This is a genomic window from Leifsonia sp. 10L418 (genome assembly GCF_056395445.1).
Genome location: NZ_JBFTJN010000011.1, coordinates 57,672 through 109,085, shown reverse-complemented (window position 1 = coordinate 109,085; position 51,414 = coordinate 57,672). Strand labels below are relative to the sequence as shown.

The 51,414-nt window shown below is 66.1% G+C and carries 44 protein-coding genes (1 of these 44 cut by a window edge); 20 read left to right on the top strand and 24 right to left on the bottom strand.

The features are described 5' to 3' along the window. The 4 genes from AC1DCF_RS18285 to purM all read left to right on the top strand — a co-directional run. Positions 1 to 1,851 (top strand): HtaA domain-containing protein (locus AC1DCF_RS18285; protein WP_477212226.1); only part of this gene is annotated, 1,851 nt, incomplete at its 5' end. A 136-nt stretch (positions 1,852 to 1,987) separates the two neighbouring features. Further along, positions 1,988 to 2,398, top strand: coding sequence for a hypothetical protein (locus tag AC1DCF_RS18280; RefSeq protein ID WP_477212225.1), 411 nt, complete (start codon positions 1,988 to 1,990; stop codon positions 2,396 to 2,398). A 12-nt stretch (positions 2,399 to 2,410) separates the two neighbouring features. Next, the gene (gene purF, locus AC1DCF_RS18275; RefSeq protein WP_441791892.1) at positions 2,411 to 4,000 is read left to right on the top strand and encodes an amidophosphoribosyltransferase; all 1,590 of its coding nucleotides are present in this window, start codon (positions 2,411 to 2,413) and stop codon (positions 3,998 to 4,000) included. Further along, positions 3,997 to 5,100, top strand: a complete 1,104-nt coding sequence (purM, locus tag AC1DCF_RS18270) for a phosphoribosylformylglycinamidine cyclo-ligase (protein WP_477212224.1) — start codon at positions 3,997 to 3,999, stop codon at positions 5,098 to 5,100. The genes purF and purM overlap by 4 nt, the downstream gene beginning before the upstream one ends. Before the next feature lie 200 nt (positions 5,101 to 5,300). Here purM and AC1DCF_RS18265 read toward each other — a convergent pair whose 3' ends face one another. Beyond that, positions 5,301 to 5,555, bottom strand: coding sequence for a DUF3073 domain-containing protein (locus tag AC1DCF_RS18265; RefSeq protein ID WP_441791894.1), 255 nt, complete (start codon positions 5,553 to 5,555; stop codon positions 5,301 to 5,303). Positions 5,556 to 5,687: 132 nt separating this feature from the next. On the opposite strand from AC1DCF_RS18265, the gene AC1DCF_RS18260 reads away from it, so the two are divergent. Then, positions 5,688 to 6,797 (top strand): NAD(P)-binding domain-containing protein, encoded by a 1,110-nt coding sequence (locus AC1DCF_RS18260; RefSeq protein WP_477212223.1) that lies wholly within the window; start codon positions 5,688 to 5,690, stop codon positions 6,795 to 6,797. A gap of 238 nt (positions 6,798 to 7,035) precedes the next feature. After that, positions 7,036 to 8,103 (top strand): IS110 family RNA-guided transposase, encoded by a 1,068-nt coding sequence (locus tag AC1DCF_RS18255; protein ID WP_477212222.1) that lies wholly within the window; start codon positions 7,036 to 7,038, stop codon positions 8,101 to 8,103. 123 nt (positions 8,104 to 8,226) lie between these two features. Here AC1DCF_RS18255 and AC1DCF_RS18250 read toward each other — a convergent pair whose 3' ends face one another. Both AC1DCF_RS18250 and AC1DCF_RS18245 read right to left on the bottom strand, forming a co-directional pair. Continuing rightward, positions 8,227 to 10,383 (bottom strand): APC family permease, encoded by a 2,157-nt coding sequence (locus AC1DCF_RS18250; protein ID WP_477212221.1) that lies wholly within the window; start codon positions 10,381 to 10,383, stop codon positions 8,227 to 8,229. A 147-nt stretch (positions 10,384 to 10,530) separates the two neighbouring features. Beyond that, positions 10,531 to 10,980: a MarR family winged helix-turn-helix transcriptional regulator gene (locus AC1DCF_RS18245; protein WP_477212220.1), complete on the bottom strand. Its 450-nt coding sequence runs from the start codon at positions 10,978 to 10,980 to the stop codon at positions 10,531 to 10,533. A gap of 56 nt (positions 10,981 to 11,036) precedes the next feature. Here AC1DCF_RS18245 and AC1DCF_RS18240 point away from each other — a divergent pair, with 56 nt between their 5' ends. Continuing rightward, complete coding sequence (locus AC1DCF_RS18240; RefSeq protein WP_477212219.1) at positions 11,037 to 11,318, top strand: hypothetical protein; 282 nt, start codon at positions 11,037 to 11,039, stop codon at positions 11,316 to 11,318. An 85-nt stretch (positions 11,319 to 11,403) separates the two neighbouring features. Here AC1DCF_RS18240 and fgd read toward each other — a convergent pair whose 3' ends face one another. The 3 genes from fgd to AC1DCF_RS18225 all read right to left on the bottom strand — a co-directional run bounded on the left by fgd (position 11,404) and on the right by AC1DCF_RS18225 (position 14,003). After that, the gene (gene fgd, locus AC1DCF_RS18235; RefSeq protein ID WP_477212232.1) at positions 11,404 to 12,408 is read right to left on the bottom strand and encodes a glucose-6-phosphate dehydrogenase (coenzyme-F420); all 1,005 of its coding nucleotides are present in this window, start codon (positions 12,406 to 12,408) and stop codon (positions 11,404 to 11,406) included. A 111-nt stretch (positions 12,409 to 12,519) separates the two neighbouring features. After that, positions 12,520 to 13,128, bottom strand: coding sequence for a PadR family transcriptional regulator (locus AC1DCF_RS18230; RefSeq protein ID WP_477212218.1), 609 nt, complete (start codon positions 13,126 to 13,128; stop codon positions 12,520 to 12,522). Further along, a complete protein-coding gene (locus tag AC1DCF_RS18225; RefSeq protein WP_477212217.1) occupies positions 13,125 to 14,003 on the bottom strand; it encodes a DUF4097 family beta strand repeat-containing protein in 879 nt (292 codons plus the stop codon). The genes AC1DCF_RS18230 and AC1DCF_RS18225 overlap by 4 nt, the downstream gene beginning before the upstream one ends. A gap of 360 nt (positions 14,004 to 14,363) precedes the next feature. Here AC1DCF_RS18225 and AC1DCF_RS18220 point away from each other — a divergent pair, with 360 nt between their 5' ends. Further along, the gene (locus AC1DCF_RS18220) at positions 14,364 to 15,578 is read left to right on the top strand and encodes an ROK family protein (RefSeq protein WP_477212231.1); all 1,215 of its coding nucleotides are present in this window, start codon (positions 14,364 to 14,366) and stop codon (positions 15,576 to 15,578) included. Between the two features lie 129 nt (positions 15,579 to 15,707). Here the strand turns inward: AC1DCF_RS18220 and AC1DCF_RS18215 are convergent, their stop codons facing one another. The 3 genes from AC1DCF_RS18215 to AC1DCF_RS18205 form a co-directional block, all read right to left on the bottom strand. Next, on the bottom strand, positions 15,708 to 16,709 hold the full coding sequence (locus AC1DCF_RS18215) for a sugar phosphate isomerase/epimerase family protein (protein ID WP_477212216.1): 1,002 nt from the start codon (positions 16,707 to 16,709) through the stop codon (positions 15,708 to 15,710). A 30-nt stretch (positions 16,710 to 16,739) separates the two neighbouring features. After that, entirely contained in the window at positions 16,740 to 17,888 is a 1,149-nt protein-coding gene (locus AC1DCF_RS18210; RefSeq protein ID WP_477212230.1) for a Gfo/Idh/MocA family protein, read from the bottom strand. 109 nt (positions 17,889 to 17,997) lie between these two features. Next, positions 17,998 to 19,044, bottom strand: a complete 1,047-nt coding sequence (locus AC1DCF_RS18205) for a substrate-binding domain-containing protein (RefSeq protein WP_477212215.1) — start codon at positions 19,042 to 19,044, stop codon at positions 17,998 to 18,000. Positions 19,045 to 19,221: 177 nt separating this feature from the next. Between AC1DCF_RS18205 and AC1DCF_RS18200 the strand changes: the two genes are divergently transcribed. Both AC1DCF_RS18200 and AC1DCF_RS18195 read left to right on the top strand, forming a co-directional pair. Further along, positions 19,222 to 20,742 (top strand): sugar ABC transporter ATP-binding protein, encoded by a 1,521-nt coding sequence (locus tag AC1DCF_RS18200; RefSeq protein WP_477212214.1) that lies wholly within the window; start codon positions 19,222 to 19,224, stop codon positions 20,740 to 20,742. Beyond that, positions 20,739 to 21,809, top strand: coding sequence for an ABC transporter permease (locus AC1DCF_RS18195; protein WP_477212213.1), 1,071 nt, complete (start codon positions 20,739 to 20,741; stop codon positions 21,807 to 21,809). The genes AC1DCF_RS18200 and AC1DCF_RS18195 overlap by 4 nt, the downstream gene beginning before the upstream one ends. A 37-nt stretch (positions 21,810 to 21,846) precedes the next feature. On the opposite strand, the gene AC1DCF_RS18190 is transcribed toward AC1DCF_RS18195, so the two are convergent. From AC1DCF_RS18190 to AC1DCF_RS18175, 4 genes are read right to left on the bottom strand one after another with little or no spacing between them, the layout of a single operon-like run. Next, on the bottom strand, positions 21,847 to 22,965 hold the full coding sequence (locus AC1DCF_RS18190; protein ID WP_477212212.1) for a bifunctional 2-methylcitrate synthase/citrate synthase: 1,119 nt from the start codon (positions 22,963 to 22,965) through the stop codon (positions 21,847 to 21,849). A 26-nt stretch (positions 22,966 to 22,991) separates the two neighbouring features. Further along, positions 22,992 to 23,903 (bottom strand): methylisocitrate lyase, encoded by a 912-nt coding sequence (gene prpB, locus AC1DCF_RS18185; protein ID WP_441791902.1) that lies wholly within the window; start codon positions 23,901 to 23,903, stop codon positions 22,992 to 22,994. Continuing rightward, positions 23,903 to 25,441, bottom strand: coding sequence for an MmgE/PrpD family protein (locus AC1DCF_RS18180; protein WP_477212211.1), 1,539 nt, complete (start codon positions 25,439 to 25,441; stop codon positions 23,903 to 23,905). The genes prpB and AC1DCF_RS18180 overlap by 1 nt, the downstream gene beginning before the upstream one ends. Next, positions 25,438 to 26,211 (bottom strand): GntR family transcriptional regulator, encoded by a 774-nt coding sequence (locus AC1DCF_RS18175; RefSeq protein ID WP_477212210.1) that lies wholly within the window; start codon positions 26,209 to 26,211, stop codon positions 25,438 to 25,440. Before AC1DCF_RS18175 ends, AC1DCF_RS18180 begins: the two co-directional genes overlap by 4 nt. Before the next feature lie 267 nt (positions 26,212 to 26,478). Between AC1DCF_RS18175 and AC1DCF_RS18170 the strand changes: the two genes are divergently transcribed. Further along, on the top strand, positions 26,479 to 27,237 hold the full coding sequence (locus AC1DCF_RS18170; protein ID WP_477212209.1) for a MerR family transcriptional regulator: 759 nt from the start codon (positions 26,479 to 26,481) through the stop codon (positions 27,235 to 27,237). Positions 27,238 to 27,440: 203 nt separating this feature from the next. On the opposite strand, the gene AC1DCF_RS18165 is transcribed toward AC1DCF_RS18170, so the two are convergent. From AC1DCF_RS18165 to yczE, 3 genes are all read right to left on the bottom strand, one after another. Then, positions 27,441 to 28,064 (bottom strand): LysE family transporter, encoded by a 624-nt coding sequence (locus AC1DCF_RS18165; protein WP_441791907.1) that lies wholly within the window; start codon positions 28,062 to 28,064, stop codon positions 27,441 to 27,443. A gap of 52 nt (positions 28,065 to 28,116) precedes the next feature. Next, the gene (locus AC1DCF_RS18160) at positions 28,117 to 29,466 is read right to left on the bottom strand and encodes an MFS transporter (RefSeq protein ID WP_477212229.1); all 1,350 of its coding nucleotides are present in this window, start codon (positions 29,464 to 29,466) and stop codon (positions 28,117 to 28,119) included. 94 nt (positions 29,467 to 29,560) lie between these two features. After that, positions 29,561 to 30,274, bottom strand: a complete 714-nt coding sequence (gene yczE, locus AC1DCF_RS18155; RefSeq protein WP_477212228.1) for a membrane protein YczE — start codon at positions 30,272 to 30,274, stop codon at positions 29,561 to 29,563. A gap of 63 nt (positions 30,275 to 30,337) precedes the next feature. Here yczE and yczR point away from each other — a divergent pair, with 63 nt between their 5' ends. Further along, a complete protein-coding gene (gene yczR, locus AC1DCF_RS18150; RefSeq protein ID WP_477212208.1) occupies positions 30,338 to 31,798 on the top strand; it encodes a MocR-like transcription factor YczR in 1,461 nt (486 codons plus the stop codon). A gap of 142 nt (positions 31,799 to 31,940) precedes the next feature. Here yczR and AC1DCF_RS18145 read toward each other — a convergent pair whose 3' ends face one another. Beyond that, positions 31,941 to 33,575: a flavin monoamine oxidase family protein gene (locus tag AC1DCF_RS18145; protein WP_477212207.1), complete on the bottom strand. Its 1,635-nt coding sequence runs from the start codon at positions 33,573 to 33,575 to the stop codon at positions 31,941 to 31,943. Positions 33,576 to 33,736: 161 nt separating this feature from the next. Between AC1DCF_RS18145 and AC1DCF_RS18140 the strand changes: the two genes are divergently transcribed. After that, positions 33,737 to 34,330, top strand: a complete 594-nt coding sequence (locus tag AC1DCF_RS18140; RefSeq protein WP_477212206.1) for a helix-turn-helix domain-containing protein — start codon at positions 33,737 to 33,739, stop codon at positions 34,328 to 34,330. Between the two features lie 35 nt (positions 34,331 to 34,365). On the opposite strand, the gene AC1DCF_RS18135 is transcribed toward AC1DCF_RS18140, so the two are convergent. Next, a complete protein-coding gene (locus tag AC1DCF_RS18135; protein WP_441791910.1) occupies positions 34,366 to 34,569 on the bottom strand; it encodes a dodecin family protein in 204 nt (67 codons plus the stop codon). A 124-nt stretch (positions 34,570 to 34,693) separates the two neighbouring features. On the opposite strand from AC1DCF_RS18135, the gene AC1DCF_RS18130 reads away from it, so the two are divergent. After that, complete coding sequence (locus tag AC1DCF_RS18130; protein ID WP_477212205.1) at positions 34,694 to 38,569, top strand: efflux RND transporter permease subunit; 3,876 nt, start codon at positions 34,694 to 34,696, stop codon at positions 38,567 to 38,569. 207 nt (positions 38,570 to 38,776) lie between these two features. On the opposite strand, the gene AC1DCF_RS18125 is transcribed toward AC1DCF_RS18130, so the two are convergent. Then, complete coding sequence (locus tag AC1DCF_RS18125) at positions 38,777 to 39,112, bottom strand: hypothetical protein (protein ID WP_477212204.1); 336 nt, start codon at positions 39,110 to 39,112, stop codon at positions 38,777 to 38,779. A 162-nt stretch (positions 39,113 to 39,274) separates the two neighbouring features. On the opposite strand from AC1DCF_RS18125, the gene AC1DCF_RS18120 reads away from it, so the two are divergent. After that, a complete protein-coding gene (locus AC1DCF_RS18120) occupies positions 39,275 to 40,225 on the top strand; it encodes an arginase family protein (protein ID WP_477212203.1) in 951 nt (316 codons plus the stop codon). A 496-nt stretch (positions 40,226 to 40,721) separates the two neighbouring features. Here AC1DCF_RS18120 and hutI read toward each other — a convergent pair whose 3' ends face one another. Both hutI and hutU read right to left on the bottom strand, forming a co-directional pair. Next, positions 40,722 to 41,957, bottom strand: a complete 1,236-nt coding sequence (gene hutI, locus AC1DCF_RS18115) for an imidazolonepropionase (RefSeq protein ID WP_477212202.1) — start codon at positions 41,955 to 41,957, stop codon at positions 40,722 to 40,724. 4 nt (positions 41,958 to 41,961) lie between these two features. Further along, positions 41,962 to 43,647, bottom strand: a complete 1,686-nt coding sequence (hutU, locus tag AC1DCF_RS18110; protein WP_477212201.1) for a urocanate hydratase — start codon at positions 43,645 to 43,647, stop codon at positions 41,962 to 41,964. 242 nt (positions 43,648 to 43,889) lie between these two features. Here hutU and AC1DCF_RS18105 point away from each other — a divergent pair, with 242 nt between their 5' ends. Together AC1DCF_RS18105 and AC1DCF_RS18100 are read left to right on the top strand one after the other, a co-directional pair. Then, a complete protein-coding gene (locus AC1DCF_RS18105) occupies positions 43,890 to 45,821 on the top strand; it encodes an amidohydrolase (protein WP_477212200.1) in 1,932 nt (643 codons plus the stop codon). Positions 45,822 to 45,991: 170 nt separating this feature from the next. Further along, positions 45,992 to 46,345 carry a DUF1801 domain-containing protein gene (locus AC1DCF_RS18100; RefSeq protein WP_477212199.1) on the top strand — a complete coding sequence of 118 codons (354 nt, stop codon included), beginning with the start codon at positions 45,992 to 45,994 and terminating at the stop codon, positions 46,343 to 46,345. A 15-nt stretch (positions 46,346 to 46,360) separates the two neighbouring features. Here the strand turns inward: AC1DCF_RS18100 and AC1DCF_RS18095 are convergent, their stop codons facing one another. Both AC1DCF_RS18095 and AC1DCF_RS18090 read right to left on the bottom strand, forming a co-directional pair. After that, positions 46,361 to 47,266 (bottom strand): LysR family transcriptional regulator ArgP, encoded by a 906-nt coding sequence (locus AC1DCF_RS18095; protein WP_477212198.1) that lies wholly within the window; start codon positions 47,264 to 47,266, stop codon positions 46,361 to 46,363. 2 nt (positions 47,267 to 47,268) lie between these two features. Next, positions 47,269 to 48,126 (bottom strand): MBL fold metallo-hydrolase, encoded by an 858-nt coding sequence (locus tag AC1DCF_RS18090; protein WP_477212197.1) that lies wholly within the window; start codon positions 48,124 to 48,126, stop codon positions 47,269 to 47,271. 108 nt (positions 48,127 to 48,234) lie between these two features. Between AC1DCF_RS18090 and AC1DCF_RS18085 the strand changes: the two genes are divergently transcribed. Beyond that, positions 48,235 to 48,852, top strand: coding sequence for a LysE/ArgO family amino acid transporter (locus AC1DCF_RS18085; protein WP_441791920.1), 618 nt, complete (start codon positions 48,235 to 48,237; stop codon positions 48,850 to 48,852). Between the two features lie 35 nt (positions 48,853 to 48,887). Beyond that, positions 48,888 to 49,373 (top strand): NUDIX hydrolase, encoded by a 486-nt coding sequence (locus AC1DCF_RS18080; protein WP_477212196.1) that lies wholly within the window; start codon positions 48,888 to 48,890, stop codon positions 49,371 to 49,373. A 34-nt stretch (positions 49,374 to 49,407) separates the two neighbouring features. Here AC1DCF_RS18080 and AC1DCF_RS18075 read toward each other — a convergent pair whose 3' ends face one another. After that, positions 49,408 to 51,111, bottom strand: coding sequence for a peptidoglycan DD-metalloendopeptidase family protein (locus AC1DCF_RS18075; protein ID WP_477212195.1), 1,704 nt, complete (start codon positions 51,109 to 51,111; stop codon positions 49,408 to 49,410). 242 nt (positions 51,112 to 51,353) lie between these two features. On the opposite strand from AC1DCF_RS18075, the gene AC1DCF_RS18070 reads away from it, so the two are divergent. After that, on the top strand, positions 51,354 to 51,414 hold the beginning of the coding sequence (locus tag AC1DCF_RS18070) for an IclR family transcriptional regulator (RefSeq protein WP_441791923.1). Its footprint extends 710 nt past the window's final position; 61 of the gene's 771 nt are visible here — the first part of the coding sequence; its start codon is at positions 51,354 to 51,356; the stop codon falls past the right edge of the window.

Sequence of the window (51,414 nt, the reverse complement as noted above, 5' to 3'; positions counted from 1 at the left end):
CCGGCCCCGGTTCCGACGGTGACGGTGTCGAAGACGACCGGTCTGAACGCCGATGGCGAGACCGTCACCGTGCGTGGCACCGGCTTCTTGCCGTCCGCCCCGGCGACGTCGGGCACGCGCCCGCCGCTGGCCGGAACGTTCACCGGCACGTACGTCGCATTCGGCAAGTTCGCGGATGTCTGGCAGCCGTCGACCGGCGCTGCGTCGGCGACGCGAGTGACCGGTGACACGAAGTGGGCTTTGCTCGCCGCCAACATGGCGACCGTGGGCGGTGCACCCGCCGGGGCTGTTGAGTTGAAGGCCGACGGCACGTTCGAGACCACGCTGACCGTGAAGAAGGGCTACGACAAAGAGCCGGCCACCGGTAACTACGGCATCTACACCTACCCGGGCGGCGGAGCGAAGTTTGCACCGTTCGAGACGAAGACCGCGCTCACCTTCGCCGACTCGACCACACTCCCGCCGGTCACACCGCCGGTGACGCCGACGACGCCTCCGGTGGCTCCGCCCGTGACGCCTCCGGTAACCCCGCCGGTTTCCACCCCGGCGCCCGCAACCGGGTCGCTCAGCTGGGGAGTCAGCCAGGCGTTCCAGGACTACATCACCGGCCCGATCGCCCGCGGCAGCATTAGCGTCTCGAACGGCGCCACGTCGGGCGGCGGCAACTACCGGTTTGGTCAGGCCGGCGGCTCCTACAGCGCCGACACTCAGACCGGAACGGTGAATTACGCCGGCGCCGTGCGTTTCTTGGGGCACGGCGGCATCCTCGACCTCACCTTCTCCTCCCCGACCGTGCGCATCGATTCGGCAACGAGCGGCGTCTTCCAGATAACAGTCAACGGAAGCCGGGTTGATCTCGGCACGGTGAATCTTGCGGCTCGGAGCGCGATGCAGAATGGCGCGTTCACCGTGACGGATGCCCCGGTCACCTTGACCAGTGCCGGCGCCACCGCCTTCCAAGGCTTCTATGCCGCCGGAACCGCACTCGCACCGCTCAGCTTCACGATCGGTGCCGTCGGCGCTGCCCCAGCCGGCGAGCAGGGAACCATCAGTCGGGCCGTCTTCGCCTCGACGAAACCCGCAGTTGTCACCGAGCAGCCGCCCGTCACCGTGGCGGCCGGATGCACCGTGTCGGCTGCGACGCTCAACTGGGGCTTCAAGGAAGGGTTCCGCAGCTACCTCACCGGCGCCATCGCCAATGGTGACTGGGTTCTCGGCGGCGGAACGACCTATGCCGACGGACAGTTCGGTTGGACCGGGGGAACCGGGGCCATCGACTCGGCAGCCTCAACAGGCCTCGTTTCCTGGGGCGGCGAGGTGCGCTTCACCGGGCACGAGGGCATCCTCGACACGAAAATCGCGAACCCGCGTCTCGAGTTCGTCGATGCGGCAACCGCCTACCTCGTCGTCGACGTCAGCGGCAGCACTCAGATGGGTGAAGCAGTGGATGCCGCCGGAGTGCGTTTTGTGCAGCTCGACCTGACCGCATCCGCCCCGAGCGTCGTGACAGCCGAGGGGGCGTCACCGACTCAGACGGTTACGCTCCGCAACGTTCCGGCGACACTGACCGCGGCGGGTTCCGCAGCGTTTGGAACCTACCCGGCCGGCGAGGCGTTCGACCCGGTGAGTGCCTCGTTCGTCCTGGCGCCCGACTGTGCGGAAGGGGTTGCCGCGGTGACGACTCTTGAGCGCGCTGACAGTGAGGCGACGCCGGTCTCCGCAGTTCCTGCGGCCGATGTTGACCAGTCCAACTGGCTGCTCTGGAGCATCATCGCGGTGCTTCTCGCCGCCGTCATCGTGCTCGCGATCCTGTTCCGTCGCAGCGTGATCGCCGGCCGCTCGACGAAGTAGCCCGCACGGCACGCTCGTCCCGGCCCCTCCGCACTTGCGGGGGAGCCGGGGCGCTGCTGTCTGCAGCCCGCTCGGCCGGTTTTGACGGCCCCAGCGACGGCCCCAGCGCAGGCGACACTCATGCGACAATAGAACCGTGAGTTCTGCAGAACAGCCAGCACAGCCCGACACCCCCAACGAACCCGATCACACGGCTCCCGAATCCGGTGAGCCGGTCGTGACTGAGACCACCGTTCTGGTGCATCGCTCCCCGCGCTACTTCAACTTCATGTTGGTCGGCGCGATCATCGGCGCCGTCGTCGCCTTCGTGCTCACTGTCGCATTCCCCGACAACCCCGACTTCGGCAAAACCCAGGTTTTCGGGTTTCTGCTGCTGGCCGGCGTGACCTTTGGCGTCGCCCTCGGCTCGCTCGTCGCCCTCATTCTCGACCGCGTCGGCCGCTCGCGCACCGTCGTCGTCGACAAGATCGTTGAAAAAGCTACACCCGCCGATCCGGCCCCGGATGCTGACCACAGCAGCCGTTCTTCCAACGAAAACTCAGAGTAAAGGGGCTGCGGCGTGCCTGGTGGCGACGGACTGTTAAGTCACGATCTTCTTCCCGGTGAGAAGGGGCCGCAGGATGCCTGTGGAGTCTTCGGTGTCTGGGCTCCCGGCGAAGAGGTGGCGAAGCTCAGCTACTTCGGCCTCTATGCGCTGCAGCACCGCGGCCAGGAATCGGCTGGTATCGCCACGAGCGACGGCAGCAAGATCCTTATCTACAAAGACATGGGACTCGTCTCCCAGGTCTTCAACGAGTCGGCGCTGAGCACGCTCCTCGGGCACATCGCCGTCGGGCACACGCGCTACTCGACGACCGGATCGTCGAGCTGGCAGAACGCGCAGCCGACTCTCGGCCGCACGACCAGCGGCACCGTCGCCCTCGGCCACAACGGCAACCTGACGAACACCGCCGAGCTGATGCAGCTCGTTCACGAGCGCTACCCCGAAGCTGACGGCGAGCTGCGTCGCGGAAACACCACCGACACGGCGGTCATCACCGCGCTGCTCATCGGCGACAAGGAGCACACGCTCGAGCAGACCGCTCTCGAAGTGCTGCCGCGCCTGCGCGGCGCCTACTGCTTGGTCTTCATGGACGAGTCCACCCTCTACGCCGCCCGCGACCCACAGGGCGTTCGCCCGCTGGTGCTCGGTCGCCTCGAGCGCGGCTGGGTCGTCGCGTCCGAGACCGCTGCCCTCGACATCGTCGGCGCCAGCTTCGTGCGCGAGGTCGAGCCGGGTGAGCTGATCACCATCGACGAGAACGGCCTGCGCACGCAGCGTTTCGCCGAGTCCAAGCCTGCCGGCTGCGTCTTCGAATACGTCTACCTCGCCCGCCCCGACACCACCATCGCCGGTCGTGGCGTGCACGAGGCTCGCGTTGAGATGGGTCGCAAGCTCGCGGCCGAGCATCCGGTCGAGGCCGACCTTGTCATCCCGACTCCCGAGTCGGGAACCCCGGCGGCCATCGGTTACGCCCAGGCCTCCGGCATCCCGTTCGGCCAGGGTCTCGTCAAGAACTCCTACGTCGGCCGCACCTTCATTCAGCCGTCGGAAACCATCCGTCAGCGGGGCATCAAGCTCAAGCTCAACCCGCTCAAAGAGGTCATCAAGGGCAAACGTTTGATCGTCGTCGACGACTCGATCGTGCGCGGTAACACCCAGCGCGCCCTGGTCAACATGTTGCGCGAGGCCGGCGCCGCCGAGGTGCACGTGCGCATCTCAAGCCCGCCCATCACTTGGCCGTGCTTCTACGGCATCGACTTCGCGTCGCGGGCCGAACTCATCGCAACCGGCCTCGGTGTCGACGAGGTGCGTCAGGCGATTGGGGCCGACTCGCTCGGTTACCTCTCAGAAGACGGCATGATCGCCTCGACCGAGCAGCCGCGCGAGCGCCTCTGCACGGCGTGCTTCACGGGCGAATACCCGATTCCGCTGCCCGATTCGCAGCACCTCGGCAAGAACCTGCTCGAGCGTCAGCCGGCATCAAACGGATGCGACCCCGGCCCCGACGCGGAGTTCGAGTCGGTGCTCGAGGTGGCCCCCTCCCTCACCGTTTCAACCCCCGGCGCACCCGTGCGTTCCATCGGCGATCCAGGAAGACAAGAATGAGCAACGCTTCATACGCCGCAGCCGGCGTCGACACCACTGCAGGCGACCTCGCCGTCGAACTGATGAAGGCGGCCGTCAGCCGCACTCACGGCCCCGAGGTTCAGGGCGGCTTCGGTGGTTTCGCCGGCCTCTACGACGTCTCGTTCCTGACCAGCTTCCGCCGGCCGCTGCTCGCCACCTCCACCGACGGCGTCGGCACGAAGGTCGCGATCGCGCAGGCCATCGATAAGCACGACACCATCGGCCAGGACCTCGTGGGCATGGTCGTCGATGACATCATCGTGGTCGGTGCCCGCCCCCTCTTCATGACCGACTACATCGCGTGCGGCAAGGTCGTTCCTGAACGCATCGCCTCGATCGTGGCCGGAATCGCCACCGCCTGTGCCGCCACCGGCACCGCGCTCGTCGGCGGCGAGACGGCGGAGCACCCGGGCCTGCTCGGACCCGACGACTACGACGTGGCCGGCGCGGCCACCGGAGCCGTCGAGGCCGACGAGGTGCTCGGCGCCGACCGCGTCGAGCACGGTGACATCGTCATCGCCATGGCGTCGTCCGGCCTGCACTCCAATGGCTTCTCCCTCGTTCGCCACATCCTGGCCGAGCGCGGCGTTGCCTTCACCGACACCTCCGCCGAACTCGGCGGCCTCGTCGGTGAAGTGCTGCTCGAGCCCACCCGCCTCTACACCGCACCGTTGCTGCGCGTGCTGGCCGAGCCGAGCCTGGCCGGAGCCGTACACTCGCTCAGCCACGTCACCGGCGGCGGCATTGCAGCCAACCTCGCCCGCGTTCTGCCGCTTGGCTCCTGGGTCGAACTGGAGCGCTCCACCTGGTCGCCGTTGCCGGTCTTCCGGGTGCTCAGCGACATGGCGGGTTCGACGCTCGAAAGCTCTGAGGGCACCTGGAACCTCGGCATCGGCATGTTCGCCGTCGTCAGCGCGGATGCCGCACCCGCGGTCATCGCTCTGCTCGAGGCCGACGGCATCCCCTCCTGGGTTGCCGGCCGCGTCTCCACCGAAGCGCGCGACTTCACCGGATTCGAACAGGGCGCCAAGGGCGTCAACGGCGGCGCAGTGCGACTGACCGGTTCGTTCGCGGTCTAGCCCTCAGGCAAACGACGTCTGGGACAGACGCCGTCTCGGACAGACATAGTCTCAGGCGAGGCTCGGCGCATTCCGCGTCGGGCCTCGCGTCGGCTTCGGCTCATCGAAAAACGGGTCGCCGAAAGCCGAACGTCGCTGCGACGCTCGGCTGTGCGGCAATGAACCAGGTCGATATCTCGCCGAATCGGCGATCGTACCGACTACGCGCGCTTTTGCTCGTCTTCGGGGGCGTAGTGGTCGACGTAGTCGTCAGACTCGGCCGGCTCGTACTCCGGCCACTTGGCCAGGTCTTCGTCCAACCGATCCTCGCCGATTCGGCTTTCACCGATGCGAGGGTCGTCGGAAGGATGCCCCGTGAGCTCACGCTCAAGCGCGTTGTAGTTGGTGTCCGGGCTGAAATACTTCAGCTCACGGGCAACCTTGGTGTGCTTTGCTTTTTGACGGCCGCGCCCCATGCGTGACCCCCTTACGATGCCAGGCCAAGTGAGGCGATGCCACTTGGGATTTACCGAACCGAATGTATGAAAACTAACCGCTAGTTTAGCATGGTGGGCCCATTGCCCTGCGGCAGTGGTGCGAATCTCAATGTGAGCGATAGGGGAGTGGTGGCGAGCGAGCAAAGTGTGCCCGTCGTGATCATCGGCGCAGGCCAGGCCGGACTCTCCGTCGCCTACTATTTGCGGCGTTTTGAGCTGGTTGCCGGCCGGGATTTCGTGATCTTCGACCGCGGTCCAGACGCCGGCGGCGCCTGGCAGCACCGGTGGGATTCTCTGCGCCTCGGCACGGCACACCACGTCAATGACCTTCCCGGTATGGCCGAGTTGGGCATCAGCTTTGACACGGCCGACCGCTCCTTGCCGGCGAAGGATGTCGTTGCCGACTATTACCGTCGCTATGAGGAGCACTTCGAGCTGCGGGTGGAGCGCCCGGTCGCCGTGACGTCCGTTTTCAACCGCCGTGCTGACCTCGTGGTGGCGTCGACGTCGCCCTCTCCCGAATACGGTAAGCGCGAGACGACTGCTCGGCTGCTGGTGAACGCGACCGGCACCTGGGGTGCTCCGTTCGTTCCCTACTATCCCGGCGCGAACACGTTCGCCGGCCGCCATGTGCACACGGCGCAGTATCGATCGGCGGAGGAGTTCGCCGGTCAGCGGGTCGTCGTGGTGGGTGGCGGAACGTCGGCGATCGGCTTTCTCCTCGAACTCGAAAACGTCGCCGCCGAACTGACCTGGGCGGCCCGTCGCCCGATCGACTGGGTGCACACCGAAGAGCTCGACCTGGAGGGTGCGTCGGCGGCCGTCGCCGCCCAGGACGAGGCGGCCCGCAGCGGCCGCGCCCTGCCCAGCATCGTCAGCGGAACGGGGGTGCCCGTCAGTCGCCGCATCGCCGCCGGCATCGAACGCGGTCTCCTTGTCGCCCGCCCCATCTTCACCGCGATCGAACCGAACGGGGTGCGCTGGTCAGACGGCAGCTTCACCGAAGCGGATGCGATCATCTGGGCATCGGGATTCCGGCCGGAACTGCGCCACCTCGCGCCGCTCAAGCTGCGGGAGAAGGCGGGCGGGCTGACCGTCGGCGCGGGGGCATCCTGGACCGACCCGCGCATCTTCTTGGCCGGCTACGGCCCGCAGGCGAGCACCATCGGTGCGAACCGGGCCGGTCGCATGATCGCGCGGCAGATTGTGGCGCTGCTCTAGCAGACTCGTTGGTCGAGCCTGTCAGTGATGATGTGTGTGGGGTCGGATCGGTCTGACTCAGAGCCTGTCTGACGCGATGGCTGTCTTTGTCTCGATGCGTCGATCGGTCCGCCCTGACCATTTGTGTCGCGTTGAGGACGCCGATCATGACCTGATAGGAGCCTGGCTAAAGTCTCTTCACTGACCTGTCTGCCGGCGCCCTGAACGCTGACCCTTCCAAGAAAGGGCTGTATTCAGGATGACCGATTTGAGCCAGAAAATCATTCTCGGTGTCGATACTCATAAAGATTTCCATCACGCGGCCGTCATCAGCGCGCTCGGCGAGAGCCTCGCGGATCGACGCTTCGACGCGACTCCCGGCGGGTATGCGGAGCTGATCGGGTGGGTGGTCGGGTTCGGCAGTGTCGTGCGGGCTGGAGTTGAAGGCACCGGTTCGTATGGGGCCGCGCTGACCAAACGGTTGCGAAAGGCCGGGATCGACGTCATCGATGTCATCGCCCCGGACAAGCAAGAGCGGCGCCTGCGCGGCAAGACCGATCGGATCGATGCCTATTCGGCCGCTCGGGCGGTCCTCGCCCAACGGGCTCGGACCGTTCCGAAGACTCGTGACGGTGACGTGGAAGCATTGCGAGTGCTGCGCACGACCCGACGACTACTGGTCAAGCAGCGCACCGAGACGATGAACCAGATCAAGGGCTTACTCGTGAGCGCGCCCGAACAGTTGCGGACCCGACTTACCGGGCTGACGGGGAACAAACTCGCCCAGGCCTGCCACCAGCTCCGCACCCGGAAGACGGACGACACGGTGACCGCGGCGACCGTCGACGCATTACGTTCCCTCGGCGGCCGCCACCGCGATGCCACAGTGGAAGCCGACCGGCTCGGACAGCACATTGAACGCCTCGTCACCGGTTACGCGCCGGAACTGCTCGCCGTTCACGGCGTCGGACCCGATGTTGCCGCGACTCTGTTGGGCATCGCCGGCGAGAATGTTGACCGGATCACCAGCGAAGCCGCCTTGGCGCACCTGGCCGGCACCGCCCCGATTCCCGCGTCGTCCGGGAAAACCAACCGGCACCGGCTCAACCGCGGAGGAAACCGGCAAGGCAACGCAGCCTTCCACAGGATCGTGCTCGTCCGCATGAAAACCCACGCGCCGACCCGCGACTACGTCGAGAAAACCCTCGCCCGGGGGAAAACCAAGCGCGACGCAATGCGCCTTCTCAAACGCTACATCGCCCGCGAAATCTTCCCCATCCTCATCGCCATCCAACAACGCCACGCGAGCACCCACATCGCGGCTTGACATCAATAGGAGCATCGAGACCACGTCTGCCAACCTCCGATCTCGGGGTGCGTCTGAGGTTCGGCTCTCTGGATCTCGACAAGCTCGATCGCCGGAACGACTCAAGCTGCGAGTTGGTGATCCCTACTTGCGCTTGCGCCTGCGGGATGACGACGGGCGTGACTGCGGCGGCGGTCCGGCTACCACCGGTGCCGCCTTGTGTTCACTCGGCTTGTGCTCACCCGGCTTGTATTCGCCCGGTGTGACCGCGGCGGGCGCCAGGGGCTTCCGCGGGATCGGGCGGGGACGCACCGGCTCGCCGCGGCGATCCTGGCCGGGAATCGGCCGGGACCGGCGCCCGTAGATCAGCTCAGACGAGTCGAGCAGCCACGGCACGAGCGCAATCGTCACGCCGTGCACGAGCATCAGCTTCTGGCGGATGCGCCGGGCCTTGTGGTTGTGCAGCAGGTTCTCCCACCAGTGCCCGACGATGTAGATCGGGGTGTAGACGGTGACAACCTCTGAGCCGTGAGCGGAGCGGTGCTCCTTGACGTAGTTGATCAGCGGGTAGCTGATGTCGCGGTAGGGCGATTCGACGATGCGCAGCGGCACCTGGATATTCTGCTGCACCCAGTCGCGCTTGAGCTGCTTCGTCTCCTCTTCGTCGATCGACACGTGCACGGCTTCGAGGCTCTCGTGCCGCGCGGCGATGGCGTAGTCCAACGCTTTGAGAGTGGGCTTCTGCATCTTGCCGACGAGCACAATGGCGTGGTCGCCCTGCGCGCCGAAGGTGGTGACCGGGTCGACCTCGATCTCTTTGGCGACATCCCGGTAGTAACGGTTCACGCCGAGCATCAGAATGAACAGCACCGGCATCATCAGAAAGACGAGCCAGGCACCGTGGGTGAACTTGGTGATCGTGACGATGATCAACACCACGAAGGTGAGCGCAGCACCGAAACCGTTGATCGACAGGCTGCGGATGATGGAGCCGCGGTTCGGTGGATTCGTCTTCAGCAAGGCGAGCCAATGCCGCACCATGCCGGTCTGGCCGAGTGTGAACGAGACGAAGACGCCGATGATGTAGAGCTGGATCAGCACGGTCAGGTTCGCCTGGAAGACGATCAGGATGAGGCAGGCGGCGAGGGCGAGCAGCAGCACGCCGTTCGAGTAGATCAGGCGGTCGCCGCGGGTGCTCAGCGACTTGGGCGCGTAGGAGTCCTTCGCGAGCACGGAGCCGAGCAGCGGGAAGCCGTTGAACGCCGTGTTGGCGGCGAGCAGCAGCACGGCAGCGGTTGCCGCTTGCAGCACATAGAAGAGGATGGTGTTGTTGCCGAACGTCGCCGCCCCGATCTGGGCGATCAGGCTGCGCTGCGGTGACGTGGCACAGTCGGTCCAGCCGATCAGGTCGCACGGGTTCTCGGCGTAGTGAACGCCGGAGACCAGGGCGAGAGCGGTCAGGCCGATGAACAGGGCGACGGCGATGCCGCCCATCAAGACGAGGGTTGACTGTGCGTTCTTGATCTTCGGGCGACGGAATGCGGGAACGCCGTTGGCGATCGCCTCGACACCGGTCAGGGCGCTACATCCGCTCGCGAACGAACGCAGCAGCAACAGGATGAATGCGGCCTGACCGAGATTCTCGGCTTGCACGCCGTAGGCGGCCGATTCGGCGACCGGGGGATCGCCCAGGGCGGTCCGGGTCAGCCCGACGACCACGAGCAGTCCAGCGGTGGCGATGAACAAGTAGGTCGGGATGGCGAACGCCGTGCTCGACTCCCGAATTCCGCGCAGGTTCGCCGCGGCGAGGATGATGACAAAAACCACGGCCATTTCGACCCGGATCGGAGCCAGCACCGGGAAAGCCGAAATAATGTTGTCGACCCCACTGGCGATCGAGACGACGACGGTCATCACGTAGTCGACGAGCAGGGCGGATGCGACGACCAGGCCGGCCTTCTCACCGATGTTCTTCGAAGCGACCTCATAGTCGCCACCGCCGGACGGGTAGGCCTTGATCAGCTGTCGGTACGACGCGACGACGACGAGCATGAGCAGCACGACGAGCGCGGCAACCCAGGGTGTGAAGCTGAGCATCGCCAGGCCGCCGATGGTCAGGATCATCATCAGTTCCTGCGGCGCGTAGGCGACGCTCGACAGCGCGTCACTGGCGAAAATCGGTAGCGCTAGGCGCTTGCTCAGCAGTTGGCCCTCGAGGTGTTCGCTCGGGAGCGGGTCGCCGATGATCCACCGTTTGGGGGACCGGTTTTCAACTGGTGGAGATGTTCCCTCATTTGTCACGAGGGACGACACTACTCCACTCAAACTCGGAGAAAGTACGGAATTGATAACAACTCGGGTGTCGATTGTGACCACTGCGCACGGCGCGCCGATGGCGAAACGGCCGGGCGCGCCGGAGGGATTCCCCCGCTTGCTTTCGGCCGGGTGTTACTCGCCCGAAGCTTGAGCCGCGCCGATGACCCGCCAGAGGGCGCTCCGCAGAGTGGCGAGTTCGTCGATGCTCATGCCCAGCTGGTCGATGATGCGTGGCGGGATGCTCTCAGCTTCTGCTCGCAGTCTCAGCCCGAGGTCGGTCAGTGAGATGTCGAGCATCCGCTCGTCGATGCTGCTGCGTTCGCGGGAGACGAGGCCGGCGCTCTCCAGTCGCTTGAGCAGCGGGGAGAGGGTGGCCGGCTCGAGTTGCAGGGCGGAACCCAGGTCTTTGACCGAGCGGGGGCTGCGCTCCCAGAGGGCCAGCATCACGAGGTATTGCGGGTGGGTGAGGCCGTAGGGCTCGAGGATTGGGCGGTAGATCGCGTTGACGCTGCGCGAGGCGATGGCCAGGGCGAAGCAGACTTGCTCTTCGAGCTGGAGCAGGTTGGGTGCGTCAGTGGGCATTGCCCCTCCAGTTTCGTGATTCGCGACTCTCAGTATTACTTAGTACACTAATCATTATGGCACGAACGACAAATTCTTCGGGCGCCGGACGCAAAGCCGGCGGACTCACCGCGTGGGTCAACCGCACGCTCTTTCCCTGGATCGGGCCGCCGCCGCTCGGGCCGTACACCGACGAGCCGGAGGCCGAGGTGCGCGCCGCGAAGGCGCAGTCGGTCTGCCCGATGTGTGGCGAGCTGATGAGCGTGCATGAAATCGATCGCTCGGGGGAGCGCACGCAGATCTATCACCCGACGCCGGAGCAGGCAGCGGAACGCCGGAAGGCGCTCGAGGGCGAGTAAGCCCCCGCTGGTCGAGCTTGTCGAGACCCGGTGGAGCGATCTCGAGACTCGGTCACGAGATCTCGACAGGCTCGATCAACGAGGATTACGCGAGCGCGCGCAGACGCGGCGCGAGGTCGCGCTCGAACAGCTCGAGAAAGCGCTTCTGGTCGTGACCAGGGGAGTGGAAGACCAGGTGGTTGAGGCCCGCGTCGAGGTACGGCTTGATCAACGCCACCGCCTCGTCGGGGTCTGACGAGACGATCCAGCGCTTCGCGACCTGCTCGATCGGCAGCGCGTCGGCCGCGGCCTCCATCTCGATCGGGTCTTCGATCGAGTGCTTCTGCTCCGGGGTGAGTGAGAGCGGCGCCCAGAAACGAGTATTTTCGAGTGCCAGCTCGCGGTCGGTGTCGTAGGAGATCTTGATCTCGATCATCCGGTCAATGGCGGATGCGTCGCGTCCGGCCTTCTCGGCGCCCTCGGCGACGGCAGGAAGCAACTGCTCGGTGTAGAGCTCCATGCCCTTGCCGGAGGTGCAGATGAACCCGTCACCGGCGCGGCCGGCGTAGCGGGCGACGAGGGGGCCGCCGGCGGCGATGTAAACCGGGATCCCACCGTCCGGAACGTCGTAGATCGACGCGCCCTTCGTCGTGTAGTACTCGCCCTCGAAGTCGACCCGATCGCCGACCCAGAGCTGGCGCATCAGGTCGACCGACTCGCGCAGCCGGGCGAAGCGCTCCTTGAACTCGGGCCAGTCGCCGGTGTAGCCGGTGGCGATCTCGTTCAGTGCCTCGCCGGTGCCGACGCCGAGCATGATGCGCCCCGGGTAGAGGCAGCCCATGGTGGCGAAGGCCTGGGCGATCACCGCCGGGTTGTACCGGAAGGTCGGGGTGAGCACCGAGGTGCCGATCTGCACACGCTTCGTGCGCTCGCCGACGGCCGTCATCCAGGCCAGCGAGAACGGGGCGTGCCCGCCGACGTGCCGCCAGGGCTGGAAATGGTCGCTCACGGTCACGCTGTCGAGCCCGTGTTCCTCGGCCATGACGCCCAGTTCTACGAGATCGCGCGGCCCAAACTGTTCAGCCGATGCCTTCAAGCCCAATTTCAACACGGTGCCTCCACTTGTCACTGCGATCCTATTCGCAGCCGACGCCGGCCCGCCTTCTCACCAGGCATTCCGCCTCGAAATTTGCTCAGTTGAGCAGCGGGCCGGGGTTGTCGTTCAGCGTGTGATCGAGGCCAGGATGCTGGCGCGAACCGCATCGAGCTGGCGTCGCAGCTCAGTGACGGTGTCGGCGGGAACCCGCGAACGGTAGGCGGCGGTGCGCAGGTCGGCGCGCAACTGCTGTCGGAACTCGTTCAGCACCATGTCGGCTTCGTGGAGGGCGCGGTTTGACTCGGTGTGCAGGTTGCTCTCGTTGGCCGAGTTTTTCGACTCGGACTTGGCCTCGCGGGCCGCAGAGGCGAGATCGGCCCGCAGGCTCTTCATCGCCGCATTGACGCCGGAGCGCACCTCATCGGCCAGGCGACGCACCGAATCGGTCATCTCGTTCTCGATCGCGAACAGGTCGCCCTCCCGGGCGGCCAGCTCGGCTCGGCCCGCCTCGGTGATCTCATAGACGGTCTTGCGGCCGTCGGAGACCTTCGTGACAAGACCCTCTTCCTCGAGCTTGGCAAGGCGGGGGTAGATGGTTCCGGCGCTCGGGCTGTAGGTTCCGCCGAAGCGGTCGCTCAGGGCCTGGATCAGTTCGTAGCCGTGGCGCGGCTGCTCGGCCAACAGGCTGAGCAGATAGAGCCGGAGACTGCCATGGGAAAAGACCGGGGGAGTCATTCCGACGCTCCTTCCTCGCCGAAAGTCGACGCGTCGTGCGAGGCATCCGTCGGGAAGTTCTGCCCGCTGCTGCCGGCGCGGCGCACCACCGAAACGTCGCCGGAGACCGACTTCGCGTTGAGTTCGAGCCAGCTGCCCGAGAGGTCGCCGATGCTGCTGTCGAAGCCCTTGCCGAGCGTGCCGCGCACGGTGCGGTCGTCGAGCTGCAGCGTGCCGGAGACGGTGTTGATGCGGTAGCGGGCCGGAACGTCGGCACCGAGGCGCACGGTCAGATTTCCGCTGACCGAGTTGGTGTTGATGCGGTCGGGCACGCCGTCGATGTCGACGAAGACGTTGCCCGAGACGCCGTCGACGCTGAAGCGACGGATGTTTCCGCTCACCGTCACGTCGCCGGAGACCGTGTGCGCTGAAATGTCGCCCGTGTGGCTGCGCACCGAAAGCTCGCCGCTCACGCTGTTCAGTTCGAGAGCGCCGGTGCTGCCGTCGATCACCACGTCACCGGTGACCGTGCTGATGCGGGCGTCGTTGGCGAGCCCGGAGACGAGGGCGTCGGCGGAGATGACGCCGAACTTCAGTGCGATATCGCGCGGCACCATGATGCTCACGTCGGCGCGCGCCGAGCCGCGGAACGAGCTGAAGACCTCAATGAAGTTGTCCCAGCGCAGTTGCGGGTGATCGATTTCGAGCAGATCGCCGTCCATCGAGATCTTGAGGTCTTTGCCGCTGACGCTGTGCACGGTCACGCGGGCTCCGGGCTCGTCGTGCCCGATCACATCCACTCGGCCGGCGATCAGGCTGACCTTCAGGTGGCGTACCAGTTCGATGTCGATGATTTTTGTCTGGCCGGGCGTCACCAGCCACTTTTCGAGTGTCATTGTCTGCTCCTTCGGGGCACCCGCACGGATGCCGAAATCTCGGTTCTGAATTGTCGATGACGCGATATATCGCGTTCCGTAAATCTCACGATATATCGCGTCTTGCCCGAGCGCAAGGTGTTCGCAGAATTCGTCGTCGCCCGGCCGGGTGGGGTACCGAATTCAGGAGTGGAGGTGTGTCGCGGTGCCAAAAACCCGTCATCCGGGGTGAATTTCGGCGCGACACGCACTCCGTTCCTGATTTCGGGCCGGGGCGCAAGGCGAAAGCGCGAGGGGAAGATCGGGGGCCGGCTGGATGCTGCGGGGACATCTGATTGAAACCGGACACGGTTTCGGCGATCGCTGTGGTTAGATTGCATGATGATCGACATAAGTCGCGGAAATGCCCTGGGATCGTCCGGGGCGAGTGACATTTTCCAGATTCTGCGCGACGGAAAACCCCGCACCCGCACCGAACTTGCGAACCTCACCGGGCTCGCACGCTCGACCGTTGCCCTGCGGATGGACTCGTTGGCGCAACTGGGACTGATCGGTCCTGCCGCCGATGCCCCGTCGACCGGCGGACGTCCTTCGTCTCAAATCGCCCTGGCGACCGGGATCAAGGTCGTGCTCGGCGTCGATATCGGCGCCTCCCACGTGCGCATCGCAGTGAGCGACCTGACCGGGCATCCGCTGGCCGAAGCCGGCACAGACCTCGAAGTCGCGAGCGGCCCCGAAACCGTGCTCAATTGGGTGATTGAAGCCGGTAGCGCGCTGATTCTCAGCACTGGCCGCACACAGGCCGACCTGCTCGCCATCGGCGTCGGACTTCCCGGCCCAGTCGAGCACAGCAGCGGTCGCCCGATCAACCCGCCGATCATGCCAGGCTGGGACCGCTTCGACGTGCCCGGCTGGCTGCAAGCCCAATTCGACGTGCCCGTGCTCGTCGACAACGACGTGAACATCATGGCGCTCGGCGAGCGTGAGGCGGCCTGGCCCGAGATCGACCACCTCATCTTCGTCAAGGTCGCCACCGGAATCGGCGCCGGCGTGATCTCCGGCGGGATGCTGCAGCGCGGCGCGCAGGGGATCGCCGGCGATATCGGGCATGTCCAGGTCGCGCGCGGCGGCGACGTGCCCTGCCACTGCGGAAACCGCGGCTGCTTGGAGGCACTCGCCTCCGGTCCCGCGATCGCCGCTGCACTGCGGGCGCGTGGTTTGGAGACCACCACCAGTCACGACGTCGTGGAACTCGTCAAGCTCGGCAATCTCGACGCGATTCAGGCCGTGCGGCAGGCCGGCCGGGACATGGGTGAAGTGCTGACCGCCTGCGTCAGCCTGATCAACCCGTCGGTCATCGTGATCGGTGGGTCGATGGCCAGAGCCGGCGAGCAGTTGATCGCCGGAATGCGCGAGGTCGTCTATACCCGCTCGATGCCCCTGGCCACCCAGCATTTGCAGATCGTTCCGTCGACCGCCGGCGCGAACGCCGCCGTGCTCGGTGCCAGCATGCTCGCGATCCACCACGCGCTGTCGCCGGCCCGCGTCGACGCGATGGTGCTCGAGCTGCTGGAGTCTGGCCCCGAGAAGAAGTAGCTGCTGAGGGCTGCGCGGCGCTCCTCTGCGCTGGGCAGACGACACAGTCGATACAGACGACAACGACGGATGCCGGTGCCCAGGTGGGCACCGGCAACCGTCGTTGAGGCCAGCGGCTTCGCCGCGTCGCTATTTCGTGCTGAACGCTGAGTCGAAGGCGGCGTCCGGCTGGTCGAACGCCAGGCGGCGCACGAACTCAAGCGCCTCTGGCGCCCCGATCAAGCGGTCCATTCCCGCGTCTTCCCACTCGACCGAGAGCGGTCCGTCGTAGCCGATCGAGTTGAGCATCCTGAAGCTGTCTTCCCACGGAACATCGCCGTGCCCGGTCGAGACGAAGTCCCAGCCGCGCCGCGGGTCGGCCCACGCCAGGTGGGAGCCCATCCGGCCGTTGCGCCCGTTGACCATGCGCTTCTTGGTGTCTTTGCAATCGACGTGGTAGATCCGGTCCTTGAAGTCCCAGAGAAACCCGACCGGGTCGAGGTCTTGCCAGACGAAGTGGCTCGGATCCCAGTTCAGGCCGAACGCCTCGCGGTGGCCGATCGCCTCAAGGGTACGGACCGTCGTCCAATAGTCGTAGGCGATCTCGCTCGGGTGCACCTCGTGGGCGAAACGCACGCCGACCTCGTCGAACACGTCGAGAATGGGGTTCCAGCGGTCGGCGAAGTCCTGGTAGCCCGCATCGATCGCCTCCTGGGAGACGGGCGGGAACATCGCCACATACTTCCAGATCGAGGAACCGGTGAAGCCGACGACGGTCTTGACGCCGAGCTTGGCGGCAAGCCGGGCGGTGTGTTTCATCTCTTCGGCGGCGCGCTGACGCACCCCCTCCGGGTCGCCGTCGCCCCAGACGACATCGGGAAGGATGTCCCGGTGCCGCTGATCGATCGGATCGTCGCAGACCGCCTGCCCTTTGAGGTGGTTGGAGATCGCGTAGACCGACAAGTTGTACTTGGCGAGAATGGCCAGTTTCCCGGCGACGTATTCGTCGTCATCCCAGCGCCACGGATCGAGGTGATCGCCCCAGCAGGCGATTTCCAAACCGTCGTAGCCCCAGCCGGAGGCGAGGCGGGCAACCTCTTCAAACGGAAGGTCGGCCCATTGGCCGGTGAACAGTGTGACAGGGCGACTCATGCGGTGACTCCTTCGTCCGGGTGAGAATGTTCAGAAAGCGGAGGTTGATGTCCAGATGCTCTCGGCGTTGGCACTGCGTTCCACGGCATCCAGCACGCGCTGCACCTGCAGACCGGCGGCGAATGACGGTTCGGGCTGCGTGTTGCCGACGATGGCCTCGACGAAGTCTTTCGCCTGGTGTGAGAATCCGTGCTCGTATCCGAGAGTGTGTCCGGCGGGCCACCACGCCGAGATGTACGGATGCGTCGGTTCGGTCACCAAGATCTTGGTGAATCCGCGGAGGGTTTCCGGCGCGTTCGAATCGTAGTAACCGAGCGAATTGAGATCCTCGAGGTCGAAGGAGATCGCGCCGGTCGAGCCGGAGACTTCGATGCGCAGGGCGTTCTTGCGGCCCGTCGACATCCGTGTGGCTTCGAAGGAACCGAGAGCCCCGCCGTCGAAACGGCCGGTGAAGAGCGCGATGTCGTCGACTGTCACGTCGCCGTAGTCGGTGCCGGCTGTTCCGGCGAGGCCTGATGTTTCGGCGAGGATCGGGCGGCGAGGCACGATTGTCTCCATCGTGCCGCTGACGCCGGTGAGCTTCTGGCCGGTGATGAACTGGGCAAGGTCAATGGCGTGGGCGCCGATGTCGCCGAGTGCGCCCGAGCCGGCCAGGTGCTTCTGCAGCCGCCAGGCCAGCGGGGTTTGCGGGTCGGTGAGCCAGTCCTGCAGGTAGGCGGCGCGCACCTGGCGCACGTCGCCGATCGCTCCGGATGCAACCAGGTCGCGAGCAAACGTGGCGGCCGGTACCCGCCGGTAGGTGAAACCAACCATGGCGTAGACGCCGCGTTCGGCGGCCCGGGCCGCGGCATCCGCCATCGCCGACGCCTCTTCGGCGCTGTTCGCGAGTGGCTTCTCGCAGAGCACGTGCTTGCCGGCCTCGAGCGCGGCAATGGCGATTTCAACGTGGGTGTGGCCGGGTGTGACGATGTCGATCACGTCGATGTCGTCACGGGCGATGGCCTCGCGCCAGTCGATGCCGGATTCAGCCCAGCCCCACGATGCGGCGGCGGCCGCGGTGCGGTCGGCGTCCCGCCCGATCAGTAGGGCCATTTCGGGGCGGGCCGGCAAGTCGAAGAAGTGCGGAGCGACCCGCCAGCCTTGGGAATGTGCAGCTCCCATGAAACCGTGTCCCACCATGGCGATTCTGAAGCGGGGGGTGTGGTTCGACAACGTTTCCTCTTTCATGGTGCTCAAAAAACTGGGGTGAAACGGGGGCCCGCGATCGCTCGGGGGCCCCCGACTCGGGTTAGGACTCGAACGCGGTCGGCAGGAACTTGTCGACGTTGTCGATGGTGACGACCGGAGCGTTGAGCACGATGCGGCTCGGGATCTCCACCTCGACCAGGTCGCTCATCGCCTTGCCCTGCACGAGCAAGCGGGCGAGACGGATGCCGTCGGCTGCCTGCGTCGACGGGTAGATGACCGTCGCCTTGACGACGCTCTCCGGGTCCTGGATCTCGCGCATGGCGTTGGCCGAACCGGCGCCGCCAACCATGATGAATTCGTCGCGGCCGGCGGCCTCGATGGCGGCGAGAACGCCGATTCCCTGGTCGTCATCGTGGTTCCAGAGTGCGTCGATCTTCGGTGCGGCGGCGAGCAACTGCGAGGTCGTTGCCTCACCGCCCTGCACGGTGAAGTCGGCGGCGACTCGGTTTGTCACCGACAGCCCGCAGTCCTTGAGCGCGTCGGAGAAGCCCTTGCTGCGGTCCTGAGTCAGCGGAAGGGAGTCGATGCCGGCGATCTCGGCGATCACGGCGTCGGGGTTGTCGCCAACCTGGTCGCAGATGAACGCACCGGCGCTGACGCCCATGCCGTAGTTGTCACCGAGGATGGTGACGCGTGCGGCGAAGGTGCTCGAGAACTCGCGGTCGACGTTGATCACGGGAATGCCGGCGGCCATGGCCTGGAGCGCAACCTCGGTGAGTGCTGCACCATCGGTCGGGAGCAGCACAATGGCGTCGACCTTGTCGTTGATGAAGCCTTCGACCTGGCTGATCTGCAGGTTGGCGTCGTTGGTGCCTTCGGCGACCTTGAGGTCGACGTCGGGGTACTTCTTCGCCTCGGCCAGGGCGGCGGAGTTGATGGCGCCGAGCCAGCCGTGGTCGGCGGCGGGGCCGGAGAAGCCGATGGTGATGGTGTCGCCGGTCGCGGCGTTGCCGTCAACCGATGCGTTGGTGGGCTCGGTGCTTGACACGCCGGTTTCGGCAGTACAACCGGCCATGAGGCCGACGGCGGCCAGTGACGCGCCGGCAGCGATGAGCAGCCTCTGACGCTTGGTGCGTGAAACGAGCATGTTGTTCCTCCTGGTAGATGATTCGCGGTGTAGTGCCAACGAAACGGAAGTGCGCAACTGCTCGAGGATCTGCTCCTCAACGGCCTGTCCACGCTGACGGAACAAACCATAGCAGAAGTCATCACAGATTCGACGACTTAATATCGTTCATCGACATATGTGTGTTATCTTCGATTCATGATCAACGATGACCATCCGGTGCCACTGCTCTCCGTACGGGGGATCACAAAGAGCTTCGCCGGAGTCCAGGCGCTCAGGGGGGTGGACCTGGACGTACGCGCTGGTGAAGTTCACTGCGTGCTTGGTCAAAACGGGGCAGGCAAGTCCACTCTCATCAAGACGCTGTCGGGAGTGCATCAGCCCGATTCCGGAGAGATCCGCTGGGAGGGGGAGCCGACCAGCATCGCCGATCCCGTCGCGGCCCTCACTCTCGGCATCGCCACGATGTATCAGGAACTCGACGTCGTTGACGGCCTGACGATCGCAGAGAACATCTTCCTCGGCCATGAGAAGGCAACCGGCGGCGTGCTACACGTCAAGGAGTCGAACCGTGTCGCCCGCGAGCTGCTCACGCGCCTCGGGCACGGCTCGATCTCGCCGAACACCGAGGTGGGCCGGTTGTCGGCGGCCAACAAACAGATCGTGAGCATGGCCCGCGCGCTCTCTCACGACATCCGCCTCATCATCATGGACGAGCCGAGCGCCGTGCTCGACTCTGAAGAGGTCAAGAACCTGTTCCGGGTGGTGCGCGAGCTGACGGCGCAGGGGATTGCCGTCGTTTACATCTCGCACCGGTTGGAAGAGATCCGGCAGATCGGCGACCGGATCACCGTCATCAAAGACGGCCGCAGCATGGCCGGAGGGCTCAACGTCTCCGAGACGTCGACGCCTGAACTGATCAAGCTGATGACCGGTCGTGACGTCGCCAATGAGTTCCCGGCCGCGGTTGCCGTGCCAACGGATGCCGCAGTCGTGATCGATGTTGCCGGCCTCGGCCTGCGCGGCTATTTCGACGACGTGAACTTCACCGTGCGGGCGGGAGAGGTCGTCGGGCTCGCCGGGCTCGTCGGTTCGGGGCGTTCCGAAATCCTGGAGACCATCTACGGCGCGCGCAAGGCGACCTCCGGACGAGTGAGCGTTGCCGGCCAAGCGCTGCGGCCCGGTTCGGTCAGTGCGGCCGTCGACGCAGGGATCGGGTTCTCGCCGGAGGAGCGCAAAAGCCAGGGCCTGATTCTTGACGAGCCGATCTTCAAAAACGTCACGCTGTCGTCGTTCGCGCGCTTCGCCCGGTTAGGCATTCTCAATGAGAATCGCGAGCGCGCGGTGGCCGCCGAACAGATCGAGGCCCTCGAACTGCGCCCCGCCGACCCCGACCGGTCGACCCGCACGCTCTCCGGCGGCAACCAGCAGAAGATCCTGTTGGCGCGCTGGCTCGTGCATGGCACCCGAGTGCTTCTGCTCGACGAACCCACCCGCGGCGTCGACGTCGGGGCGCGAGCCGAAATTTACGCGTTGATCCGCCAACTTTCCGCAGACGGCACCGCGATCATCGTGGTCTCGAGTGAAATTGAAGAAGTGCTCGGTCTCGCCGACCGCGTTCTCGTCATCGGAGATGGTGCTGTTCTGGCCACCTCCCCCTCCACCGACATTGACGAGCACGCCGTGCTCGATCTGGTCATGAAAGGAACCGCCGCGTGAGCGAGCAGAACAGCACGATCGCCGTCCAGCCCCACGCGAGCCATGGCGCAGAAGGTCCCGGCGCCGGTGGTCCGGGTTCAGAAGCGTCGGCCAGTGTCGTCAAACGGATGCTCAGTGGCTCGGTCGGGCGCAACCTCGGCCTGGTCATCGCCCTCGTTCTCTTGATCGTGATCGGAACCGTCACCGCCGGCGACCGGTTCGCCTCGATCGACAACTTCGTGACGATCATCCGTTTCGCCTCGATCATCGGCGTGATCTGCATCGGAATGACGTTCGTCATCACCACGGGCGGCATCGACCTGTCGGTGGGGTCGGTGATGGGTCTGGCCACCGTCGTGGCCAGCCTGTCGGCGGTGCAGCTCGCCGCGACGAACAGCTCCTGGCTACTGATGGTCGTGATCGCTCTCGCCGTCGGTGTGGTTGCCGGCCTCGTCAACGGGGTCGTGATCGCCTACGGCAAAGTCGTGGCCTTCATCGCGACACTCGCGATGCTGGTTGCCGCCCGAGGGCTCGCCGAGCTGATCTCCGGTCGAAAGACACAGATTGTGAACAACAAGGAGTTTCTCGACTTCATGCGGTCCGACCTGTTTGGAATCCCGATCCTGATCTGGATCTTCGTGGTCGTGGCCGCCGCCGGCTGGTTTCTGCTCAACCGCACCACCTTCGGTCGGCGCACCGTGGCGATCGGCGGAAACCTGGAGGCGTCACGGTTGGCCGGCATCCGCGTCAAGCGCCACCTCGTCTACATTTACGCCCTCTCGGGCCTGACCGCCGGCATCGCCGCCGTCATGATGCTGGGACGCACCACCGCCGGCACCTCGACGCACGGTGGGCTCTACGAGCTCGATGCCATCGCAATGGTGGTGGTGGGCGGCACGTTGCTGGTCGGCGGCCGTGGCACCATCGTCGGAACGGTGCTCGGCGTGCTGATCTTCAGCACCCTGACCAATGTGTTCACTCAGAACAACCTCGACACGTCAGTGCAGGCGATTGCGAAGGGTCTGATCATCGTGGTGGCCGTGATACTGCAGCAGCGCTTCGCTGTGCGAGGTGCGCGCCGGGCCTGACCGGGCGGGTTCTTCCCGCCCGGCCACCGCGACTCAGCTAGCGCGCCAGGTGCCGCTCGTCGACACCGTTGTAGGCGCTCAGCGGGCGAATCAGGGCGTTCGACTCCAGCTGCTCCATGATGTGCGCGGTCCAGCCGGTGATCCGGGCCGCCACGAACAGCGGCGTGAACGCCGCGGTGTCGAAACCCATCAGGTGATAGGCCGGCCCCGACGGGTAGTCGAGGTTCGGCAGGATGCCCTTGCGTTCGGTCATCGCCAGTTCGAGCGTTGTGTAGAGCGAGAGCAGCGCCGGCCGGTCGTAGTGCTCGATCAGGGTGTCGAGCGCGGTCTTCATGGTCGGCACGCGGGAATCGCCGTCTTTGTAGACCCGGTGCCCGAATCCCATGATCTTGCGCTTCTCGGTGAGCGCGCCTTCCAGCCAGCCGGTCGCCGACGCCGCATCGCCGATCTCATCGAAGATGTGCATGACGGCCTCGTTGGCGCCGCCGTGCAGCGGACCCTTGAGCGCGCCGATCGCACCGGTCACCGCGGAGTACAGATCGGACAGGGTCGAGGTGATCACTCGCGCGGTGAAGGTTGAGGCGTTGAAGGAGTGCTCGGCGTAGAGCACCATCGACACGCGGAATGCGTCGACGACGGCCGGCGCGGGCACCTCCCCGAACGTCATGAACAAGAAGTTCGCCGAGTAGTCGAGGTCGTCCCGGGGCGCGACCAGCTCCTGGCCACGGCGGCGGCGCTGGTCGTAGGCGACGATCGCCGGAAGCTGCGCGAACAGGCGCAGAGACTTGGCGAGGTTCGACACCCGGCTGTCGTTCTCGGCATCCGGGTCGCTCGCGCCGATCAGGCTGACCGCCGTGCGCACGACATCCATCGGATGCGCCGTCAGCGGGGTCAGGTCGATCACGGCCTTGACCGCGGGGCTGAGCGCACGGAGCGAACGCTCCTCGGCCACGAACGCGGCAAGCTCTTCGGCGCTCGGCAGCTCGCCGTGCCAAAGCAGGTAGGCGACCTCCTCGAACGAGCACTCTGCGGCAAGCTCCTGCACCGGATAGCCGCGGTAGAGCAGCGAGTTCGTCTCCGGGTTGACCTTGGAGATCGCGGTGTAGTCGACGACCACACCGTTCAGTCCCTTGCGAATGTCTGACGTCACTGTCATTTCTAGATCCGATCGGTGGGGCAGGCTCAGCGCGAGACCTGAAAGTTGAACACGGAGGTGTCGAAGCGGTTGTACGCCTCGTAGTCGAGCAGCTCGTAGAGGTCGGCGCGGTGCTGCATCTCGCCGAGCACCGGCTCAAGAGTGCCGTGCTCGTTGAGGGTGTCGAGGCCGCGTACCGCGGACCCCATCGCCAAGCGCAGCAATGAAACCGGCCAGATCACCATGTTGATGCCGATGTCCTGCAACTGGTCCACCGTGAAGAGGGCGCTCTTGCCGAATTCGGTCATGTTGGCCAGCAGCGGCACGTCGACGGCGGCGCGCACGGCCTCGAACTCGGCCAGCGTGCCCATCGCCTCGGGGAAGATCGCGTCGGCGCCGGCATCCACCAGCTTCTTGGCCCGGTCGGTCGCCGCGGCCAGGCCGCCGTCGCCCGGCACGGTGGCACGGATGTCGGTGCGCGCCATGATCAAGAAGTTCGGGTCGCGCCGTGCGTCGACGGCTGCCCGGATGCGCTTGAGCGCCGTGTCCTCGTCGACGACCTGCTTGCCGTCGAGGTGCCCGCACCGTTTCGGGTTGACCTGATCCTCGATGTGCGTGCCGGCGAGGCCCGCATCCTCGAGAGTCTGGATCGTGCGAGCCACGTTCATCGGCTCGCCGAAACCGGTGTCTGCGTCGACGATCGCCGGCAGATTCGTCATCCGGGCGATCTGCTGGGCGCGGGTGGCGACCTCGGTCAGCGTGGTCAGGCCGATGTCGGGCAGACCGAGGTCGGCGGCGAGCACGGCTCCCGAAATGTAGACGCCGTCGAAACCCTTGGCCTCGATCAGCTTGGCCGAGAGCGGGTTGAATGCGCCCGGAAAACGCTGGATCGTGCCACTCGCCAGGCCCGCACGCAATGCCTCGCGCTTGGCGGCCGGCGTTTCGGTCGAGTACAGCATTAGAAGAGCCCCTTCGGCAGAGCGGATGCCTGCAGCAAGCCCGGCTTCGCCACGATGGTGAGCTGGCCGATCTCGGCCGCGGTCAGCTCGGGCAGACGCTCGGCCAGGCCGAGGAAGCGCTCGATCTCGTCGGCTTCCAGTACGTCGGCGGCGAGCGTGCGGAACTTGTTCAGGTACTGCTCGCGACCGAACGGACGCGCACCCAGCGGGTGGGCATCCGCGACCGCGATCTCGTCGACGATGGTCGAGCCATCCGTCAGCGTGATCACCACGCGGCCGCCGAACGCCTTCTCGTTGATGTCGAGCGAGTGGTAGCGGCGCGTCCACTCGGCGTCCTCGACCGTCGTCGTCTTGTGCCAGAGGGCAACGGTGTCGGGGCGGCCGGCGCGCTCGGGAGCGTAGGAATCGACGTGGTGCCAGCTGCCGTCCTGCAGCGCCACGGTGAAGATGTAGGGGATCGAGTGGTCGAGCGTCTCGCGCGAGGCGGTCGGGTCGTACTTCTGCGGGTCGTTGGCGCCCGAGCCGATGACATAGTGCGTGTGGTGGCTGGAGTGGATGACGACGGATGCGACGTTGTCGGGGTTCGTGACCTCGGGGTGCTCCTGGTTGAGCTTGCGGGCCAGGTCGATCCAGGCCTGCGCCTGGTACTCGGCCGAGTGCTCCTTGGTATAGGTGTCGAGAATGGCACGCTTGGCTTCGCCGGCGGCGGGCAGCGGCACCGTGTAGGCGGCGGTCGGGCCGTCGAGCAGCCAGGCGATCACGCCGTCTTCGCCCTCGTAGATCGGGGTCGGGCTGCTCTCGCCGCGCATCGCCCGGTCGACGGCCTCGACGGCCATCTTGCCGGCGAAGGCGGGGGCGTGAGCCTTCCAGGACGAGATTTCACCCTTCCGCGACTGCCGGGTGGCGGTGGTGGTGTGCAGCGCCTGGCCGACGGCCTGGAAGATGGTTTCGGCCGGCAGACCGAGCAGGGTTCCGATGCCGGCGGCCGCGCTCGGGCCGAGGTGCGCGACGTGGTCGATCTTGTGCTTGTGCAGGCTGATCCCCTTCACCAGATCCACCTGGATCTCGTAACCGGTGGCGATGCCGCGCACGAGGTCGCGCCCGGTCAGTCCGCGCTGGGCGGCGACATGCTGGGCCACCGCGACGATCGGCGGGATGTTGTCGCCCGGGTGGGAGTACTCGGCGGCCAGGAAGGTGTCGTGATAGTCGAGCTCCCGCACGGCGACGCCGTTGGCCCAGGCTGCCCACTCCGGGGAGACCCGCACCGCAGCATCCTCACCGAACACGTTGGCGCCGTCGCCACCCGTCGAACGCGGGTGCGAGAGTGCCTGCGAGCGGGCTGAGACGACCGGGCGACGGGTCAAGGATGCGGCGGCGACCGACGCGTTGTCGATCACACGGTTGATCACCATGTCGGTGACCTCCGCCGAGACCTCGACGGGGTCGACGGCGACCTGGGCGATCTTCCAGGCGAGCTGGTCTTCACGGGCCAGGTTCTCGTCGCTGCGGTAGACGCGCACGGGGTGCTGCAGGGTCATCGGATGTCCTTTCGTGGGGAGGCGCGCGCCACGGCGGTCGTCTCAGGGGTCGTCTGGGGGTTCGTCTGGGGGTTCGCTTCGATGTTGATGTTCGAGCTTGTTTTCGCGCTGTTGCCGGTCGGCAGGGGCGGAATCGTCGCCAGGATGTTGTCGAGACTGTTGCGCAGGTGCACGGCGGTCGCCTGGGCGGCGAGCACCTCATCGTGGCGCAGAATCGCATCGATGATCAGAAGGTGTTCGGTGCGTGCCTGTTCCAAACGGCGCGGGTTGGCGTGCGCGTGGCGGCGGGCCCGGGCCAAGTGGCCACGGATGTCGCCCAGCGCGCCCCGCAGATAGCTGTTGTCCATTGCGGAGTCGATCGCCCCGTCGAGGCGATCGGCCAGGATGTAGGTCGCGTCGGAGTTGCCGCTCGCGTCGATACTGGTTTCGGTGTCGAGCGACGCGCTCAGAAAGGCTTCCTTCAACGCTTCGAACGCGGCGGTGTCGCGGCGCCGGGCGGCGAGGCGCGCAGCCTGGGTCTCGAGAGCCTCACGCAACTCGAAAAGCTGTTCGATCTGTGCCCGGGACACCGGGGTGACGATGGCCGTGCGCCCCGAGGCGTTCGAGACGAGGCCCTCGTTGATGAGGCGCGAGAGCGCTTCTCTGACCGGGGTGCGCGAGACGCCGATGCGGGCCGAAACCTCGATCTCAGCCAGCGGAGTACCGGGCTCGAGGCGCCAATGGATGATGTCGTCTCGCAGACGTTCGTAGGCGATATCACTGGCGCGCATGGCTTTATCGTAACAAGCACTGATCGCCTTGTGTATACATAAACAGGAAACCTGCAGCCTGAGCGCGCGGGAAGCCGCCTAATTTCCGGTGTTCCGGGGCTGCAAGCGCGATCTCTGTATGCAGAATGTCGCCGAGGCGAGCTTGCAGCCAACATCCGTCACACAGGGCGTGAAGGTATTGACATTGACGTAGCGTCAAGATCTACCGTGGAACTCAGCAGCTGGACAGCGCTGCCGAAACTCGCTCACCCACAGTCAGGAGGCCCGATGGACTGGTCGATTCAAGAAATCGCTCGCCTGGCCGGCACCACGAGCCGCACGCTGCGCCACTACGGCGAACTCGGCTTGCTGCCGCCCAGCCGCATCGGCGGCAACGGCTACCGCTACTACGACGAGAAAGCCCTCGTGCGCCTGCAGCGCATCCTGCTGCTGCGCGACCTGGGGCTTGGATTGACTGCCATCGGCGAGGTGCTGGCCCGTGAATCGGAGGCGGTACCCGCGCTCCGCGGTCACCTGGCCTGGTTGCAGAAGGAGCAGGAACGACTGAACGCACAAATTCGCTCGGTCGAACGCACACTCACCGATCTTGAAGGAGGAACGCAACTCATGGCTGAGAACATGTTCAACGGTTTCGACCACACCCAGTACAAAGAGGAGGTCGAACAGCGCTGGGGCGCAGAGGCCTATCGGTCGAGCAACGACTGGTGGAGCAGCATGACGGATGCCGAGAAGTCGGCCTGGCAACAGCGTCAGAAGCAACTCGCTCGTGACTGGCAGACAGCCGCCGAAGGCGGAATCGCCGCCGACAGTGACGAGGCTCAGGTGCTCGCCCAGCGGCAGTTCGACTGGCTGGCCGGCATCCCTGGCACGCCCCGCCGGGCGGAAGGCGGGCCGACGAAGGAGTACTTTGTCGGACTCGGAGAGATGTACGTCGCCGACGAGCGTTTTGCGGCGAACTATGGAGGAGTCGTGGGGGCCGAGTTCGTGCGCGATGCGCTGGCCATCTTCGCGGAGCGCAACCTGTAGCCCACTCGGTGACGCGCTCTCGAAACTGGTCGATGACGCAAAGGAGGAGATTCTGCAACACACCGCGCCAACTTGGCGGGCCAGACCGGCGGGTCGCAGAATCTCCTCCTTTGCGTGCGGCGTGCGGCGTGCGGCGTGCGGCGTGCGGCGTGCGGCGTGCGGCGTCGGCGAGGAAAGAAAGAGGCGGATGCGGCGGCATCCGTCTAGTGAATGACCGCCAACACGATGCCGACCGCGACGAATAGAGACCCGAACACCCGGTTCAGCACGCGCTGGCCCCGCTCATCCCGCGTGAACCGCTGGAACGACCGCGCGGCAGCGGCGAAGAAGAACCACATCACGATCACATCGACGACCACCACGGTCACGGCGATCACCAGGTACTGCGCCAGCAGATCCTCGCCCGGCCGCACGAACTGCGGCAGAAAGGCGAGAAAGAAGACGATCGCCTTCGGGTTGAGCAGGTTCACCCAGAGTCCGCGCCGGAACAACGAGAACGCGGGCTCGTCGCGGATGGCCGCCACGTCATCCGGGTTCGCGCTCGGCTTCGCGAGAAACTGCCGCACACCGAGATAGACGAGATAGGCGGCGCCCGAGTAGCGGATCACGTTGAACGCGATCGGCGAGCTCGACACCAGCACGCCGACGCCGAGAGCCACGATCAGAATCTGAATGACAAGGGCCGTCTGCTGCCCGAGCACGCCCCAGAAGGCACGTCGGAAGCCGACGTTGAGCGAGTTGCTCATGGTGTTGATCGCTCCGGCCCCGGGCGTGAAGCTGATCAGCACACTGGCGCCGAGGAGGGGGAGCCAGAGTGCGAGTTGCATCAACCCAGCCTACGGGCACCTCACGGTGGGGGACTTGACGGTCACGCCGCGCTCAGTCGACAGGGGGGAGCGTTCCGACATCGCCGGGGGGCTCCCGGGTCGAGGCGTCCGTCGCATCCGTCGACGTCGCATCCGCCACACTCGCCCCCGTCTCGACCACATCGCTATCCGACGCTGCATCGGCCTTCTCACGCTGCCGCCGGCTCGCCAGGATGAAGGGCACGCCGAGCAACTCGATGATCGCAGCAAATCCGAGCGATGCGGCGTAGCCCGAGACGTCAGCGGAGCGCCCGAGGATCGGTTGCACGACCACGCCGCCCACGCTCCCCATCAATGACTCGAACGACAACACCGTCGCACGTTGCTTCGACGGGATCATGTCGTTCATATACGACTGCTGGATCGGCTGGCCGATCGCCGAGACAAGTCCCCACAAGACCAGCAAGACGATCGCCACCCAGAACGACGGCGTGAGCCAGAGCCCGACGAGTACGACGACACTGCCGAGTGTCGCGCCGACGATCACGGTGGTGCGGAGTCGGAACAGGCGACGGACGCGCGGCGCCGCCCAGCCACCGAGGATTTGCGCGCCGGCGAGAATGGCCGCGGCCAGCCCGGCGATCGAGTACGCCGTCGGGTCACCGTAGAGCTCGAGCAGGTAGGGCTGTAGCGCATAGAAGACGTAGAACCCCACGCCGGTGGCGAAGGGCGCGGCGAACATCATGTAGCGCACGGCCCGGCGCTTGAGACCGAACTCGATCGAGGCGGAGAGCACCGCCTGGGTGGCTTTGAGCGGCCCCTTCGAGCGATCCGGTGTGAACCCGATGTCCTTCATCAGCAGCGCGGCGACGACGAACATCGCCATGAGCACGCCCGCCCTGATAAGAAACGGAACGCCGAGATTCGTCGCCTGCGCGATCACACCGCCGGCCACCGAACCGCCGAGGATGGCGATGCCGGCCACGATTTGAGCGCGTCCGAACACTTTCTCCAGGCCGCCGGCGTAGCCCACGAAGCGCAACGCATCGACGAGCCAGGCGTCGACGGCGCCCGAGAAGAAGGTGAAGCCGAGCCCGAGCAGCATCGAGACGACGGCCCAGGCCCAGAACGGCGCGTGCACCTGCCACATCAGAAAGTAGAGCAGGGTCGAGGCGGCCAGGGTGACGGTGCCGAGCAGGTAGGAGAGTTTGCGGCCCCAGGTATCGGCGACGACGCCCGTCGGCACCTCGAAGATCACCATCCCGGCGGTGAAGAAGGCGTTGGCGGCGAACGCCTCCAAGTTGTTCAACCCGGCGTCGAGCAGAAATAGGGTGTTGATGCCCCAGATGAAGGATGCCGCGAGCGTGTTTCCGAGGGTCAGCGTCAGATAGACGCGCTGAATGCGGCGGGCATCGGCATTCATCACCGGTGCCGCCGGTTCGGGGCGGTCGCGGGGCGTCACGCAACCATCATGGTCCTGCCTGGCTCACCCGGCCAGTGTGTCCCTGGAGATCGGCCTACGAGGTTTCGAGCGGTGGGTTGAGGAGGCCGTCCGCGGCCGTCTCGAAGTCACGGCCCTGGCGGGCCTCCTCAACCACCGGGGTGGAGACATCCGCTGTCGCCACCGAGGCCGGCGCATCCGCCGACACGACCACGGGCCGCCTCACCGCGAAAAGCGGGATCGTGTAGTTGCAGATCGGACCGATGAGCAGCGCAAAGAGCACAGTACCGATTCCGACGTTGCCGCCGAGCGCCCAGCCGATGCCGAGCACGGTCACTTCGATCGCGGTGCGCACGATCCAGATCTTCAGGCCGGTGCGCCGGTGCAGTCCGGTCATCAGGCCATCGCGCGGGCCGGGGCCGAAATGCGCGCCGATGTAGAGGCCGGTTGCGATGCCGACCACGAGCAGGCCAACCGCGAAGAAGATGATGCGCAGCCAGAGGTCTTGGCCCGCGGGGATCAGCGCGAGGCCGACAGCAGCACTCGGGCCGACCAGCAGCGCATTCAGCACGGTGCCAACCCCGAGCCGCTGGCGAATCGGGATCCAGAGCAGCAGCACGACGCCACTCAGCAGCACGGTGATGAGGCCAAACCCGAGGTGGGTGTGCTTGTCGATACCGAGAGAGAGCACGTCCCAGGGGGCTACGCCGATCTCGCCGCGCACCATCAGGGCAATGCCGATGCCATACAGAAAGAGGCCAATGAGCAGTTGAGGGATGCGGCGGGTCATAGTCACCAATCCAATGTGAAATTGGCACTGTTATCAAGTAGCCAATTTGTTTAGAGTGGCCTTATGGTCGAAAACCAGATGAGTGCCCGCAGCCTCGAGTCACTGCTCGGCGAATGGCAGAGCGGGGCCAGCGCCTACGTGGCATTGGCCGATCGCATCCGTTTGCTGACCCTCGACGGGCGCATTCCGATCGACAGCCGGCTGCCGGCCGAACGAGATTTGAGCGCACGACTCGGCCTGAGTCGCACCACGATCGCCGCGGCCTACCGCCGCCTGCGCGAGAGCGGCTTCCTGGTCAGTGTGCGCGGTTCGGGCAGCATCGCCCGGTTGCCGGGCAGCGCGCCCGCCCTCACGGTGGTCGACGGCGGCGGCATCCTCGATTTCAGCAAGGCCACTATGCCGGCACTGCCCGCGCTAGCGGATGCGGCGCTCGCCGCGGCCGGCGATCTGCCGCGGCATCTCGGTGATTCGGGCTTCGACCCGATCGGCATTCCCGAACTGCGCCAGGCGATTGCCGACCGGTACACGGAACGCGGCCTCCCGACCGTGCCCGACCAGATCATGGTGACAATCGGTGCCCAGCACGCGATCGCGCTGCTCTCCCGGGTGCTGATCGGGCGGGGAGACCGGGCCCTGATCGAGACCCCGACCTACCCGCATGCCTATGAGGCGCTGCGTGCTGCGGGGGCCCGGTTGGTGCCGGTCAGCGTTTCGGCCGGTGCGCCCGGCGACGACGAATCGACGCTCGGTTGGGACGAGACGGCGCTGATCCAGACCCTGCAGCGCAGCAATCCCGTGCTCGGTTATCTCATGCCCGACTTTCACAACCCGACCGGGCAGAGCATGCCGGTCGACCAGCGTGAGCGGGTGCTCGCGGCCGCCGCGCGACAGGGCACGGTGCTGATCGCCGATGAAACGATCGCGGAGTTCAACATCGACCGGCCGGGGGAGTACCGGCCGTTCGCGGCGTATGCCGACAGCGCGATGCCCGCCACCGCGGTGTCGATCGGGTCGGTCGGCAAGAGCGTCTGGGGCGGCATCCGGGTGGGCTGGATCCGGGCCGAGCGACCGTTGATTCGCAAGCTCGTCGCGTCGCGCTCGGCGAACGATCTCGGCACCCCGATTCTCGAGCAGCTCATCGTGACGCGCCTGCTGGCCGACATGCCGGCCATCCTCGAGCAGCGCCGCGGCGTGCTCCGCACCTCGCGCGATCACCTCGAGGCGCGGCTGGCCGACCGCTTCCCCGAATGGCAGGTGCCGCACGTCAACGGCGGCATCACCGCCTGGGTGAACCTCGGGAGCCCGGTCAGTTCGCAGCTCGCCTTGTCGGCCCGCAACCACGGGCTGATCGTGCCGGCCGGTCCCCGGTTCGGAATCGACGGGGCGTTCGAACGGTTCATGCGCATCCCGTTCTGCTACAGCTCCGACGAGATCGATCGTGCCGTCGACGCTCTGGGCCGGGCCTGGGATGCGCTGGGTCAGCATCCGGTGCCCGACACGGGCTATCTCGCCGACGTCGTCTAGCCCGTTCCTCCCGCGAGACTGCACTTGTCGGAGCCTGGCGCGCGCTGAGGTTCCGACAACGGCAGTTTCGCGGGTAGGGCCTGAGAACACGGGCGGATGCCGAGGCCCAAAATCTCGGAGACTCCGGCATCCGTCCACGCGACTAGGCGATGCCGACGACTTCCTTGCCGGCGCGCTCGCCCGACTCCACTGCACCGTTCAGGAAGCCGAAGAAGTCGACCGAGGTGTGTTCTCCGGCGAAGTGCACATTGCCCGACCTCACGGTTGCCACGCCGAACAGCGAGGTGTACTGCCCAGGCTTCGGGCAGGTGTAGGAGCCTTTCGACCACGGGTTCAGGTGCCAGACATCCCGGTAAGACTTCCCGGTGTAGGCCGCGGTCATCCCGGGGAACACCGGTTCGACCTGGGCGAGATACGCGGCCACCTGCGTTGCGGAGCCGGGGCCGAAGGGCTGCCCGGTCCAACCGCTGGTGACCTGCCGCCCACCGGGGAAGAAGTTGAAGACTCCCTTCGTCGTCGAGGTGGCCGCGGTGTCGTCCCAACCGCACTGGTAGCCGGAGATATTCGTGTACGACGAGCCGCCATAGCCCTGCGCGACCCACGGGCGCGAACTGACCTGCACGTGCAGCTTGGCGTTAGCCCCGAGGTCCATCTCGGTGATCGCGCGCTTCTTGAGCGCCGAGAAGCCGGACTGCGACAGGTCGCAGTCGCGCAGCGTCGTGAACGGCAAAGCCAGGATCACCTTGCCGGCGTTCACGTCGCTGATCGTGTTGCCGGACTGGAACGAACAGGTCACGGAGCCGTTGCTGAGCGTCTTCACGGCGACGAGCTTCTTGCCGTACTGGATGGTCCCCGCCGGCAGTTCGGCGATCATCCGGGTCACGATTTGATCGTTACCACCCTCGACAATGAAGCGTTCGTCGGCTCCGTTGATCGGTTCCAGCGCTTTCTGCGTGTTCCAGCCGAGCAGATAGATCAGGTTCAGGGCCGACTGCTGATCTGGATCGAGTCCGTACTCGGCGATCACATTGGACTGCATGAGCTTGCCGAATTTGCTCGACAAGCCTCCGGGGATGTTGCCGGCGATCCATTCGTTGACGGTCATATTGTCGATTGCGACGCCCGCCGCCGTGTGGTTGTCGAAGGTCTGGGTGGCCGGTGCACTCTGCAGCGCGCTCTTGAAGGTCTGCCAGACCGACGCCCAATCGTCTTTCGCGGTCGAGTAGAGGTAGTTGGCGCCATCGATGTAGTACTTGTCGCCGAAGCTGCCGTAGCTCCCGCCGTTCGCCTCTTTCAGGGTGAGCCCCAACGAATTGGCGAGGTTGCGGGTGGCGTTGTGATCGGTGTTGATGAAGGCCCCGCCGTGCTCGACGACAGCACCGTCGTCGAAATAATTGGTCAGGCTGTAGCAGCGTCCACCCGCCCGGGTGTTTCCTTCGTAAATGGTGGAGCGCACGCCCTTGACGGTATAGAGCCAGTGTGCGGCGCGAACTCCCGCGAGACCGGCTCCGACGATGACGACGGATGGAACGTTGTTACCGCTGCCGGCGGTGGTTGCCGCGGAGGCCGAAAGTCGATCGCCGGTGACGCTGACGAGTCCTGCGGCGCCCAGGATGGTCGCTCCCTTCAGCACACTGCGCCGGGTCAGCTCGCCGCGCTCCGGCTCCCGTTCAAGTACTTCGTCGACTGGAATTCCGGTGTTCTCAGATATTCGGTGGGCGGCGAATATTCGTTGAACGCTACCGGTGAGGGGGGTATTTCCGTTTCTTGCTGGCATGAAGATCTCCTCGAGTTGTTGCGGAACACGATGGGTACACTTGCATTGAGCAGCTCGCTACTGAACAGAATGTTCAGTGCTAATTAGCTTCCGTTTGATACTGGCTGTCAAGTGTTCAGCTGGATTCGCCCGTAGAAGTGAGCCCGTAGAACTGAGGAGCAGTGATAGTCGACGACGACATCGGGGCCCGTGTGCGGTCCTTTCGGAAGCTCAGAAGGATGCCGCTTCGAGCGTTGGCCGAGGCGGCCGGGTTGAGCCCGAGCTTTGTGAGCCAGTTCGAGAACGGCTTGACGAACGCGAGCATCGGAAGCCTCCGCCGGCTTGCGGACTCCCTCGGTGTTTCACTGGCCGATCTCGTCGACAGTGACACCCGGCCCGCGAACACGGTGTTGCGTAGGGAGGACCGCCCGACTCTGCCGAGCAGCGATGGCGCCCGAAAGTTCGTCATCACTCAGCCGCCGCTGCGGCACGTCGAAGTCTATGTCTCTGAGTTCGCGCCGGGTGGATCGACGGGAAGCGAACAATATGCGCATGGAGAGGCGCAGGAGGTGCTGCTCGTCCTGCGTGGCGAGGTCACTCTCCATCTCGATGACCAGGAGCTGCGCCTTCATCCCGGCGACAGCATCGAATACCTCAGCAGCACGCCGCACCGCGTGGTGAACCTCGGCGACACCGAGGCCGAAGTGCTCTGGGTGACGAGCCCGCCGACGCCGGAACACGCACCAGTGACCACACCCGTCGCGCCGACGAGGTGAGCATTGTGGCGAGGTTGTAAACGGTGCCGGCGGGGCTACTCGTCGAGTACGAACGTCACCTCGATCACGACCTCCCAGGCCGTGATGGCTCCGTCTGAAACCTCAACCTTCTGTTCCTTCACCCACGCTCCTGAAACACCGCGCAGGGTTTTGTTCGCCCGGGCGATCCCGGCCGCGACGGCATCCTCGAATGATGTCTCGGACCGGACGCTGAGCGTTGTGACACGTGCAACAGACATGGTTCCTCCTCATTGATCGAACTCGCCCAGAGCATACGCTCGGCGCCCAGGCCCTGACACCCCTCGCATCGGTCGCGTCGGCCGGGTGCGCGATCGCGCCACGCCGCGCTGACATACTGATCTGGTGCATTTTCTCGCTGTCTTGAGCATGAAGAACCGGGCGCTCATCGCGCTCATCACGATCGTCGCGGCCGTCTTCGGCAGCTTGGCGCTGACCAGCCTCAAGCAGGAGTTGATCCCGTCACTCCAGCTGCCGCAGCTGCTCGTGTCGACGAGCTACCCCGGCGCGTCACCCGAGGTCGTCAATGACGACGTCTCGACGCCGATCGAAACGGCGATTCAGGGCGTTCCCGGCCTGGAATCCACGTCGACGACGAGTAGCACCAACGTCTCGATGGTGAGCGCGACATTCACCTACGGCACCGACCTCGCCAAGGCCGAGTCGAAGATCGGTCAGGCGATCAACCGCATCAAGTCGACCCTGCCCGACGATGTCGACCCGCAGGTGCTCAGCGGTAGCATCGACGACTTCCCGGTGCTGTCGATCGCCGTCTCCGGCGGAGACCCGGCCACGCTCTCCGACGATCTCAAGCGCAGCGTGCTCGGCGACATCCGCGATGTCTCCGGCGTGCGCGATGCCGCCCTCGTCGGCGACGTCGGTCAGCGGGTGACGATCACTCCGGATGACGCGCAGCTGGCCGAACGCGGGCTCAGCACGCAGGCGATCCGTTCCGCAATTCAGCAGAACGGTGCGTTCATCCCGGCCGGTTCGCTGACCGAGGGGGACAAGACCCTGTCGGTGCAGCTCGGCTCGAAGCTCACATCTGTCGAGGACATCAGCGCCCTGCCCCTGATTTCGGCCGTTCCCGGCAAGCCGGTGACGACCGTGACGACGATCGGCGACGTGGCAACGGTCGCGCTCGAAGCGAACCCGGCCACCAGCATCTCGCGCGTCAACGGGGAACCGGCACTCACGATCTCGGTCACCAAGGTGCCCGCGGCCAACACCGTCGAGGTCTCGACGCAGGTGCGCGAGATCCTTCCCGAACTCGAAGCCGCCGTTCCGGGCGCGACCTTCACCATCGTCTTCGACCAGGCTCCCTTCATCCAGCAGTCGATCGACTCGCTCACCCAGGAGGGCATGCTCGGCCTGTTCTTCGCGGTGCTCGTGATCCTGGTGTTCCTCCTCTCGGTGCGCGCCACCCTAGTCACCGCGATCTCCATCCCGACGTCGGTGCTGATCACCTTCATCGGATTGCAGACCGTCGGCTACTCGCTGAACATCCTCACCCTGGGAGCCCTGACGATCGCGATCGGCCGGGTCGTCGACGACTCGATCGTCGTGATTGAGAACATCAAACGGCACCTCGTGCCCGGTGTGGACAAGGCGGAGACCATTGTCGGCGCCGTGCGTGAGGTGGCCGGTGCGATCACAGCCTCGACCATCACGACCGTGGCCGTGTTCTTGCCGATCTCATTCGTGAGCGGCTCGACCGGTGAACTGTTCCGCCCGTTCGCGCTGACGATCACCATTGCGTTGGCGGCGTCGCTGCTCGTCTCGCTGACGATCGTGCCCGTGCTCGCGTACTGGTTCTTGAAGGTTCCGAAGGCGAAACCGGCGGAGATCTTGGCCACCACGACCGGCGAAGCGGATGCCCCGGCGCTGGTCTCGGTTTCGACCGGGTCGGTCTCGACAAGCTCGACCACTGGAGTTTCGACAGGCTCAACCACCGGATCGCGCCGCTCGCGCCGCGCCGAGGCAGCAGCGGAACCCGACGAGCTCGAGCACCCGAGCCGCCTGCAGAAGGGCTATCTGCCGGTCATCCGGTGGACGCTCAAGCACGCGGTCGCGACCATGCTTCTCGCCGCGCTCGTGCTCGTGGGCACGGTCGCCATGATTCCGCTGATGAAGGTCAACTTCCTCGGCTCCACCGGCCAAAACACATTCAGCGTGACGCAGACACTACCGGTCGGCACGAGCCTGGCCGCCCTCGACTCCGCCTCCGAGCAGGTCGAAACGACCCTCCGCGGCATCGACGGCGTCGACGTGGTGCAGGTTTCGATCGGTGGCAGCAGCATGGCCGCGGCGTTCGGCGGCGGCTCCTCGTCCAGCAGCGTCACCTACTCGATCACGACCGCCGACTCGGCCGACGCCGATGAGGTGCAGCAGCAAGCGCGCACCGAACTCAACAACCTGTCGGACGCCGGCGAGGTCTCGATCGGTGCCTCCAGCGGTTTCGGCGGATCCTCGACGATCGACGTCGATGTGACGGCGGCGAACCCCGCTGACCTGCAGACCGCGACCGACGCCATCCTGACCCAGGTTTCAAAGCTCGATTCGATCAGTGAGAGCTCCAGCAACCTGTCTGCCTCGCGCCCGTATCTCGCGATTGATGTCGACGCGGATGCCGCAGCGAAGGCCGGGCTCAGCGAACTCGCCCTCGGCACCCTCGTGTCACAGGCGATGCAGCCGAGCGTGCTCGGCTCGATCGTGATCAACGACACGTCGCTGTCGATGTATCTGCAGTCGGATGCCCCGCCCACGACCACCGCGGAGCTCTCGGCACTGCAGATCCCCACGGCCACCGGTCCCGTCGCACTTGACACTTTGGCGACGGTCAGCCAGGTCGACGGGCCGTCGTCCATCACGACCGCCAAGGGAATCCGCACGGCAACGGTTTCGGCCATGCCGAGCGGCGATGATCTCGGCACAGCCAGTGCGGCGATCACCACCGTGATCGACGAGACCAACCTGCCCGCCGGCGCAACGGCGACGCTCGGCGGAGTCTCGGCCGACCAGACTGAAGCGTTCAGCCAGTTGGGCATCGCGATGCTCGTGGCCATCCTGATCGTCTACATCGTGATGGTGGCGACCTTCCGTTCGCTGCGGCAGCCGCTGCTGCTGCTTGTCTCGGTGCCGTTCGCGGCGACGGGGGCCATCGCGCTGCAGGTCATCACCGGCGTTCCGCTCGGTGTCGCGTCGATGATCGGCGTGCTGATGCTGATCGGCATCGTCGTGACCAACGCCATCGTGCTCGTCGACTTGGTCAACCAGTATCGGCGCAAGGGAATGAGTGTGCCCGACGCGCTCATCCACGGTGCTTCTCGCCGTCTCCGGCCGATCCTGATGACTGCCCTGGCGACGATCTTCGCGCTGCTGCCAATGGCGGTCGGACTCACCGGGCACGGCGGCTTCATCTCGCAGCCGCTCGCACTCGTGGTCATCGGCGGGCTCGTGTCGTCGACGGTGCTGACCCTCGTTGTTCTGCCCGTTCTCTACTACCTCGTCGAAGGTCGGGCCGAGCGTCGGGCGGCCCGTCGTTTCGCGGTTGCCGCGGCCGCGGCGACGGATGCCGTGGTTGTCACTGAGGTTGCGGAGGTTGCGCCCGTGGTGGAAGCTGCACCGGTGGTGGAGCCCGTGCCGGTGGCAGTCGCCGAGGCTGCGCCTGTGGCCGAGGTTGCGCCGGTCGCCGAACCCTCGGTGTCCGAAGCCGCACCTGCAGCGGAAGCTGTACCTGTCGCCGAAGCCGAAGCCGAAGCCGAAGCCGAAGCCGATGCCGATGCCGATGCCGAACCGGTAGCCGAACCCGAAGCTGTAGTCGAAGTCGAAGCTGTAGATCCCGAACCTGCGGAGGATCCCGCGCCGGTAGTCGCCGAAGCAGTGGCGATGTCGGATGACGCGTCGCCCGAGCTCGCGACGGAAGCTGTGGAGTCGGAAGCGGTGCAGATCGAATCGGCGCAGCCTGATCTCGTCCAGCCGGAGTTCGCTCAGCCGGAAGCCGCCGAGGCCACGCGTGCCGAAGCGACTTCGGAAGCTGCCCAGCCGGATGCCGTGCCTGCGGATGCCGTGCCTGCGGATGCCGTTGCCACGGACACTCCGTATGCGGAACTCGACCAGCTTGACGACGAGCTCGACGACCAGCCTTTCGACGAGCCTGACGATGGCTTCGTCGAACCCGGCGACGTCGGCTCCGCACCGATTCCGGCCGGCACGCGCTAACCCCTCTCGCTGGTTGAGGAGCGAGCGCCAGCGAGCGTCTCGAAACCTCGCAGGCCGATCTTCAGACGCAACCAGGGTTTACGGAGCTCAACCGTCGGCCGGATAGGTGCCATTTTCGCTAATGAACTTCAGGGTCATATGACTCTGAAGTTCATTAGCGAAAAAGGGTACCCCGGAGCCTCATCGCGGGTCATCAGCAGCGATTCGTTAGGCGAGCGTCGACGCGAGAAAACTGAGCGCAGCGGTGGCGAGATCGGTCATCGTGTCCGGCGTGGGCGCACTCTCGCCGAAGGGGATGGCGACCCAATCCTTGAAAGGGCGGTGCTGCCCCGAAGGATCCCAAAGCTCAGCGCCAGGCAACGCCAACGCCGTCGCATGTGCGGAACTTCCGTCGCCGAGTTTAAGCGCGATTCGATCACCCTGGAGACAGGCGAATGCCTTCTTCTGCAGGGTGATGGCGCGGGCACCGAACATCTTGCCGCCGACGGCGCCCGCTGGTGCGAGTTCGAGAATCAAGTCGTCGAAAATCGCTTCTGCGCTCATGTTGCGATGGTAGCCGCATCCACCGGCTCGGAATCGACTCAGCACGACGAAGCGACCGCACACGTGAGCAGGGCGCAGATCACGTGGAGCCGTCCGGTATCCAAGACACGCACGCAGTCAACCGCCTGTCTCGACCGAAGCGCGGTTGCTAGGGTCGAAATCGTGACCGATGCAGCGCTGCCTCATGACCCCCTCTGGCCCCGAACCGGCAGCTGGCCGTCGCCGGACGACCTGGCTCCCGAGACTCCGATCGACCTCGGGTTGATCGGCATTCCGGCCTGGCGCACCTCGCTGTCGCCCACCAACGCCTGGCAGACGCCGCGGGCGATTCGCCACGCACTCAAGAAGTACAGCGGTGCGCTCATGCCGGACCGGGTCGGTCGGCCCAACCCGCGCAGTCTTGACGAACTCACCATTGCGGACTTCGGTGACGCCTTCGAGCCCGACGGTGAGGCCGGCGAGGCCAATGCGATCAGCGCCGTCGCCGCAGCGGCAACTCGCTCACGGGTAGTCGTGGCGCTCGGCGGCGACAACTCGCTCACCGTTCCCGTCGCCCGCGGCGCCTGGGGAGACAACGCGTCGACCGCTGGACTGATCACCCTCGACGCCCACTACGACCTGCGTGACGGCGTCTCGAACGGCTCGCCCGTGCGCCGTCTCATCGAAGAAGCCGGGCTCGACGGTCGCCGCATTGTGCAGATCGGCATCGCCGACTTCGTGAACTCCCGCGAGTATGCCCAGCGCGCTCTCGACTACGGCATCACGGTCGTGCACCGCGACGAGCTGCACCGGCGTCCGATGAGTGATGTGTTCGCCGAAGCGCTCGACATCGCCGGATCCGCCGGCGGCCCGATCCATGTCGACCTCGACGTCGATGTGTGCGATAGGTCAGTGGCGCCGGGATGCCCCGCGTCAGTCCCCGGCGGAATCTCTGCTTGGGAACTCCGCACCGCGGCCCGTGCGGCAGGTGCGGACTCCCGTGTGGTCTCGGTCGACCTCGCTGAGATCGACGCCTCGGCCGACACCGCCGACGCCCGCACCGTGCGCCTCGCCGCGCTCTGTGTGCTGGAGGTCGCAGCGGGTGTGCTCGACCGTCAATCGACGAGAGCCTGAAACGCGCTGAAAAGCCCAATCACTACGAGGATCACGACGACGAATCCCCAGCCGCCCCATCCAGTCGTTTTCCCTGTGCTCATTCCAACACCATCTGTCCGTTGAATGCTCTGGCGCCGGCCGCGCCCGCGGAACGAGCAAGCCACCGTGATGGCGCCATGCTTCCACACTCGACGCGGGAATGACACTGCGGGCCGACGCACAGTGCCCAACTCGCCCTGACCCGATCCGCCCTGACCGGACCCGCATCGATCCGGCAACCGAGGCCATCTCACCGGCTCCCGGGGGCTAATTCCTGCAATCGGCGGCGACATCCGTTTGCCGCCGCACTGGTCCGGTGCCGCCACCGCCGACGCGCGCGGATTGCAGGAGTTAGCCACACACGGCCAGCCTGAAAGCCCTGACTGCATGGGAATCGCCGAACTGGAGACCGCACGTCATCCTCACGCCAATAGTGAGGTTCCCGAGATCCGAACGGTGTCGATCGCCCTGCGGCCTAGCGCGCGACCGCGGTGGCGATTCCGTCTTTCCAGACCGTGTCGACGAGCGGAACCCCCGGGCGATACGCCAGGTGCACATAGGAATCGGCGCTGAGCAGCGTCAGGTCGGCGCGATTGCCGACCGCGATCGCGCCTACATCCGTGCGGCGGAGGGCAGCCGCACCGCCGGCGGTCGCGGCCCAGAGGGCCTCGGCCGGAGTCATACCCATGTCGCGCACCGCGACGGCCACGCAGAACGGCATCGACGAAGTGAATGACGATCCCGGGTTGCAGTCGCTCGCCAGAGCAACCGTGGCGCCGGCGTCCAGAAGTCGACGGGCATCCGGGTAGGGCTGCCGGGTCGAGAACTCCACGCCGGGCAGCAGCGTCGCGACGGTGTTCGAGCCGGCAAGCGCCGCCACGTCGTCGTCGGTCAGGAAAGTGCAGTGGTCGACGCTCGCCGCGTCGAGCTCGACGGCCAGCGCGACGCCGTCACCCGGGCCGAGCTGGCTGGCATGCACCCGCACGCCGAGACCGAGCGCGGCACCCGCGGTCAGGATGCGCCGGCTCTGCTCAACCGTGAAAGCCCCGGTTTCGCAGAACACGTCGATCCACCGCGCGTGCGGCGCGCACGCCGCGAGCATCTCGCCGACGACCAGGTCGACGTACTCGTCGGCGCGGCCGGCAAACTCGGTCGGAACTACATGCGCTCCGAGGAATGTAACCTCGGGAGTCACCTCGGCGGCCAACCGCACAAGCCGCGTCTCGGCCTCGAGCGAGAGCCCGTAGCCGCTCTTGATCTCGACGGTCGTCGTGCCCTGCGCGAGCATTTCGCCCAGGAATCCGCGGGTGCGCTCTCGCAACTCTTCGTCGGAGGCGTCCCGCGTCGCAGCGACCGTCGAACGAATGCCGCCAGCGGAATACTTCTGTCCCGACATGCGCGCTTCGAACTCGGCCGACCGGTCGCCACCGAAAATGATGTGGCTGTGGCTGTCGACGAAGCCCGGGATCACGCTGGATCCCTGTGCGTCGGTCACCAGGTCGGCGCTCGGGGCATCGCCCGCAGCGCCGACCCAGGCGATGAGCCCATCCTCAATCAGCACCGCCGCGTCGTGCAGGATGCCCAGACGGGCGACATCCTGACGTGTGTCGGTTTCCGAGACGTGCGCCGAAGCATCCGCCGGAACACCCGCCGCAGGAGTCGCCACGTTCGTGACGAGCTGCCCGATATTGGTGATGAGCTCAGTTGTCATGTGTCTACTTTTCCCACATCGGGACGCGCAGTCCACGCTCGCGCGCAACTTCGGCGGCACGCTCGTAGCCGGCGTCGACGTGACGCATTACTCCGGTGCCGGGGTCGTTGGTGAGAACGCGCTCGATTTTCTCGGCGGCCAGCGGGGTGCCGTCGGCGACGATGACCTGTCCGGCGTGGATGGAGCGGCCGATTCCGACGCCGCCACCGTGGTGGATCGACACCCAGGTCGCGCCCGAAGCGGTGTTCAGCAGCGCGTTGAGCAGGGGCCAGTCGGCGATGGCGTCTGAGCCGTCGGCCATGGCTTCGGTCTCACGGTACGGCGAGGCGACGGAGCCGGAGTCCAGGTGGTCGCGGCCGATCGCGAGGGGAGCGCTGAGCTCACCCGAGGCGACCATCTCGTTGAACTTGAGTCCGGCGAGGTGGCGTTCCTTGTAGCCGAGCCAGCAGATGCGCGCCGGCAGGCCTTCGAACTGCACCTTTTCGCCGGCTGCGGTGATCCAGCGGCGCAGGTGGGCGTCTTCGGGGAAGAGCTCGAGAATCGCCTTGTCGGTGGCGGCGATGTCGGCCGGGTCTCCCGAGAGCGCGGCCCAGCGGAACGGGCCCTTGCCCTCGGCGAAGAGCGGGCGGATGTAGGCAGGCACGAAACCGGGGAAGTCGAAGGCACGGTCGTAGCCGCCCAGTTCCGCCTCCGCGCGAATCGAGTTGCCGTAGTCGAAGACCTCGGCGCCGGCATCCTGGAACTCCACCATGGCCTGCACCTGCTTGGCCATCGAGGCGCGGGCGCGCTCGGTGAAGGCCACCGGGTCAGCGGCGGCGAGCTCGTGCCATTCGGCCACGGTGACGCCCTCGGGCAGGTACGCCAGCGGGTCGTGGGCCGAGGTCTGGTCGGTGACGATGTCGATCGGCACCTTGCGGGCCAGCAGCTCGGGGAAGACCGTCGCGGCGTTGCCGACGAGGCCGACCGAGAGCGGGCGGCGCTCGTTCTTGGCGGCGACGACGCGGGCGATCGCGTCGTCGATGTCGGTGGCCAGCTCGTCGAGGTAGCCCTTGTCGATGCGGCGCTGCAGGCGCGTCTCGTCGACGTCGACGATGAGCACGACACCTTCGTTGAGGGTGACGGCGAGCGGCTGCGCGCCGCCCATGCCGCCGGCCCCGCCGGTGAGGGTGATGGTGCCGGCCAGGCTGGATTCGCCCGACGCGTCGAGATCTCCGCGGCGCTCGGCCAGCTTGACCGCGACGGCGGCGAAGGTCTCGTAGGTGCCCTGCAGGATGCCCTGGGTGCCGATGTAGATCCACGACCCGGCGGTCATCTGGCCGTACATGGTCAGGCCGAGCGCCTCGAGGCGGCGGAACTCGGGCCAGTTGGCCCAGTCGCCGACGAGGTTGGAGTTGGCGATGAGCACGCGCGGCGCCCACTCGTGGGTGCGGAACACGCCGACGGGCTTGCCCGACTGAACGAGCAGGGTCTCGTCTTTTTCAAGAGTCGTCAGGGTGCGCACGATGGCGTCGTAGGCCTCCCAGCTGCGGGCGGCTTTGCCCGTTCCGCCGTAGACGACGAGCTCTTCGGGGTGCTCGGCGACCTCGGGGTCAAGGTTGTTCATGAGCATGCGCAGCGGGCCTTCGGTCTGCCAGCTCTTCGCTGTCAGCGTTGATCCTCGAGCTGCACGAACGGTGCGAGAAGTAGTCATACTGCGATTGCACACCACCGGGAGCCCCCGAACAACGCGGATGCCGCCACTTCTGTCCGGCATCCCAGACCGGCCACCCGTGAAGGTGGCGTTCCCCCCTGTATGAGCCGTTTTCGCTCCGGCGAGAAGGTTGGCAGGCGGCCGCGAGCCAATGTCAGCAGCGTTGACATTGATGTTGTCAGCGTCCTAGGGTAGAGCTTTCATGCCACCTCAGGTGGGTCAACGATGACGGACGGAACTTTATGACGCAGGGCACTCCCTCGGAACCCACCACGCAGCCGGCAGGTGGCGGAAAGATCTCTCGCCGAACTGCGCTCGGCCTCGGCGCATTGGGAGCGGTAGTGGTCGCCGGTGGAGTAACCCTGGCAGTGAACATGAACGGCGCGGGGGCGCGGAATACGGACAAGGCAAAGACCTTGATCACCGGCGGCACGGTGTGGACCGGAGACCCTAAGCGAACTGCACAGGCGGTGGCCATCGCAGCAGACGGCACGATCCTTGCGGTCGGAAGCCTTGCAGACGTGAAGAAGTTCAGCGACCACAACACCGAGGTGATTGACGCCAAGGGCGGCTTCGTCATGCCGGGCATCCACGACGGGCATCTTCACTCGTTGGGCGGCGCGGAGAGCGCGCTCTCCCCCAGTCTCGACAATGCCACGGGCACCGTCGACGAACTGCTCGCCTACCTCACCCAGGTCATCGAGAATGATGCCGAAGACCCCGCAGACCCGAACTCCTGGCTCAGGGTCGCCGACTGGAACCCGACCGGACTCGTCGGTGCGGTCGCGCACCGCAAATTCCTGGACACCCTGCCCACGAAGCGGCCGATCTTTTTGCAGGGATCTGACTTTCACAACGGCTGGGCGAACAGTCGCGCCCTTGAACTGGCGGGAGTGGACGCCAACACTCCGAACCCGACGGGCGGAGAAATCGTCATGGACGCCGACGGGCCGACCGGGCTGTTCAAGGACAACGCGCAGGTACTCGTGCAGAGCGCCATGCCGAAGCACACCGAGGAACAGCTCGCCCGCGCCTACACCGCGAGCTATGCAAAACTCGCGGCGAACGGGATCACCAGCTTCATGGAAGCCAGCGGCGACGACAAGGCGGCCAAGCGTCTCACCGGCCTCATCAACGATGGCACGGTGAATCAACGCGTGAGCTTCGCCTACCGGATTCCTGCCGAGCTCGCCGAGGTGCCCGCTGAGGCCGTGGAGACCATCCAGGCTTCGCAGAAGCGCTATGCCGACGTCGATCGCTTCACCATGCGCACGATCAAAGTGATGATGGATGGGGTCGCCGAGTACCCGGCATTGACCGCGGCCATGGTCGAGCCGTATCAGAATCCTGACGGGACCCCCATGGACCAGAACGGGGCGCTTTACTTCGCCCCCGAGCTCTTCAACGACCTTGCGGTCGCCGTCGACGCCGCGGGTTGGCAGATCCACACCCACGCGATCGGCGACCTCGCCGTTCGCGCAACCCTCGACGGATTTGAGCAGGCTCGCACCAAGAACGGGAAGCGCGACAGCCGTCACACCATCGCGCACATTCAGTTCGTGGCGCCGGAGGACCGCCCGCGTTTCGCCGAGCTCGGAGCGCTGGCCAGCATGCAGCTGCAGTGGGCCGTCCAAGACACGTTCACCATCGACGCCCTGGCTCCCTACGTCGGCCCCGAGCGACACCTCGGCACCTACCCCGCCGGCTCACTGCAAGACGCGGGCGCTCACCTGGTCGGCGGATCGGACTGGCCGATCGACCCGCTCAGCCCCTGGAACCAGATTCAGACCGCGGTCGACCGGGTCGGCCTCGGCTCGGAGACCGGCGAGCCGCTCTACGCCGAGCAAGGCCTCTCGCTCACTGAGTCCTTGGAAATGCACACCCGCGGGGGAGCTTTCCAGCTCTTTCAGGAGAAGGAAACCGGCCGGATTGCGCCGGGCATGCGCGCCGACCTCGTCATCCTCGACCGAGACCTCCTGGGTGTCCCCCTCGCCGAGGTGAGTGGGGCGACCGTGAAGTACACGATGGTCGACGGCGAAGTCATTCATGAGGCGGGAGCCGGTGATGCGCCGAGCGCCAATGGCGCCGGTGCGGCGGCGGGCGCGGTCTCGCTCGCTGCGCTGACACGCAACCACCAGGCCTGCGGACACCCGACGCACCCGACACTTGCCTGAGTAGTGAGGCGGGACTCGGCCGACAGAGCCGAGTCCCGGGAGGCGGGTCGTGCGAAATCATTGACCGGGTAGCTCCCGCACGGTACCTTCGCGGCAGCATCGACGCGCCAACGCCGCCCGACTCAGCGGCGTCTTCGCGCAGACCGTCGCTGCTCAAAAGGAGAAAAGCAATGCGCAACCGCGACGTCGATGATTTCGCTCAGACCAAGCTCACCCCCGAGTATCGCGAGATTCTCGAGAAGCTCAGGCAGATCGTCGAAGAGACCGTTCCCGACGCCATCGAAGTTCTCAGCAGCGGCAACCCGGCCTGGCACGTCAAGCGCACACTCGCCACGGTGACCACCAATGACAAGAACCTCACCCTCACGTTTGAGCGGGGTGCGAGCCTGACGGATGATCACGGATGGCTGGAAGGAACCGGTTTCAACACCCGGCACCTCAAGATGAAGAATATCGACGAGCTACCCGAAGACGCCCTCCGCGACTACCTGACGCAGGCCGCGGCCCTCGACGGCGGCGCCTGAGCTCGTCGCCCGACGTCAGCGCAGGTGCGCCGCCGCCGCCGCCGCGATCGCCTCGGCGACCGCGGCGAGGGTGCGGGAGTGCAGCTTCCACTGCTGCCAATAGAGCGCCACATCGATGAACGCGCCCGGGTCGAACTCCACCAACTCACCGGCCGCTTCCGCTGCCGCGCTCTGCGCGTCGGGCAGCATTCCCCAGCCCAGGCCGAGCCGCACCGCACTGGCGTATTCCGACGAGGCCGGGATGAAATGCTGCGGCGGATGCAAGGTCTGCCGGGTGCGCTGGCGCAGGTACCGGTCTTGCAGATCGTCGGTGCGGTCGTAGATCACGACCGGTGCGAGCGCGAGGTTGGCCACCGTCGGTCCGCCCGGCAGCCAGGTCGCGACGAACTCCGGGCTCGCCATCGGCCGGTAGCGCATCCGGCCGAGCGGGCTCACGATGCAGCCCTGCACCGGGTCGGCGACGGAGGTGATCGCGGCCATCACCGTGCCGTCGCGCAGGCGCGCGGTCGAGTAGTCCTGGTCTTCCCGATAGACGTCGAAGCTGACTCGGTGCTCGGCCGGCACCTGCGCGAGAGCCGGCAGCGCCCAAGTCGCAAGCGAATCCGAATTGATCACGATCGGGATGCGCAAAAACGGGCCGCCCACATCCGTCGCCCGGTCATTGGGCGGGTCGAGCGTCGCGAGCGCATCATTCTCGAGCAGCGCGAACTGACGGGCGAGGCGCAGCACGACCTCCCCGGATGCCGTCGGCTTGACCGGTTTGACGCGCTGCAGCAGCACACGTCCCACGGCGAGTTCGAGTGCCTTGATGCGCTGGCTGATCGCCGACGGGGTGACGCGCAGCGCGCTCGCCGCCGCATCGAAGGTGCCACTGTCGACGACCGCGACGAGGGCCCGGAGCTGTTCCAGCTGAAGATCCATGCTCAGTCGTCCTCCGCATCGTGTCGCTCGGAGGGAGAGAGGACCCGGTCGAATGCGAACCGCAGCCCGTCGACCGGAAACGGCCAGTCCGTGTAACTGGCGAGCGCCTCAACGGAGCTCAAGCCGAGGGTCCGCGCCTCGACGATTCGTTCGGCGATCAGGGCCAGGTCGGCCGCTTGGCGGCCGACGTAGCCGCGGTCGATGACGCGTCCGTGCCCCGGAACGACGAGGTCGCCCTCCTCCATCTGCTCGTGCACTGACGCGAGCACGCCCGGCCAGTCGAGCGGAAAACTGCCGGAACCGAACATCGGCGGCCCCGATTCTTCGACAAGGTCGCCAAGTATCCAGACGCGTTGATCGGGGACGAACAACACCAGGTCGGTGTCGGTGTGGGCCGGAGGGAGCGGGACGAGATGCACCTCGCGGCCGCCGAGATCGACGCGGAGGAGATCGGCGACGGGGTGCGTCGGCGGCGTGAGTACGACGCCGTGCCACTCCCGATTCGGCTCTCGGCCGGGGTCGACGAGATAGGCGTCAAGACGGGGCGCCTCATACTCCGCGAAATGGCGTTCGATCTGCGCGTGCCCGAAAATCTCGGCGTTCAGCGCCGACTGCGGCCCCAGCCGCTGGTTGCCAAAGGTGTGGTCGTAGTGCGCGTGGGTGTTGACCACCCAACGGATGGGCGTATCGAAACGTTCGGCCACATCGGCGAGCAGTGCGTCAGCCTCGCCCGGACTGCTGAGCGTGTCGACCAGCATCAGGCCATGTGTGCCCTCGATCACCACCACCGAGACATCAAGCGCTCCGTAGCGCCGCTGGAACACCCCGGTGGCGACCGGAATCCATTGGTTTTCGCTCATGTCTCGAACGCTACCCTCCCATCTCACATTAGTGAAGCTAATGATCCATCAGAAAGATGAGCTGGAACAGCGCGCGCGGGTGGCATACCGTGGTCGATTGTGGATGCCTTGACTCTCTCTTTTCCCGTGCTCGCGGCCGGTTTCGGCCTGGGCCTGTCGCTGATCGTCGCGATCGGCGCGCAGAACGCGTTTGTGCTGCGCCAGGGGATCCGCCGGGAGCACGTCCTGCCGATCGTGCTGATTTGCGCACTCTCCGACGCGGTGCTGATCGTGCTCGGCATCTCGGGAATCGGATTCGTGATCGAGCGGTTCCCGGTGGCGCTGATCGTGATCAGATTCGCCGGTGCCGCATTCTTGATCGGCTACGGACTGCTCGCGGCACGCCGCGCCTTCACCGCCGGTTCGCTGGAAGTCAGTCCGGGCGGGGAGCGACTGTCGTTGCGTACGGCGATCCTGACGGTGCTCGCCCTCACCTGGCTGAACCCGCACGTCTACCTGGACACGGTGTTGCTGCTCGGCTCGATCGCGAACTCGCACGGCGACGAGGGGCGCTGGCTGTTCGGCCTGGGCGCCGTGCTGGCCAGCTTCGTCTGGTTCGCCGTGCTCGGATTCGGCGCCCGCCTGCTCGGCCCCCTGTTCTCCAAGCGGGTGTCGTGGCGCATTCTCGACGGCGCGATCGCCGTCACGATGCTCGCCCTCGGCATCCGTCTGCTGGTGATGCCCTGACACCTCATCTCGGCGTCGGCGGTTAGGATCGGCGGATGGCCACCCCAGATTTCGTACTCGACCTCCGGCAGTCGATCGGCTCAGCTCCGCTCTGGTTGAGCGGGGTGACAGCGGTGGTGTTGAGAGACGACGAGGTGCTGCTCGTGCGTCGAGCCGACAACGGCGCCTGGACGCCCGTCACCGGGATCATCGACCCGGGCGAGGAGCCGGCGGATGCGGCGGCGCGCGAGACTCTCGAAGAAGCCGACGTGGTGGCAACCGTCGAACGTCTGGTTTGGGTGCACGTGCTCGAACCGCTGACCTACGACAACGGCGATCGAGCTCAGTATCTCGACCTCGTCTTCCGCTGCCGATGGGAGAGCGGGGTGCCGTTCCCCGCCGATGGGGAGAATTCCGAGGCGGCCTGGTTTCGGCTCGACGCGCTCCCGGAGTTGCCCGGAAACCATGCCGAGCGCATCCGTCGTGCCGTCGCGGCGGATGTTGCCACGGATGCCCACTTCGAAGGCGGGCGATCGGTCTGATCAGCCGCTCGGTTTGATCAGTCGCTCGGTTTGATCAGTCCTGGCCGAGGATCACGCCGCGCTGCGCCAGGAACGGCTGCGGATCCACTCTGACCCCGTTGAGGTGCACCTCGAAGTGCAGGTGGCATCCGGTGGACGCTCCGGTGCTGCCCACCCCGGCGATGACCTGTCCGGCCGCGACCGGATCGCCGACCGCGACGAGCGTCAGACCGTCGGCAATGTGGCCGTAACCGGTCTCGACGCCGTCGCCATTGCTGATCAATACCCAGTTGCCGAGGGTGCCGTTCGGGCCGACGGATGCGACGGTTCCTGCCGTCGCGGCACGAATCGGCGAGCCGCAGCCGGCGGCGACGTCGGTTCCGTAGTGAAATTCACCGACCCCCGCGGTGGGGAGCACCGGCCGGGGGCCGAACCCGTCGGAGATCGTTCCGATGACGGGGGAGATCCAGCCTTGGTTGCTGAGCTGGCCGGTGTCGGCGGCATCCGGGAGGCTGAACAGGGAGAAAGCCGACGACATTGAGAAGGGCGAACGCGGAGAGCCGGTACTGATTCCGCTCGTCAGCAAGGCGGTCAACTGGGCCCGCGCTGCGGCCAGAGCGGTTTGCGCAGCGGTCAGCGCGTCCCGCGCTTGCTGCACCGGGATGCCGCGGGCCAACTCATCGGCGGCCTGCGCCTGGGTGAAGAGGTCGGTAGCGCGCTTGTCGGCCGCTTGGGTGCGCTCTCTCACCGTGTCGAGGTTGCCCGACAGCTGAGCCAGCTGGTCGAGGCTGCCGAGCTGGTCGAGCAGATCCTCCGCTGAGCTGCCTCCAACCAACACCTCGGCTGTCGCGGCGCCCGACTGTCGCTGCGCGAGGCTGCGCACCAATGCTCCGACCGCACGCTTCGACGCTTCGCTGGCCGTCGCTGCGTCGGCGGCGAGGGCGTGAAGTCGGGCGGACATCACCGTCGCCGAGTTGAAGTCTGCTGTCGCCTTGTCGAGTGCCGATTGGGCGGCGTTAACGGCGGATTGCGCCGTGGTCACGGCGAGCCGAGCCGATGCGATGGCCGCCGACCGGGTGAGTGCTGCCTGGCGAAGGGCGGTTTGGTTGCGCGCCGCCGTTGCCGCCGCGGCCGAGCGCACTGCGGCAGCGCGCAGCACGGCCTCGCGGGCAGATGCGGCTGCGGCTGCTGCGTTTGCTGCCGCGGGGTCGCCCGGCGCAACGCTTGATGGTGGGGCGGACGTCGGGGTGCTGCTCGGCGTCGGCGTGGGCGTCGGCGTGGGTGTCGGTGTCGGTGTGGGCGTTGGAATTGTGGTCGGTTCAGGGGTCGGTGTAACAGGTGGCGTTGGTGTTGGCACGGGAGTGACTGAAGGCGTCGGCGCAGGTGTGGGCGTTGGCGTCGGGTCCGGAGTCGGGACGAGCGTCGGCACGGGGTCTGGAGTGGCGGGCGGCGCCGTGTCGGCGGGAGCCGGCTGGTCCGCCGGCTGGTCGCTCGGTGACCCCGTCGGAGTCGCGGCCGGAGCGGATGTCTCCGCAGCCGGGGGCACGGATGTCGCCGAGTCAGGCGCCGGCGTGGGACTGGTTGTCGCTGCGGAAGTCGCCAGATGTGTCGCATCCGGAGCATCCGTCGCATCCGCTTGTGCGAGCGACGGGGACCCGAGCGTGAGCGCTGTGATCACGACAGCGGTGAGCGAGACGGAGGCAGCGCGACGCCCGAGACCGGCGTCGAACCGTCGGATAACTCGAGCGATAATCTTCATCGAGGTCCTGCTCCGCAAATCCACATTCGGGTGATGGATGGTCAACCCGTTCGGGCCGGCGTTGCGCCAGTATGCCACGGTCGATCTGCACCACACAAGCGATCGCGCGCGCCCTTCCGCGCCCGCTTCCATGTACCTTTCCGCAGGGCGCCGGCGGGCTCAGGCGCTGCGCTCGCCGCGTTGCGGCCATAGACTCTTACTATCTGTGATCCCAGACGGGCCAGGCGTGTTGAGGAGTGATCATGGCTGATTCGAAGGTTCCGGCGGCCGACAATGCGCTGCGCATCCTGTCGCATCTGGCGG

What these genes read in the sequence shown, in the direction of transcription:
- AC1DCF_RS18095 (WP_477212198.1), bottom strand. Translation starts at nt 47,266, where the DNA reads ATGGATCTTCAGCTGGAACAGCTCCGGGCCCTCGTCGCGGTCGTCGAC.
- yczE (WP_477212228.1), bottom strand. Translation starts at nt 30,274, where the DNA reads ATGACCCGCCGCATCCCTCAACTGCTCATTGGCCTCTTTCTGTATGGC.
- AC1DCF_RS18090 (WP_477212197.1), bottom strand. Translation starts at nt 48,126, where the DNA reads ATGAGCGAAAACCAATGGATTCCGGTCGCCACCGGGGTGTTCCAGCGG.
- AC1DCF_RS18175 (WP_477212210.1), bottom strand. Translation starts at nt 26,211, where the DNA reads ATGCGCGCCAGTGATATCGCCTACGAACGTCTGCGAGACGACATCATC.
- AC1DCF_RS18215 (WP_477212216.1), bottom strand. Translation starts at nt 16,709, where the DNA reads ATGAGTCGCCCTGTCACACTGTTCACCGGCCAATGGGCCGACCTTCCG.
- AC1DCF_RS18200 (WP_477212214.1), top strand. Translation starts at nt 19,222, where the DNA reads ATGATCAACGATGACCATCCGGTGCCACTGCTCTCCGTACGGGGGATC.
- AC1DCF_RS18170 (WP_477212209.1), top strand. Translation starts at nt 26,479, where the DNA reads ATGGACTGGTCGATTCAAGAAATCGCTCGCCTGGCCGGCACCACGAGC.
- AC1DCF_RS18230 (WP_477212218.1), bottom strand. Translation starts at nt 13,128, where the DNA reads ATGACTCCCCCGGTCTTTTCCCATGGCAGTCTCCGGCTCTATCTGCTC.
- AC1DCF_RS18080 (WP_477212196.1), top strand. Translation starts at nt 48,888, where the DNA reads ATGGCCACCCCAGATTTCGTACTCGACCTCCGGCAGTCGATCGGCTCA.
- AC1DCF_RS18220 (WP_477212231.1), top strand. Translation starts at nt 14,364, where the DNA reads ATGATCGACATAAGTCGCGGAAATGCCCTGGGATCGTCCGGGGCGAGT.
- AC1DCF_RS18075 (WP_477212195.1), bottom strand. Translation starts at nt 51,111, where the DNA reads ATGAAGATTATCGCTCGAGTTATCCGACGGTTCGACGCCGGTCTCGGG.
- hutI (WP_477212202.1), bottom strand. Translation starts at nt 41,957, where the DNA reads ATGACAACTGAGCTCATCACCAATATCGGGCAGCTCGTCACGAACGTG.
- AC1DCF_RS18180 (WP_477212211.1), bottom strand. Translation starts at nt 25,441, where the DNA reads ATGACCCTGCAGCACCCCGTGCGCGTCTACCGCAGCGACGAGAACCTG.
- AC1DCF_RS18135 (WP_441791910.1), bottom strand. Translation starts at nt 34,569, where the DNA reads ATGTCTGTTGCACGTGTCACAACGCTCAGCGTCCGGTCCGAGACATCA.
- AC1DCF_RS18145 (WP_477212207.1), bottom strand. Translation starts at nt 33,575, where the DNA reads ATGCCAGCAAGAAACGGAAATACCCCCCTCACCGGTAGCGTTCAACGA.
- yczR (WP_477212208.1), top strand. Translation starts at nt 30,338, where the DNA reads ATGGTCGAAAACCAGATGAGTGCCCGCAGCCTCGAGTCACTGCTCGGC.
- AC1DCF_RS18255 (WP_477212222.1), top strand. Translation starts at nt 7,036, where the DNA reads ATGACCGATTTGAGCCAGAAAATCATTCTCGGTGTCGATACTCATAAA.
- AC1DCF_RS18125 (WP_477212204.1), bottom strand. Translation starts at nt 39,112, where the DNA reads ATGAGCGCAGAAGCGATTTTCGACGACTTGATTCTCGAACTCGCACCA.
- AC1DCF_RS18240 (WP_477212219.1), top strand. Translation starts at nt 11,037, where the DNA reads ATGGCACGAACGACAAATTCTTCGGGCGCCGGACGCAAAGCCGGCGGA.
- AC1DCF_RS18210 (WP_477212230.1), bottom strand. Translation starts at nt 17,888, where the DNA reads ATGGTGGGACACGGTTTCATGGGAGCTGCACATTCCCAAGGCTGGCGG.
- prpB (WP_441791902.1), bottom strand. Translation starts at nt 23,903, where the DNA reads ATGCTGTACTCGACCGAAACGCCGGCCGCCAAGCGCGAGGCATTGCGT.
- AC1DCF_RS18100 (WP_477212199.1), top strand. Translation starts at nt 45,992, where the DNA reads ATGCGCAACCGCGACGTCGATGATTTCGCTCAGACCAAGCTCACCCCC.
- AC1DCF_RS18205 (WP_477212215.1), bottom strand. Translation starts at nt 19,044, where the DNA reads ATGCTCGTTTCACGCACCAAGCGTCAGAGGCTGCTCATCGCTGCCGGC.
- AC1DCF_RS18160 (WP_477212229.1), bottom strand. Translation starts at nt 29,466, where the DNA reads ATGAATGCCGATGCCCGCCGCATTCAGCGCGTCTATCTGACGCTGACC.
- AC1DCF_RS18265 (WP_441791894.1), bottom strand. Translation starts at nt 5,555, where the DNA reads ATGGGGCGCGGCCGTCAAAAAGCAAAGCACACCAAGGTTGCCCGTGAG.
- AC1DCF_RS18105 (WP_477212200.1), top strand. Translation starts at nt 43,890, where the DNA reads ATGACGCAGGGCACTCCCTCGGAACCCACCACGCAGCCGGCAGGTGGC.
- hutU (WP_477212201.1), bottom strand. Translation starts at nt 43,647, where the DNA reads ATGACTACTTCTCGCACCGTTCGTGCAGCTCGAGGATCAACGCTGACA.
- purM (WP_477212224.1), top strand. Translation starts at nt 3,997, where the DNA reads ATGAGCAACGCTTCATACGCCGCAGCCGGCGTCGACACCACTGCAGGC.
- AC1DCF_RS18245 (WP_477212220.1), bottom strand. Translation starts at nt 10,980, where the DNA reads ATGCCCACTGACGCACCCAACCTGCTCCAGCTCGAAGAGCAAGTCTGC.
- AC1DCF_RS18165 (WP_441791907.1), bottom strand. Translation starts at nt 28,064, where the DNA reads ATGCAACTCGCACTCTGGCTCCCCCTCCTCGGCGCCAGTGTGCTGATC.
- AC1DCF_RS18225 (WP_477212217.1), bottom strand. Translation starts at nt 14,003, where the DNA reads ATGACACTCGAAAAGTGGCTGGTGACGCCCGGCCAGACAAAAATCATC.
- AC1DCF_RS18190 (WP_477212212.1), bottom strand. Translation starts at nt 22,965, where the DNA reads ATGACAGTGACGTCAGACATTCGCAAGGGACTGAACGGTGTGGTCGTC.